We start from the raw sequence: 55,967 nt of genomic DNA, 5'->3' as shown, positions 1-55,967 counted from the left end.
GCGCCGCAGCGCCTGATCGACGAGACCGCCAGGGCGATGGCCGCCGGGCTGAACCAGTATCCGCCGATGACCGGCGTGGCGCCGCTGCGCCAGGCCATCGCACAGAAGGCGCTGGACTGCTACGGCGCGCAGGTCGATGCGGACAGCGAGATCACCGTCACCAGCGGTGGCACCGAGGCCATCTTCAACGCCATCCACGCCGTGGTGCGTGCCGGCGAGGAAGTGATCGTGCTGGACCCGGCGTATGACTGCTACGAACCGGCGATCGACCTGGCCGGAGCCAGGGCCGTACATGTGTCGCTCGATCCGCAGACGTTCGCGGTCGATTGGGACCGCGTGCGCGCAGCGATCACCCCGCGCACCCGCATGCTGATCGTCAACACCCCGCACAATCCGTCCGGTGCGATGCTGTCGGCGCAGGACATGCAGGCGCTGGCCGAACTGCTGCGCGGCACGCAGATCTACCTGATCTCCGATGAGGTGTACGAACACATCATCTACGACGGCCGCCGCCATGAATCGGCGCTGCGCTACCCGGAACTGCGCGAGCGCGCGTTCGTCATCTCCAGCTTCGGCAAGACCTACCACTGCACCGGCTGGAAGATCGGCTATGCGATCGCCCCGCCGGCGCTGACCGCCGAGTTCCGCAAGGTGCACCAGTACAACACCTTCACCAGCTTCGGCCCGGCGCAGCATGGCTTCGCCGCGATGATCCGCGACGAACCCGAACACCACCTGGAACTGGGCGCGTTCTACCAGGCCAAGCGCGACCGCTTCCGTGAGCAGCTGGCCGGCACCCGCCTGAAAGCGCTGCCGGTCCCGGGTGGCTACTTCCAGCTGGTCGACTATTCGGCGATCAGCGACCTGCCGGACCATGAGTTCGTGAAGTGGCTGACCATCGAGAAGGGCGTCACCGCCATTCCGCTGTCGCCGTTCTATGAGACTCCGCCGGCCGGCCAGCGCCTGGTGCGCCTGTGCTTTGCCAAGAATGAAGCGACCATGGACGCGGCGATCGAACGCCTGCGCCTTCTGTGAGCGGAGACACGGACATGCAGGACCTGCGCATTTCCCTCGTCCAGGGCGACACCCGCTGGCATGACCCGGCCGGCAACCGCGCCTACTACGGTGCGTTGCTGGCACCGCTGGCCGGCAGCACCGACCTGGTGATCCTGCCGGAGACCTTCACCAGTGGCTTCTCCAACGACGCCATCGCCCAGGCCGAAGGAATGGACGGGCCGACCGTGGCCTGGGTGCGCGAACAGGCCAGGGCCTTGAACGCGGCAGTGATCGGCAGCGTGCAGCTGCGCGAGGGCAACGGCGTCTACAACCGCCTGCTGTTCACAACGCCAGAGGGCGGCCTGCAGTACTACGACAAGCGCCACCTGTTCCGCTACGGCGGCGAGCACGAGCGCTATGCCGCCGGCCGTGAGCGCCTGAGCGTGGAATGGAAGGGCTGGCGGATCAATCCGCAGGTCTGCTACGACCTGCGTTTCCCGGTGTTCTGCCGCAACCGCTACAACGTCGAACGCCCGCAGCAGCTGGATTTCGACCTGCAGATCTTCGTCGCCAACTGGCCGTCGGCGCGCGCCTATGCATGGAAGACCCTGCTGCGTGCGCGGGCGATCGAGAACCTGTGCTTCGTGGCGGCGGTGAACCGCGTCGGCGTGGACGGCAACCAGCTGCACTACGCCGGCGACAGCGCGGTGATCGACTTCCTCGGCCAGCCGCAGGTGGAGATCCGCGAACGCGAACAGGTGGTGACCACCACCATTTCGGCCGAAGCACTGGCTGCACATCGCGCGCGTTTCCCTGCGATGCTCGATGCTGATGCCTTCCATCTGGACGAGCAGGCCTGAAACAGCACGACGGCGGCTGAATGCCTGCCACGCAGCGCGCGCGCCTGCATCCAGCGTGCACGCGCGCGCTGCTAGATTCGCCGGCAGTCCGACCGAACTGGAAGTCCTGCCATGAACATGCCCTTCGCCCTGCTGCTGGCCCTGTCCGCTGCTACGCTGGCCCCGGCCGCGCACGCCGCCGGCAACCTCGATTGCCAGCTGCGCTACAACCTGTCCGGCTGGTCACTGATCTACAAGACCGCTTCCGGCAACGGCACGGTCAGCTGCAGCAACGGCACCAGCCTGCCGGTGCGTATCGAAGTGAAGGGCGGCGGCCTGACCGTGGGCAAGTCGAAGATCACCAATGGCCGTGGCAGCTTCACCGGCGCCGTCAGCGTCAACGAGCTGCTGGGCACCTACGCCTCGGTTGGCGCGCATGCGGGTGCCGTGAAGTCCAGCAACGCGCAGGTGATGACCAAGGGCGACATCTCGCTGGCCCTGTCCGGCACCGGCAAGGGCTGGGATCTGGGCGTGGACGGCGCCGCCTTCACCATCAGCCGGCGCTGAGCCGTGCCGGCCGCTGCAGCCACAGGGCAAGCACGCCGCACACGATGAGTGTCGGCGCCAGCAGTTGCAGTGCACCGACCACGGCCATCGCCACGCCGATCAACAGGTAGTAGAGCAGGCCGAACAGGGCGCCCGCGCTGCCCAGGCAGTGCGGGTATCCGCGCAGGGCCTGGCCCAGCACATTGGGAATGGCCAGGCCGAACCCGGCCACCACCGGTACCATCGCCGCGACCAGTGCCGGCTGATTGTGCAGCAAGGCAGCCAACAGCCCACCGGCCAGCACCAGGCCTGCGGCGAGCCGGATGCGCGTGGCGGAGGCAACGCCTGCGCGCAGCAGGCGAGCATTGCCCCATGCACCCAGCGCCGAGCCGAGCGCCAGCAGCGCGCCGCTGGCACCGAACCAGGCCAGCGGCCAGTGCAGGCGTTCGAACACGAACGGGCCCAGCGCGTACCAGCTGTACATCGCCACGTTGAACGCCATCACCAGCAGCGCCTGTGACCAGATCCAGCGATCACGCAGCAGTTGCCACAACAGTGGCAGCAGGGGCGTGTGCGCGACTTCCGCAGGGCGGCTCTCGCGCAGGCCCGTTGCGCATCCGAGCATCAGCAGGCTGACCATCAGCAGCAGGCCGGCCTGCACGCCGACATAGCCATGGCTGTCCACCAGCAGCACACCCAGTGCCAGCCCGATCGCCGGGCTCAAGGCCAGCGCCATGCCGATCCACGAGAACGCCTGCGCCAACGCCGGCCCCTTCAGGTAGTCGCGCAGTACGGTCTGGGTTACCACCGAGGCCGCCGCCGCACCCAGTGCGGCCAGTGCTTGGGCCAGCAGGACCTGGCCGAACGTGCTGGCCAGCAGGCCGCCGCAGGCGGCCAGTACGAACACGGCCAGGCCGCAGAGCAGGGCAGGGCGACGACCGACATGGTCGGCCAGCCGCCCCCATAGCAGGACACCGGCGGCAAAACCGAACAGGTACAGGCTCATGGCCTGGCTGGCGGCGCCGGGGGGCAGTGCGAAGCGCCCGGCGAGGTCGGCCAGGGCCGGGCTGTACAGGGTCTGCGCCAACTGGGGGAACATCAGCAGCGCGATGGTGAGCAACAACAGGCGACGCGACATGCGGGTGCTCCGCAGACAGGGCCGCGTATTGTGGTGGCCGGCGTAGTGGCGCACTCTGTCGGTCCGGCCAGGAAATGGATGAAATCGGACATGGCGTGGCTGCAACCGGATGCGCACTTCGATGCGGATGCCTGGAGCGCACCGGTGCTGGGCATCGCGTCGTCGCTGGCCGATCATGATTCGGGTTGGCACCAGCACGCGCGCGCGCAGTTGCTGTACACCCGGCAGGGCTGCACGCGGCTGACCTTCGGCGACCGCATCAGCCTGCTGCCGCCCTCGCGCGCGGCATGGATTCCCGGCAGCCTGCGCCATCGCGCACAGATGCGCCAGGCCGTGGACTACCGCTCGCTGTATTTCGATGCCATGTTGTCGGCACGGCTGCCGCAGCAGCCGGCGATCATCGGCGTCGGCCCCCTGCTGCAGGCATTGCTGGAACCGATCGCGCAGGCGCCGTTCGACCATGACTGGCGGGCGCCACGCGCGCACCATCAATTGGCGTTGTGCGTGCTGGAGATCGCCGCCGCACCGGTGGCGCCGATGGACCTGCCGCTGCCACGCGATCCACGCATCGCGCGCTGCCTGCCGCTGGCCGAGCAGTTGCCGCCTGAACTGGGTGAGCTCGCCGCGCGTGCGGGCCTGAGCGTGCGCACGGTCGGCCGGTTGATGCAACGCGACACCGGCATGGGCTACCAGGCCTGGCGCCAGCAATGGCGCCTGATGCGCGCCATGGAGCTGCTGCTGCTTGGCCATCGCATCGGGCACGTTGCGCAGGACACTGGTTTTTCCGCCGAGAGCCCGTTCATCGCCTTTTTCCGCAGCATGACCGGCACCACGCCCGCCGCGTTCCAGCGCCACGCAAAAGGGGACGGAGGGGATTAAGTCGCTTTCGCCCTTCGACGCACAGCGTGGCGAAAGCGACTTAATCCCCCTCCGTCCCCTTTTCAAAGAAAAACCCCGGCCGGAGCCGGGGTTCTGTATTTCAACGTGGCTGCCGATCAGCCGCCGCGCGGGCCGCTGCGGCGCGGGCCGCCGGGACCGCGGTTGCCACCGGGGCCGCCCGGGCCTCGGTTGCCACCCGGACCACCGGGACCACGGTTACCACCCGGGCCGCGGTTGTTACCGCCGCCCGGACCGCGACCGCCCGGACGGGCGCCGTGTGCCGGCTTCGGGCTGCCATACGGGTTGAAGCCCGGGGTGGCGTGGTCGGACGGGAAGCTCGGGGCGTTGCCCGGATGGCCGTACGGGTGCTTGTTGCCCTGGCCCTGCGAGCGGTTGCCGCCACCGGCCGGACGACCCTGGCCGCCTGCGCCGCCACGGCCTTCACCACCAAAGCCGCCACGGCCCTGGCCGCCACCGGCACCTGCGCCCGGGCCCTTCGGCTTGCCGTACGGACGGCCCTGGCCGCCTGCGCCCGGACCACGGGCACCCGGGCCACGTGCGCCCGGACCGGCATTGCGATGGCCGCTCGGGCCGGTGCTGACACCGTCCGGCACGTACCAGGTACGGAACGCGGCCGGATTGCCTTCCGGCAGCGAACGATCATTCTTCTGGGCGCGCTGCTTGAACGGCTTCTGCGACTGCTTGGCTGCCGCTTCACCGCTGACCGTCAGGCCACCCTTGAAGCCGCCACCCTTGCCGCCGCGACCACGGCCGCGGTCTTCGCGGACGTTGTCGAAACGACGCAGCTCGCGGCCTTCGTCGGCGGTGTTGTGGCCGTTGACGTAGGCGTTGCCACGGCCACCTTCGCGCACGCGCACGGTGGTCTTGGCCGCGCGGCGCTGGCCGATCACCGGCTGCAGCGTCAGTGCCGACGGTGCGCCTTCTTCCAGCTTCAGCTGGGCGCGCAGGGCTTCAACCTGCGTGGTGCCCAGTTCCACCGAATGGCCACGGGCCAGTTCGCGCGGCAGGCTCACCTTGCCATAGCGGGTGCGCTTCAGGCGGCTGACCTGGCAGCCCTGCGACTCCCACAGCCGGCGCACTTCGCGGTTGCGGCCTTCCTTCACCACGACGCGGAACCAGTCGTGCGAATCGGTGCCGCCGATGCGTTCGATCTCATCGAACTTGGCCGGGCCGTCTTCCAGCGCGACGCCACGGGTGAGGCGGTCGACGATGGCGTCAGAGACCTTTTCCTCGCCTTCCGGCGCACGCACGCGCACCACGTACTCGCGCTCGACCTCGAACGACGGGTGCATCATGGCGTTGGCCAGCTCACCGTCGGTGGTGGCCAGCAGCAGGCCGGTGGTGTTGATGTCCAGGCGGCCGATGGCGATCCAGCGCGCGCCCTTCAGCGGCGGCAGCGACTCGAACACGGTCGGGCGGCCTTCCGGATCATCGCGGGTGGTCACTTCGCCTTCCGGCTTGTTGTAGACCAGCACGCGCGACGGCTCGGCCAGGGCGGTGGCGACGAAGCCGCGGCCATCCAGTTCGATCTTGTCGCCGCTCTTGACCGACATGCCGGTCTGCGCGACTTCACCGTTGACCTTGACCAGGCCTTCGGCGATGCGCTGTTCCAGCGCGCGGCGCGAGCCGAGGCCGGCCTGGGCGAGCACCTTGTGCAGGCGTTCTTCCAGCTTGAACTGTTCGGAGGTGGCTTCGCGCTTCAGCGAGAGCTTGTTACGGGGGGTGTCACTCATCAGTTTTGCTCCGGCCGACGGTTTCGAGGTCGGCCTCTGGTTCGGAATCGGCTTGGTCAACAGCCACGGTCGTCATCGCGACGGCGTTGTCTTCGCGTTCGTTCACTGGCACCGCGCGCTCGCCCGGCGCGGAATCGGGGTGCCCATCATCGAGGGGCGAAGGTGCTTGCTCATCGGTGGCCGACGCAGGGGCTGCATCGGCGGAATCGGGGGTGTCACTGCCGGCCAGGCTGGCATCATCGTTCGCGGCAGCGCCATCGGCGCCGGCCGAGATGTCCGGACCCTCGGCACCGGCGACGGCCGGCGCATCGCGGTCCAGGGCAAGCTGCGGTTCCAGCTCGCCCAGGTCCTTCAGCTCCGACAGCGGCGGCAGTTCGTCCAGCCGCTTCAGCCCGAAGTAATCCAGGAAGCCCTTGGTGGTGCCGAACAGCGCCGGTTTGCCGGGCACGTCGCGATGGCCGACCACGCGGATCCACTCGCGTTCTTCCAGCGCCTGGATGATGTTGCTGCTGACCGCCACGCCGCGCACCTGTTCGATCTCGCCGCGGGTGATCGGCTGCCGGTAGGCGATCAGCGCCAGGGTTTCCAGGGTGGCACGGGTGTAGCGGGTCTTGCGTTCGGTCCACAGCCGGCTGATCCAGCCATGCACTTCGCCGGTGACCTGGTAGCGGAAGCCGGAGGCGACCTCGACCAGTTCCACGCCGCGGCCTTCGCAGGCCTCGCGCAGGCGTTCCAGCGCACGTTCGATGCTGCCCGGCGGTGCCGGTTCCTCTTCCGGGAACAGGTCCTTCAGCTGGGCCAGGGTGAGCGGCTGGCTGGAAGCCAGCAGGGCACCCTCGACAATGCGGTTGATCAGCGATTGATCCATCGGCAGTCAGCGCTCACTCGTCTGCATTGGCGTCGTCGTCGTTGTCGTCGAACTCGCTGCTGAACTGCAGCGGGGCATTGGTGTTGCCGGCCGCCAGCGACTTCACGTAGATCGGCGCCAGCGGTTCTTCCTGGACGATGTCCAGCAGCTGTTCCTTGGCCAGCTCCAGCACCGCCAGGAACGTGACCAGCACGCCCAGCTTGCCTTCTTCGGCGGTGAACAGCCCTTCAAAACGATAGAACTTGCCATCTTCCAGGCGTCCCAGCACTTCGCCCATGCGTTGCCGCACGCTCAGTGCCTCACGCTTGATGGCGTGGCCGCTGAACAGCTCGGCGCGCTTGAGCACGTCGTGCAGGGCCAGCAGCATTTCCTTCAGGTCCACCGGCGGCGGCAGCTTCACCGTGGCACGTTCGGGCATGAAGGCATGTGCCACGGTGGTATCGCGGTCCTGGCGGGGCAGGGCGTCGATGTTCTCGGCGGCCTGCTTGAAGCGTTCGTACTCCTGCAGCCGGCGCACCAGTTCGGCGCGCGGGTCGGCTTCATCGCCTTCCTCGCTGACCGGGCGCGGCAGCAGCATCCGCGACTTCACCTCGGCCAGGATCGCGGCCATCACCAGGTATTCGGCCGCCAGCTCGAAGCGCAGCTCGCGCATCACGGTGATGTACTCCACGTACTGCCGGGTGATCTCGGCAACGGGAATGTCCAGTACATCCAGGTTCTGGCGGCGGATCAGGTACAGCAGCAGGTCCAGCGGGCCTTCAAAGGCATCCAGGATGACTTCCAGCGCGTCCGGCGGGATGTACAGGTCCTGCGGAATCTGCAGGACCGGTTGCCCATGCACCACGGCCAGCGGCATTTCCTGCTGCTGGGGGGCGGGCGGCCGGGTTGGCGGGTTCGCGTCGAGCGCGAGTTCGGAAGTCATCTAATGGAGATCAGGATTGCAACGGACCAGTCGCGGCACCGGGTTCGCCGGGCCAACGCCACGGAGCCCCAAGGCGCCAGACACGCCGGGATCGGCGCGATTCCACACATATCAAACAGCGGGACGCGCCGCGGTAAACGGCAGCGACAGAACTACGGGGAGGTCGTCTACGTGGCCCGGCCGGGTGGTCCGGTTTGAAGCAGCGGGACGGTCGTCGGGGGCTGCGTTGGCCGCAAAAACCGACGGGCCGCTGCATCCAGCCACGTGCAATGGAGTCTAGGGTAAGCCTTTGCCGCGCCAGTGTCCAGCCGGACCGGGGCGGGGGCTGCATTGGCTAGAATCTGCGGACCCGACAACGCAAGCGAGGAAATGCCGGTGTGGTATGTGATCGAAGGGTATGACGGCCAGGATGTGCTGGCGCAGCGGCTGCAGGCGCGGCCGGAACACCTGGCGCGGCTGCACGCGCTGCGCGACGAGGGACGCCTGCTGCTGGCCGGCCCGTGCCCGGCGGTGGACAGTGAAGACCCGGGCCCGGCCGGTTTCAGCGGCTCGGTGGTGATCGCGCAGTTCGAGTCGTTGCCGCAGGCCCAGGCCTGGGCCGATGCCGACCCGTACGTGGCTGCCGGCGTCTACACCCGCGTGCAGGTACGCCCGTTCCGCAAGGTCCTGCCGTGAACGCGGAACGGATCGAGCGGATCCGTGATGCGCTGCAGCAGGCGCTGGCACCCAGCGTGCTCGAGATCGAGGATGACAGCCATCGCCATGCCGGCCATGCCGGCGCGCGCGACGGGCGCGGCCATTTCAACGTCCATGTGGTGAGTGAACGCTTCGCCGGACTGGCTCCGTTGGCCCGGCATCGCGCGGTCTATGCCGCGCTGGGGTCGATGATGGACACCGATATCCACGCGCTGTCCATCCGCGCACATACCCCGTCAGAACAGGGCTGAGCCCTTGTCCCGCACTGTCCTGGCGGGTCCGCAAGGGCCTGGCCACGGACAGGTTTTCATGTCCATTTCGGGACATTCGCCTAACGGACTGTTTACAAGCCCAGATGGAAACGCTTACATTCCGCGCCAATGCTGGTAGGTCCAAGCCGTGGAGGGCGGCTTCGTGAACAAGGCAGCTATCACAATCAAAGACGTCGCACGCGAAGCCCGGGTCTCCGTGGCCACGGTTTCCCGCGCGCTCAACGGGCATGAAAATGTCGCCGAACCGGTCCGCCAGCTTGTGCTGGAGGTGGCCGCACGGCTGCGTTACACCCCGCATGCCGCCGCCCGCAGCCTGAGCAGCCGCCGCACCAATACGGTGGGCGTGGTGCTGCCTGACCTGTACGGCGAATTCTTCTCCGAACTGATGCGCGGCATCGACGGCGTGGCCCGCAACCGCCGCCAGCACCTGCTGGTGTCCAGCTACCACGGCGACCAGGAACAGCAGGGCGCCGCCCTGCGTGCCATGCGGGGCCGCGTCGACGGCCTGCTGGTGCTCTCGCCCTATGCCGAGAGCCCGGGCTTCCTGACCGACAACCTGCCGCAGTCGCTGCCGACGGTGTTGATCAACACCTATCTGCCCGGGCAGGACCATCCGGTGCTGAGCATCGACGACCACGCCGGTGCGATGGCGATGACCCGCCACCTGCTGGACGCCGGCCACCGCCGCATTGCCTTCATTTCTGGCCCGGACCTCAACTTCGACGCGCGCGAGCGCCTGCGCGGCTTCCGTGACGCGCTGGTGGCGTTTGGCAGTGGCGCCGAAGGCATCGAGCTGCCCGGTGATTTCGACGAAGCTTCCGGCCATCGCGCCGGTCAGGAGTTGCTGGCAGCCGGAGCGCTGCCCGATGCCGTGTTCGCCGCCAACGACATGATGGCCCTGGGCTGCCTGTACGCGTTCACGCAGGCTGGTGTCCGTGTGCCGGCCGATGTTGCCCTGGCAGGTTTCGATGACATTCCACTGGCGCGTTTCGTCCACCCGTCGCTGACCACCATGCAGGTCAGCATCGCCGAGCTCGGCGACCGGGCCATGACGCGTCTGATGCAGTTGATGGACGGCACCTCCACGGATGGGACAGGGGACAAGCAGACCCTGGTTCCCCGCTTGATAGTTCGCGATTCCACCACTCCGCCATCCGGCCATTGAAGCCAGAGGCGTTCCTTCTTTTTTTTTGACTGATCGCAGGGACCGCGCAAGCGGTTACCGCCACCCGGAGATTGAGTTGATGATGCATACCACCTTCCGCATGCCGGCGCGCCGGCTGCTGAGCACCGCACTGGTCAGCTGCCTGATGCTGGCCGCCGCCCCCAACGTCATGGCGCAGTCGGCCAACGCCAGCCTGCGCGGCCAGGTTGCCGGCGCCCAGGCAGGTACCGAAGTGACCGCCACCAACGTGGCCACCGGTACCGTCCGCCGTGGCACCATCCGCGCCGACGGCAGCTACTCGCTGATGGGCCTGGACCCGGGTACCTATGACGTGGTCGCCAACGGCCAGACCCAGAAGGTCACCGTCACCGTGGCCTCGACCGCGACGCTGAACTTTGCCGGTGCCGCCAGCAGCACCCCCGGTTCGACCGCGGCCACCAACCTGGACACCGTCAACGTCGTCGCGCCGACCCTGCTGCAGGAAGTGCGCACCTCCGAAGTCGGCAAGACCGTCAGCCTGCAGCAGATCCAGACCACCCCGCAGGTGTCGCGCAACTTCCTGGAGTTCGCCGACGCGGTGCCGGGCCTGATCTTCACCCGCGACGCCAAGGGCAACACCTCGCTGCGCGGCGGCGCCACCAATGCCGACGGCACCAACGTGTACATCGACGGCGTAGGCCAGAAGAGCTACGTCAAGGGTGGCGGCGTGGCCGGCCAGTCCGGCAGCGCCGGCAACCCGTTCCCGCAGTTGGCCATCGGCGAATACAAGGTCATCAGCGGCAACTACAAGGCCGAGTATGGCCAGGTGTCGAGCGCCGCGGTGACGGCTGCAACCAAGTCCGGCACCAATGAGTTCAAGGGCGAAGCGTTCTACCGCTACACCGATGAAGACATGCGTGCCAAGACCCCGGCCGAGCGCCAGGGTGGCAAGGAAAAGATGGTCTCGGCCGAGAAGGAATACGGCTTCGCCCTGGGCGGCCCGATCATCCAGGACAAGGCGCACTTCTTCGTGACCTACGAAGCCAAGCGCTTCGACCTGCCGGTCACCATCGCGCCGGATGGCGCGGTCACCGGCGCTGCCGGCCTGCTGCCGCCCGCCGGTGCCGCCGGCCTCGGCCCGGCCAGCCAGCCGTTCCAGCAGGATCTGATCTTCGGCAAGATCGACTTCGAGCCGACCGACAACGACCGCATCGAGCTGACCTTCCAGGACCGCGACGAAACCCAGTCGCAGTTCAGCGGCCAGACCTCGCCGGAAGCCGGCCGTGAAGTGGTCAACACCGACCGTCGTTATGCCCTGCGCTGGAACCACAGCGGTGAGCGCTACTACAACGAGTTGATGGTCACCCACGAAGATTCGTTCAACAATCCGACCCCGCTGACGCTGGCCAACGGCATCACCTACACCGCACCGGACGGCCCGGAAGACCGCACCATCGTGAAGATCGGTGGCGCCTCGGCACTGGATTCGCAGGTGAAGGGCCAGAAGGGCTGGTCGATCGAAGACAACCTGACCCTGGATGGCATCCAGTGGGCGGGCGACCACACCATCAAGATGGGCGTGAAGTACAAGCAGATCGACCTGTACGCGTCCGATGCGGCGCAGATCAACCCGACCTTCACCTACTCGCTGGGTGATCCGGACTTCCCCGATTCCATTCCGTACAAGGCGCAGTTCGTCAAGCCGGTGACCGGCGTGACCGGTGTGTCCGGCGAAGTGCGTTCGAAGTCCAAGCAGTACGGCGTGTTCATCCAGGACGACTGGCAGGTCAATGACCACCTGCAGCTGAACATCGGCCTGCGCTGGGACTACGAAAAGACCCCGTCCTACCTGGACTTCGTGACCCCGCAGCAGGTGGTCGACGCCATCTATTCGCAGGATCCGCGCGCTCCCGCCGGCCAGACCTATGCCGATTCGCTGGCACTGGGCGGCCTGGACATCAGCGACTACATCAGCAACGGTCACAACCGCAAGGCATTCAAGGATGCCTGGCAGCCGCGCCTGGGCTTCTCGTATGACATCAATGCCGACGAGCAGCACGTGATCCACGGTGGTGCCGGCCGTTCCTACGACCGTGACCTGTTCGACAACCTGCAGCTGGAAACCACCAAGCTGGCCCTGCCGCAGCCGACCATCTACTTCCGCAACCCGGCCACCGGCGCCTGCATCAACGGCCAGGCCGCCTGCTATGACTGGAACCCGAACCTGCTCAACGGCATCGGCAACCTGCAGGCACTGGTCGGCGCGACCAGCAATGCCGGCCTGGAGGTGGACCTGCTGAACAACAAGCTGAAGGCGCCGTACTCGGATCAGTTCAGCCTGGGCATGAGCAACCAGATCGGCGACTGGCTGACCGACGCCACCATCGCTCGAACCCTGAGCTACGACGGCTTCGCCTTCACCCTGGGCAACCGCTACCCGACCGGCCAGTTCTTCGATGATCCGCGCCTGTGTGGTGGCACCTCCCCGGGCCTGAGCCAGGCTTGGAGCTGCAACGTGCCGGGCTTCGGCAGCCTGATCATCGGCCAGCAGGGCATCAAGACCCGTGCCACCCAGGTCCTGCTGTCGGCACAGAAGCCGTTCACCAAGGAAAGCGGTTGGGGCACCTCGATCGCCTATACCTGGACCACCGCGCGCCACAACCGTGACATCAACGAGAAGTACGCCTTTGATCGCGGTCTGATCGGTGATTACCCGACCATCCGTTCCAACGGCGCGCCGCGCCACCGCCTGGTGGTGACCGGTTCGTACGCGGGCTTCTGGGGCATCACCTTCGGCGGCAAGATCACCCTGGCCACCCCGACCGCCGTCAACGACTGGTACCCGGTGATGCAGGCCAGCGGCTACACGCTGCCGACTCCGCAGGCGGCCGTGCCCAACGCAACCGGCAAGTTCCTGGTGGGCGGCAAGATCTTCGGCTACCGTTCGGTCGACCTGCAGGCGACGAAGACGTTCAAGATGCCGGGCAACACTGAGCTGTACGCCCGCCTGGACATCATCAACGTGTTCAACTTCGACAACTTCTCCACCTACAACTACGTCAAGACCAACGGCAAGCTGCAGGCCAGCTACAACGAGACCGGCGACATCATCGGTACTCCGCGCCAGGTCAAGGCCGAAGTGGGCTTCCGCTTCTAAGCCCGGATGGATGCATGACCCCGATGCCGCCGCTCCGCCGGCGGCATCGGGCGCCTGAAAATGGCAATGGCCGGCCCCGTGCCGGTCCATTGCCCACGCCGCTGCCGGCCAGGGGGGCAGCGGCGTGGGCAATGATCGCGGTGTCAGGCCACGTTTTTCGTGGTTTTTTAAGCACACACCTTGTAAACGATTTCAGATCATTGGACGGTATGCTTTCCCATCGATCAGACCACCGGAGGAACCGCGCCATGCAGGCACGCCATCTGTTGTCCGCCGCAGCGCTGAGCCTGGCCGTGGCCGCCTGCCAGCCGGCCCAGCAGGAACCTGCCAAACCGCGCCCGCCGGTGATCCTGATCGAGGCCGATGCACCGCCTCGGCCCATGAAGCCTGAGCTGCCGCCGCTGTTCGATGACATCGAGCGCCGCACCTTCCAGTTCTTCTGGGATACCACCAACGAGGTCAACGGGCTGACCCCGGACCGCTACCCGTCGCGGCCGTTCGCCAGCATCGCCTCGGTCGGCTTCGCGCTGACCGCCTATCCGATCGGCATCGAGAACGGCTGGGTCAGCCGCAACCAGGCGATCGACCGCACGCTGACCACGCTGAAGTTCTTCCGCGACGTGCCGATGGGCCCGCAGCGCACCGGCAAGGCCGGTTACAAGGGCTTCTACTACCACTTCCTGGACATGCAGGAAGGCCGTCGCTACGACAGCTGGGTCGAGCTGTCATCGGTGGATACCGCGCTGCTGATGATGGGCGTGCTGTTCGCGCAGTCGTACTACGACGGTGATGATCCGCGCGAGAAGGAAATCCGCCAGATCGCCGATACGTTGTACAAGAAGGTCGACTGGCCGTGGCTGCAGCAGCGTGCACCGCTGATCTCGATGGGCTGGTTCCCGGAGAGCGGTTTCATCGACCACGACTGGATGGGCTACAACGAGGCGATGATGGTGTACATCCTCGCCCTGGGCTCGCCGACGCACCCGGTCAGCCCGGACGCGTGGACGGTGTGGACGCGTACCTACGACAACGACTGGGGCGTCTACCAGGGCCAGGAATACCTGTCCTTCGGCCCGCTGTTCGGCCACCAGTACAGCCACGTCTGGATCGACTTCCGCGACATCCAGGACGCCTACATGCGCGAGCGCGGCAGCACCTATTTCCTCAACAGCCGGTCGGCCGCGCTGGCCCAGCGCGAATATGCCATCGCCAACCCGATGCAGTGGAAGGAGTATGGCGAGAACGTGTGGGGCCTGACCGCCAGCGATGGTCCGCAGAACACCACGCAGGAGTACCGCGGCGAGCAGCGCCAGTTCCGCCACTACTCCTCGCGCGGCGCCGGCCTGCGCGAGAACTTCGATGACGGCACCATCGCCCCGACCGCTGCGATCGCCTCGGTGGTGTTCGCCCCCGAGCAGGTGATCCCGGCCACGCTGGAGATGCACAAGCGCTTTGGCGACTACATCTATTCCAGCTACGGCTTCCTGGATTCGTTCAACCCCAGCTTCAACTACGACATCCCGATCAAGACCGGTCGTCTGGTTCCCGATCGCGGCTGGGTCGCCAGCGACTACATCGCCATCGACCAGGGCCCGATCCTGACCATGATCGCCAACTACCGCGATGACTTCGTCTGGGAAGTGATGAAGAAGAACCCGTACATCCGCAAGGGCCTGGAGCGGGCCGGGTTCAGCGGTGGCTGGCTGGCGCCGGAAGGCTCGTTCCAGCCGCTGGAACTGCAGAAAGACGAAAAGGCCGCGGCAGCACGCGCGGTGGGTATCGCCGAATCACGCGCGGCTGCCGCGCAGGAACAGAAGAACAATGCCAACCGCACCACAGGCCAGGGCAAGTAGCCCGATGCCGAACTGGATCGACCGCCTGCGCCGCTGGGCGCTGCCTACCCTGGCCGCGTTGGCCGTGGCCGGCTGCGCCCGTACCGAACCGGGCACCACCACCGTGCGCTTCTGGGCGATGGGCCGCGAAGCCGAGGTGGTCAGCGAGCTGATCCACGAATTCGAGGCCGAAAACCCCGGCATCAAGGTGGATGTGCAGAACATCCCGTGGACCGCTGCACATGAGAAGCTGCTGACCGCATTCGCCGCCGATGGCCTGCCGGACGTGTGCCAGCTTGGCAACACCTGGGTGCCGGAGTTCGCCGAACTCGACGCGCTGACCCCGCTGCAGCCGTTCGTGCAGCGCTCCACCGTGGTCGACCCGAAGGACTACTTCCAGGGCATCTGGGATACCAACGTGATCCACGGCGGGCTGGTCGGCGTGCCGTGGTACGTCGATACGCGCCTGATCTACTACCGCAAGGACCTGCTGGCCAAGGCCGGCTACGACCACCCGCCGCGTACGTGGCAGGAATGGGAAGAGCAGATGGCGGCGATCAAGCGCATGCAGGGCCCGAGCCGCTACGCGGTGCTGATGCCGATCAACGAGTTCGAGCAGCAGCTGTCGCTGGCCTTGCAGCAGCCCGACCCGCTGCTGCGTGACGACGACACCCGGGGCAATTTCTCCAGCCCGGGGTTCCGCCGCACGCTGGGCTTCTACGCCAACATGTTCGAGCAGGGCTGGGCGCCGAAGATGTCCGAAACCCAGATCTCCAATGTCTGGGACGAATTCTTCCGCGGCTTCAACGTGTTCTACATCTCCGGCCCCTGGAACATCCGCGAGTTCAAGAAGCTGCAGCCGAAGGAACTGGAAGGGCAGTGGGGCACCGCCGCGCTGCCGGGGCCGGACGGTCCGGGCGCGGGCATCGCCGGTGGTACCAGCCTGGTGATCTTCCGCAAGTCGCAGCAGAAGGAGGCGTCCTGGAAGCTGATCGAATTCCTGTCGCGGCCGGAAATCCAGGCACGCTTCCATTCGATCATTGGCGACCTGCCGCCGCGCCGCAGTGCGTGGAACACGCCGTCGCTGGCCAATGACCCGCTGGCGGCCGCGTTCCGCGATCAGCTGGAGCGGGTCAGGCCGACGCCGAAGGTGCTCGAATGGGAGCGCATCGTGCAGGAAATGCGCATCGTCACCGAGAAGGTGGTGCGCGGTGGCCTGCCGCAGGACAAGGCCGTGGAAGAGCTGGACCAGCGCGTGGACAAGGTGCTGGCCAAGCGCCGCTGGATGCATGAACAACAACGCCTGCAGGAGCGCGCGCCGTCGCCGCAATCGAGCAGCGCCGTGGCCGCCGGGAGCGCGCAATGAAACGTACTTCGCTGGCCGGCTGGATCTTCGCCGGCCCCTCGCTGATCGTGCTGGGCGTGTTCTTCGGCCTGCCGGTCGCCTCGGCGCTTGCACTGAGCGTGACCGACTTCGACCTCTATGCACTGGCCGATAGCAGCAACCTGCGCTTCGTCGGCCTGGGCAACTACATCGACCTGCTGCAGACGCCGATGTTCTGGAAGTCGCTGTGGAACACCACCTACTTCGTGCTGATCGGCGTGCCGTTGTCGATCGGCGTGTCGCTGGGCGCGGCGATGCTGCTCAATGCACCGGCCGCGCGCTTCAAGGCCCTGTTCCGCACGGCCCTGTTCGCGCCGGTGGTGACCACGCTGGTGGCGGTGGCGGTGATCTGGCGCTACCTGTTCCATACCAGCTATGGCCTGGTGAACTACGGCCTGGGCCATCTGGGCATCAGCCCGATCGACTGGCTGGGTGATCCCAACTGGGCGATGCCGACCATCATGCTGTTCGCGGTGTGGAAGAACTTCGGCTACAACATGGTGATCTTCCTGGCCGGCCTGCAGGCGATCCCGCATGACCTGTACGAAGCGGCGCGCATCGATGGTGCCTCGCGCTGGAAGCAGTTCCTGCACATCACCCTGCCGATGCTCGGCCCGGTGCTGCTGGTGGTCGGGGTGATTACCGTGTCCGGCTACTTCCAGCTGTTCGCCGAACCCTACGTGATGACCCGCGGCGACCCACTGCAGAGCACCGTCAGCGTGCTGTATTTCATGTTCGAAGAAGGCTTCAAGTGGTGGAACCTGGGACGTGCCTCCGCCGTGGCGTTCCTGCTGTTCCTGATCATCCTGGCGGTGACCACCGTGATGCTGCGTTTCGGCCGCAAGAGGCAGTTGGTATGAGTCGTGAAATCGGCCAGTCGCGCTGGTACCCGTGGATGATCAATGGTGCGTTGCTGGTGCTGGCCCTGGTCAGCCTGGCACCGCTGCTGTGGATGGTCTCGGTCTCGTTCATGCCGCAGGGCGAGGCCAGCCATTTCCCGCCGCCGCTGCTGCCTTCGAGCATCACCACGCACAACTACCATGAACTGTTCGCGCGCACCGGCATGGGCGGCAACTTTGCCAACAGCCTGCTGGTGTCGCTGGGCATCACGATCGGCTCGCTGCTGCTCAACACCATGGCCGGTTACGCTTTCGCCAAGCTCAACTTCGTCGGCCGCGAGCGCCTGTTCCAGGTACTGATGGCGGCGCTGGTGATTCCAGCGCAGGTGGCGATGCTGCCACTGTTCCTGCTGATGAAGCAGCTGGGGCTGGTCAACAGCTTCGGCGGCGTGATCGTGCCGGCGCTGGCCAGCGTGTTCGGCATCTTCCTGGTACGCCAGTACGCACGTTCGATCCCGGACGAACTGCTGGAAGCGGCGCGCATCGACGGGGCAGGGGAGCTGCGCATCTTCTTCCAGATCGTGCTGCCGATGCTCAAGCCGGTGCTGGTGACCCTGGCGATCTTCACCTTCATGGGCGCATGGAACGATTTCATGTGGCCGCTGATCGTGTTGACCGACCAGGAGCACTACACTTTGCCGGTGGCGCTGGCCACCCTCTCGCGCGAACACATCATGGACGTGGAAATGATGATGGCTGGCGCGGTGGTCACCGTGGTTCCGGTGCTGGCGCTGTTCCTGGTGCTGCAGCGGTACTACATCCAAGGTCTGTTGCTGGGGAGCGTCAAGGGATGAAGCGAGCGATCGCCGTTGGACTGGGACTGTTGTGGACCTCCCTGGCGATCGCCGCACCACCGGCACTGCCGGCGCCGAAGGTGCTGGACGACTTCGACGATATCGGCGCCTGGAAACTGGTGCTGTCCGACCAGGTCAGTGGTTCGCTGCGGCCGGTCAGCGGCGCCGGCGGCGGCCGCGCGCTGTGCCTGGACTATGATTTCCACAAGGTCTCCGGCTACGTTGGCATCCGCCGCGCGCTGAACATCGACTACCCGGTCAACTACCGTTTCGGCTTCCAGCTGCGTGGTGATTCGCCGGCCAACGACCTGCAGTTCAAGCTGATCGATGCCAGCGGCGACAACGTCTGGTGGGTCAACCGCCCGGGCTACAGCTTCCCCAAGGCGTGGACACCGGTCGAATACCGGCGTCGCCAGATCGACAAGGCGTGGGGGCCGTCGCCCGAGAAGGAGATGGCGCGCAGCGCCGCGGTCGAGTTCACGATCTACAGCAAGGTCGGTGGCCGCGGCACGGTGTGCTTCGACAAGCTGACCCTGCAGGGCCTGCCACCGCAGGATGATTCGGCACTGGTGCCATCGGTCATCGCCGATACCGCCACCGCGCTGCAGGACCGCATGATCGATGGCAAGGGCGATACGTTCTGGATCAGCGGCGGGGTCAAGCAGCAGACCATCAGCCTGGACCTGCACAAGAGCCGCGAGATCGGCGGTGCGGTGATCGACTGGCTGCCGAACCTGGAAGCCAATCGTTACACCGTGCGGACGTCCGAAGATGGCCGGGACTGGCGCACTGTGCGCGAGGTGACCGGCGGTGCGGGTGGCCGCGACTGGCTGGCGCTGCCGGACACCGACGCACGCTACGTGCGTTTCGATCTGCTCGATGGCCCGAACTGGCGCTATGGCATCCGTGACATCACGCTCAAGCCGCTGGCGTTCGCCGCCACGCCGAACGCCTTCCTGTCCTCGGTGGCGGCCGACCTGCCGCGCGGTTCGCTGCCGCGTGCGTATGTGGGCGAACAGCCGTACTGGACCCTGCTCGGCCTCGATGGCGGCCAGGAACAGGCGCTGATCAGCGAGGACGGTGCGCTGGAGCCGGCCAAGGGCAGCTTCAGCATCGAGCCGTTCATCCGCCTCGACGGCAAGCTGCTGGACTGGTCGAAGGTGGCCACTACCCAGTCGCTGCAGGACCACTATCTTCCGATCGCCAACGTCGACTGGGTGCACGAGAAGGCCGGCCTGGCGGTGACCAGCTTCGTGCAGGGCACGCCGGAGCGCGCGCAGTTGATCGGCCGCTATCGGCTGAGCAATCCGGACAAGGTGGCGCACGAGTACACCCTGGCGCTGGCGATCCGCCCCTGGCAGGTCAACCCGCCGACCCAGTTCCTCAACACCGTCGGCGGCTTCAGCCGCATCGATGCGCTGGACGTGGGCGAACAGCTGGTACGCATCAACGGCGAGCCGCGCATCTATCCACTGCAGGTGCCCGATGCCCGTTTCGCCAGCACGTTCGATGGCAAGCTCGATGCGATGCATCTTGCGTCCGGAAAGTATCCGGCCACTACGGCAGTGAAGGACAGTACCGGCATGGCGTCCGGTGCGCTGCTGTATACGATCAAGCTGGAACCCGGGCAGAGCCGCGAAGTGGCAGTGGTGCTGCCGCAGACCGGGAGCTGGGCGCCGCAGGCGCTGGACGTGGCCAAGGCGCAGGCGCAGGTGGCCGAACAGTGGCGGCACGCGCTGGGCGTGGTCTCGCTGCAGGTGCCGGCGGCAGGCCAGGCCCTGGTCGACACCCTGCGCACCGCCGTGGCGCACATGCTGATCTCGCGGGTCGGCCCGCGCCTGCAGCCGGGCACGCGCTCGTACGCGCGCAGCTGGATCCGCGACGGCGCGATGATTTCCGAAGGCCTGCTGCGCATGGGGCGCAGCGATGCCGTGCGTGACTACATCAACTGGTATGCGCCTTACCAGTTCGAGAACGGCAAGGTGCCGTGCTGTGTCGATGCGCGCGGCAGCGACCCGGTGCCGGAGAATGACAGCCACGGTGAGCTGATCTACAGCATCGCCGAATATGGGCGCTATACCGGCGACAGCACCTTCGCCGAGCTGATGTGGCCGCACGTGCAGGGCGCCTACAGCTACATGGAGCAGCTGCGTGCCAGCGAGCGTACCGAAGAGAACCGTGCGCGCAATCCGGCGTTCTACGGGATGATGCCGGCCTCGATCAGCCACGAAGGCTATTCGGCCAAGCCGATGCATTCGTACTGGGATAATTTCTGGGCGTTGCGCGGCTACAAGGACGCGGCATCGCTGGCGGCCCAGCTGGGCAAGGTCGAAGCGATGCAGATCGCCGAGTCGCGTGACCAGTTCCGTGATGACCTGCAGGCGTCACTGCTGTCGGCGATGCAGCAGCACAACATCGACTACCTGCCGGGCTCGGCCGAGCTGGGCGATTTCGACGCGACCTCGACCACCATCGCGCTGGCGCCGGGCGGCGAGCAGGGCCGGCTGCCGCAGCAGGCGTTGGAGGCGACCTTCGAGCGCTACTGGAAGGAATTCGTGGCCCGCCGCGATGGCAAGCGCGAGTGGAAGGACTACACGCCGTACGAATGGCGCAACGTGGCCGCCTTCGTTCGCCTGGGCTGGCGCGATCGCGCCTGGCAGGCGACCGAGTTCTTCTTCAAGGACCGTGCGCCGCAGGCCTGGAACCAGTGGGCCGAAGTGGTCTCGCGCACGCCGCGCAAGCCGTTCTTCGTCGGTGACCTGCCGCATGCCTGGGTCGCCTCGGACTTCGTGCGCTCGGCCCTGGACATGTTCGCCTACAGTCGTGACATGGACGATGCGCTGGTGTTGGCCGCCGGCATCCCGACGGCCTGGCTGCAGGGCGAGGGCATCGCCGTGCAGGGCCTTCGCACGCCGCAGGGCCAGCTCAATTACCGCCTGCAGCGCAGCGACAAGCAGCTGGTGCTGGAGGTGCAGCCGGGCCTGGTGCCACCGGTCGGTGGCGTGGTGTTGCCGTGGCCGTACGCCGGTGATCCGGGCGAGGCGACCATCAACGGCGAAGCGGCCGAATGGATCAACAAGGAACTGCACGTGCACCAGCTGCCGGCACGGGTCGAGATCGATGTACCGGGCGCGGTGCGCCGCGCCGAGCGCAAGGGGCAGTAACGATGAAGCAACAAGGGGAGGGAGCGCGTGCGACGGTGCGCGCCCTGGGGCTGGCCATTGTGTTGGCATTGCCCGGGCTGACGCTGGCGGCGGTGCCGCAGGTCGCATCGCCAGTGGTGGACATCGCCAGCGCGCCAGGCATGAGCATGGTCACCTTCAACCTCCATCATGACCGCGAAGACTGGCCAAGCCGCCGCCGTACCATCCTGGCCGAACTCAAGCGCCTGCAGCCCGATGCCATCGCGCTGCAGGAGGTGATCCAGCGCCGCAACGTGCGCAACCAGGCGCAGTGGCTGGCCAGCCAGCTCGGCTACAAGTACGTATTCGTGTCCACCGATCCGGTGGGCGCGCCGAAGCGTTACGGCAATGCGTTGCTGACCCGGCGGCCGATCCTCGCCCAGGGGGACCATCTGCTGCTGCCATTGGACGACTACCGCACGGTGGCCCACCTGCGCATCGACGTCGACGGCACGCCGGTGAACGTCTACGCCACGCATCTCAACGAGCGCAACGACGAGAGTGGTCAGCGCATCCGCCGTACCCAGGTCGAGGACCTGCTGCACTTCATCACCGCTACCTCGGCCGGCGCGCCGGTGGTGATCGCGGGCGACTTCAATGCGCTGGTGGACGCAGGTGACCTGAGCGAGCTGCGCAGCCATTACGGCGACAGCTATGGCAGCGTGCACGTCAACACCGACCTGGCCGGGGTCAGCACCTTGAACCGGCACTATTACCAGGCACCTTCGCGTATCGACCACATCTTCTTCCAGCAGGACCGGATGGTCGCGCGCGAAGCGAAGCTCCTGTTCGACCAGCCCGATGACAGCGGTCGCTGGGCCTCGGACCACTACGGCGTGTGGACCCGGTTGCAGTTCGCGCCGACGCGCTGATGTCCTGGTAGGTGCCAACCTTGGTTGGCACGGACGTGTCCGCGTTCGCTCGAACAACGGCGCCAACCAAGGTTGGCCTCTACCAGAGCGCTGCACGCGCCCGGCGCACAAACAGAAACGGCGGGGATCATCGATCCCCGCCGTTCCTTTTCACGCGCCCAGATCGCGATCAGTTCGCCGGCGGCGTGCGCTTGGCGGCGTCTTCGTCTTCTTCGTCGGCCTTGGCTTCGGCCGCCTGGGCGGCGGCATCGGCGTGACCATCGGCGACCGGATCGATCGACGGCGTCACCACCGCATCGGCGACCGGGGCCGCAGCTTCCACCGGTGCGGCTTCAACTGCCACCGGAGCGACTGGCTGTTCGGCGACCGGTGCGGTCTCGACCACCGGCTTGGCTTCAACCGCGGGAGCGGCCTCCACCACCGGGGCGGCCTCAACGGCCAGCGGCTCGGCTTCAGCCACCGGGGACGCTGCAACAACCTCCGGCTTCGATTCCACGACCGGAGCAGCCTCGACCACGACCGGCTTCACTTCGACCACCGGAGTGGCTTCAACGGCCGGGGCAGCCTCAACCACGACCGGCTTGGCTTCGACCGCCGGTGCTGCAGCCACCACCGGCTGGGCCGGGGTCGCCGCGTCGATGGCATCGAGCATGCTGGTCTGCACCGGCGAAGATGCCGGTTCGGCCTTGGCCACGGTATTGATCGGGGCCTGTACCTCGGCCACCACCGGTGCAGCGGCATCGACCACGGCGCTGCTCACCACCGCGACCGGCGCGGCGACAACAGCGGCGGCGGCACGGACCGGCTTTCCGGATTCGGCAGCGGTCGGTTCGACTTCGTCATCGAAATCGAATTCCGGTTGCGAACGGGCCGGCTGCGCAGCGGCGACCGGAGTGGTCCCGGCGACGCTGTCGTTGCTCTGCTCGGCGACATCAGCGGCATCGGTGTCATCACTGTCGTCCGCGTCGTCCTGATCATCGCCCAGGCCATCGCTGCCGGCAGCGTTCTCGGCGCCACCACGACGGCGGCGACGACCACCACGACGGCCACGGCGGCGGCGGGTCGCGCCTTCACCGGCCTGCTCGCCGTTGGCGTCGACAGCAGCCTCTTCACCGGTCACGGCAATCGCCTCGGCCTCGTTGCCGGCGTTGGCAGTGGTGTCGGCCGGTGCAGTGGCTTCCGCCGGAGCGGAGGCGGCCGGCGCAACCGGCGCCACCGGCGCAGTGGCTTCCTGAGCGGTCACCCCATTGGCGGCGACCGCCGTGGCGGCCACGGCGGCAGCCGCGGTCCCGGCCTCGGCCGGTGCCTCGGCGGTGCTGCGCTGCGGCTTCTCGGCCGGCTTGTCACCGTCCTGCGGCTGGCGCGGCTGCTTGGGCTGCTTCAGCTTCGGCTGCTGCTGGTTCTGGACCTGCTGCTCGTTGCGCGGCTTGTTCTGCTGCTGCGGCTGCTGGCCGTCCTTCTGCTGCGGCTCCTTCTGCCTGCCCTGCTGCGGCTGCTGCTGGGCATTGCCGTTGTTGCCGTTGCGGCCGTCCTTGCGCTGCTCACCGCGCTCCTTGCGGTTGCCGCCATCCTTCTGCTGCTGAGCGTTGCCGTTGCCACGGTTGTCGTCGCGGCGATCCTTGCGGTCCTTGTTGCGATCCTTGTTGCGGTCCTTGCGGCCGCCGTCCTGCTGCTGGCGGGCAACAGGAGCCGCCGGTGCCGGTGCCGGCGCCGGTTCGCCACCGAACACGCGCTTGAGCCAACCGATCACGCCGCCGCTCGGGGCCGCTGCAACCGGCGCTGCCACGACCGGGGCCGGTGCCGCTGCGGCCGGCTCCACTTCCTCGCGCACCGGGGCGGGGGAGGTGTGCTTGACCTGGGTCACCGCCGGCGGCGGGATGTTCAGCTGGCCCTTGGTCAGGGCATGCACCGGCAGCTTGCGCGGGGTGCCGCGCTGGTAACTGGGCTTGTTGCTCTCTTCACCCAGCTCGTTCTCGCGCAGGCGGGTGACGGTGTAGTGCGGGGTGTGCAGCTGCTCGTCGGCGACGATCACGATCGGCGCCTCGTGGCGCTGCTCGATCTCGCGCAGGGCACTGCGCTTTTCGTTCAGCAGGTAATTGGCGATCTCCACCGGCGCCTGGACCAGCACCTGCCCGGTGTTTTCCTTCATCGCATGCTCTTCGGCAACGCGGATGATCGACAGCGACAGCGACTCGACGCTGCGCATGCGGCCGTGGCCGTCGCAACGCGGGCAGACGATCTGGCTGGATTCACCCAGGCTCGGGCGCAGGCGCTGGCGGCTCATTTCCAGCAGGCCGAAGCGCGAGATGCGGCCAACCTGGACGCGCGCACGGTCGTACTTCAGCGCGTTGGCCAGGCGGTTCTCGACCTCGCGCTGGTGCTTGTTGGAGGCCATGTCGATGAAGTCGATCACCACCAGGCCGCCCAGGTCGCGCAGGCGCAGCTGGCGGGCCACTTCCTCGGCCGCTTCCAGGTTGGTCTGGAACGCGGTGTCCTCGATGTCGCTGCCCTTGGTGGCGCGCGAGGAATTGACGTCGACCGCGGTCAGCGCTTCGGTCTGGTCGACCACGATCGAGCCGCCCGACGGCAGGCGCACGTTGCGCTCGTAGGCACCCTCGATCTGCGACTCGATCTGGAAGCGGTTGAACAGCGGGATGTCGTCCTTGTAATGCTTGAGCTTGCGCAGGGTCTGCGGCATCACCTGCTGCATGAACTCGCGGGCGTGCTCGTACATCTCCTCGGTGTCCACCAGGATCTCGCCGATGTCGGCGCGCAGGTAGTCACGCAGGGCGCGCACGATCAGGCGCGATTCCTGGTAGATCAGGAACGGAGCCGGCTTGCTCAGTGCGGCTTCGGCGATGGCGCGCCAGACATTGAGCAGGTAGTCCAGGTCCCACTGCAGCTCTTCCGCATCGCGGCCGACGCCGGCGGTACGGATGATCACGCCCATGTCGTCGGGAATGTTCAGCTTGTCCAGGGCGTCCTTCAGCGCGGCCCGGTCTTCGCCCTCGATGCGACGGGAAACGCCGCCGGCGCTGGGCGAGTTCGGCATCAGCACCATGTAGCGGCCGGCCAGCGAGATGAACGTGGTCAGGGCGGCGCCCTTGTTGCCACGCTCTTCCTTGTCGACCTGGACGACGATCTCCTGGCCTTCCTTCAGCAGCTCGCGGATGCCGGCCTTGTTGTGGTCGACACCGGCCTGGAAGTAGTCGCGGGAGATTTCCTTCAGCGGCAGGAAGCCATGGCGGCCACCGCCGTACTCGACGAAGGCGGCTTCCAGCGAGGGCTCGATGCGGAAGATCCGGCCCTTGTAGATGTTGGACTTCTTCTGTTCCTTCGACGGCTGTTCGATGTCGATGTCATACAACGACTGGCCATCCACGATGGCAACACGCAGCTCTTCAGCCTGCGTGGCGTTGATCAGCATTCGCTTCATTGTTGCGTTCCTCGCAAGCGGCTACCGCGCGGAACGCCATGGGGTTTCGCCTCTGGACACGGTTCGCCGCCCATTCGCGCAAGCGCGGGGAGGGCGGCTTGGGTTTCCAGCGCTACGACACCACGGCAGGCCGCGGGAGCGCTTCACTCTTATGGGTTTTGGGGTGTTACAGGCCGCAGGCAGCTGTCAGCCAGGCTGGAGCGCCACGCGGGACATGTTCAGCACGGTTGCGTGTCAGGCATCCGGCGATGGCCGGGAAGGCCGGTGAGCCGCTAACATGGCCGCCCCGCGGGCGGTGGTCGCGCACTGTGCCGGATTCGTCGGAAGCTGGGCTTCTGGCCCTGAGTAACTTCCAACGAAATCAATCCCTTATCTCGCCCCCCGAGTGTAACAGAATAAACAGCCTGATGACCGCCCAAGACCCCACCAAACCCGCTGGCGACAAGCCTTCCGTGCGCATGATCACCGTTCCCGCCGACCGCGCCGGCCAGCGCCTGGACAACTTCCTGCTCGGCCAGCTGAAGGGCGCCCCGCGCAGCCTGGTCTACAAGCTGGTGCGCAGTGGCCAGGTTCGGGTGAACGGTGGCCGCGCCAAGGCCGAGCGCAAGCTCGAGGCCGGTGACGAGGTGCGCGTGCCACCGGTCCGTCTCACTGAGGAGGGAGACAAGGCCGGTCCGCCGGAGGCGTTCATGCGCCGCCTGGAGCAGGCCATCGTCTTCGAGGACGCCCGCCTGCTGGCCCTGAACAAGCCGACCGGCGTGGCCAGCCACGGCGGCAGCGGCATCAGCTTCGGCGCCATCGAGACCCTGCGCGCGCTGCGCCCGGGGCAGACCCTGGAGCTGGTCCACCGGTTGGATCGCGACACCTCGGGCCTGCTGATCGTGGCCAAGAAGCGCTCGGCGCTGAGCGAACTGCAGGCCTTGCTGCGTGAAGACCACGGCGCCGGCATCCGCAAGCGCTACCTGACGCTGCTGGCCGGGCGCATGCCCGACGGCGTGATGACGGTCGACGCACCGCTGCACGTGGGCCTGCGCCAGGGCGGCGAGCGCCATGTGCAGGTCAATGCGATCGGCAAGGAATCGATCAGCCACTTCCGGGTGCTGGAACGCCGCGGTGGCCATTCGTACTGCGAAGTCCGCATCGAGACCGGCCGTACCCACCAGATCCGCGTGCACGCCCAGCATCTGGGGCATCCAGTGGCCGGTGACGACAAATACGGCGATCCAGCGGTCAACAAGCGGCTTCGTGAGCAGATCGGGCTGAAGCGCCTGTTCCTGCATGCGGCCTCGCTGGAGTTCGCGCTGGATGACGGCAAGAGCCCATACGTATTGAACGCGCCGCTGGCGGATGAGCTGGTCGAGGCGCTGGACCGGCTGAAGTAGGGATCTCCTGTAGCGTCGAGCCACGCTCGACTGCGCCTCGGTCGGGCCACGCGGAAAGCCAGTCGAGCATGGCTGGACTCTACAGGGCGAGCCGGGAACCCCTCACCACTTGAACAGCACCAGGCTGATCGCCAGCGTGCCCATGCCGGCCACCAGTCCATAAACCGTCTCGTGGCCCTTGGCATAGCGCTTGGCCGCCGGCAGCAGCTCATCCAGCGCCAGGAACACCATCACGCCGGCGATCAGGCCGAACACCCAGCCGAACGTGGCGTGCGACAGCGATCCTGACAGAAGCCAGTAGCCAAGCGCCGCGCCCACGGGCTCGGCCAGGCCGGACAGCAGGCTGGCACTGAACGCGTAGAACTTGTTCTGGGTGGCGAAGTACACCGGCACCGCGATCGCGATGCCCTCGGGAATGTTGTGGATGGCGATGGCGAAGGCCAGTGGCATGCCCACCGATGGGCTTTCCAGCGTGGCGAAGAAGGTCGCCAGCCCTTCCGGGAAATTGTGTGCGGTGATCGCAACCGAGGTCAGCAGCGCGACCCGCTTCAGGTACTCGCGGCTGTTCTCGCGGAACGCAGGGTCCTGTTTGTCCAGGCTGTCATGCGGATTGGGAATGAAGTGGTCGATCAGTACGATCACGATCACGCCCAGCAGGAAGGCCAGGGTGCCGTAGGTGAAGCCGGTGCGCTCGCCATACGCCAGTGCAAACGACGCAATGGACTTGTTGAGGATCTCCGACAGCGACACATAGACCATCGCGCCACCGGCAAAGGCCAGGCCGAACGCCAGCAGGCGCGGGCTGGGGCGGCGCGAGAACAGCACCAGCAGGCTGCCGATCGCGGTGGCCAGGCCTGCGGCAAGCGTGACCGCCAGTGCGATCCAGATGTTTTCAGGGGGAATCTGCAGCATCAACCCACGCGATCCTGGTCAACAGACAGCCGCCCCGGGCAGGGCCGGGGCGGCGAGGGCGAGGCGGGCGTCGGCAGGCCCCGTCGGGGGGGCGCGCGATCAGCCGCCGCGGCGCAGGCGTTCTTCGATGGCGAAGCACTGGTCCGGCTTCGGCTGTGGCGGGTTGAAGCTGACAGGAACCTGGATGGTGGCCGGCACCGGTTGGCCGTTACGGGTGGCGGCCTTGAACTGCCAGCCCTGCACGGCGGTCTTGGCCAGTTCGTCCAGCTGCGGGTTGCCGGCCCCGGTCAACAGCGCAACCTCGCTCGGCTTGCCGTCGGTGCCGATGGTCACCTTGAAGGTGCTGGTGCCACCCACGCCCATGCAGGCCAGTTCCAGCGGGTACTGCGGCGGCGGCGTCTTCACCGCGGCCACTTCGGTCGGCGGCGGCGGTGGCGGTGACGGCGGTTCGGACGCGCCACAGCCGGCCAGGCCGGTCGCAGCGATCAGGGACAGGCTCAGCAAACGTACGTTCATGGCAGTTGCTCCGTCAGGGCCGAAGTCTTGGCCGCGCAGATGAAGTCGTTCTCGCTCAGCCCGCCCACATCGTGGGTGGAGAAGCGCACGACCGCGCGGTCGTAGTGCACGCCCAGGTCCGGGTGGTGGTCCTCGCGGTGGGCGATCCAGGCCAGTGCGTTCACGAAGGCCATGGTGGCGTAGTAATCCTTGAAGCGGAAGGTACGCGACAGGGCCTGGTCACCCTCGCTCAGCTCCCAGCCGGGAACCTGCGGCAGCAGTTCGGCCAGGCGGGCCTCGCCGAGCTTGTGGTCGCTGCCTTTGCGCGGCACGCAACGGGCCTGGGCCAGTGGAATCAGGTCGGCCATGGGAATCTCCACCTCGTGTTGACTGAACAATGCGCCGGACGGTGTATAAACCGAATGAGCGGCTGACGCTTACTTGGCTAGAATAGCCTGATGATCCAGATCTCCGACACTGCCCAGACCCATTTCCGCAGGTTGATCGAACGCGAGGGCGTGCCCGGCATGGGCGTGCGCCTGAGCGCGGTCGACCCCGGTACGCCGCGCGCCGACGCCCGGCTGGAATTCGCCGAACCGACCGACCTGCTCGGTGACGAGTGGGCGGTGGACTGCGATGGTTTCACCCTCTATGTCGACGCCGGCAGCGTTGGCTGGCTCGATGGCGCCGAGATCGACATCGTCGCCGGCACCGCCGGTGCCCAGCAGCTGACCATCAAGGCGCCGCGCATCAAGGGCGAAGCGCCGGGTGATGCGGCCTCGCTGGTCGAACGCGTGCACTGGGTGGTGGAGAACGAAGTCAATCCGCAGCTGGCCTCGCATGGCGGCAAGGTGGCCGTGCAGGAAGTCTCGTCCGACGGCGTGGTGCTGCTGCGCTTCGGTGGTGGCTGCCAGGGCTGCGGCATGGCCGATGTGACGCTCAAGCAGGGCATCGAAAAGACCCTGATGGGCCGCGTGCCGGGCGTGACCGCCGTGCGTGACGCGACCGATCATGACAGCGGCCACGCGCCTTACATTCCGCGCGGCAACGTCGCCTGATCGCTGACGCGTGCCTCTGACCCGGGCCGAGCAACTCATTGACCTGCTGCTGGCGCGCCAGCAGCCCCGCGCCGTCCTCGAGAAGTCCACGCGCCTGCCCTATGGCTGGGCGCTGTGGCTGCGCTCGCTGGGGCCACTGCCGCGGCCGTTCCATGCCCGCGAGGTGATCGCAGTTTTCCTGCCGCGCCCGCTGCCGGGCCCGCCAGGCCAGTCGCCGCGGCTGTCGCCGTGGCAGGCGCTGCGCCGATTGTTCTGGCAGGACTGGGACGCCGCGCCGCGCGACCAGCGCTGGATGCGCTGGACCTCGGCACTGGTCAGTGCACTGCTGCACCTGCTGTTCTTCGTGCTGTTGCTGTGGGTGGCGGTGATCCGTACCAGCGCGCCGGACGAAGAGGGCACCGAGGGCGAGCGCGTGCAGGTGGAGTTCGTCGGCCGCGCGTCGCAGGAAGGCGGTGGCGATCAGCCGGGCGCCGAAGCGGCTGCGGCTGCGGCGGCAGGTCGGGTTGCGCCGGGCCAGGAGGCGGGCGCTGCCTCGGCCCCTGCGCCACGTCCGGTGGCTGCCGAAACCACCGCCTCATCCCCGGCATCCGCGCCGACCGCCAGCGTTCCACCACCACCGCCGGCCGACGCCGAGCCGGCGCCGGTGGCCGCGCCGCCGCCTTCGCCCGTCCAGGCCACCGAAGTGGCGCAGGCCAGCACGGATTTCGTGGTGCCGCCGGTCAGTGTGCCGCGCACCGAAGTCAGCGTCGTGCCGCGTGACAGCACATCCGCCGTGCGCGAGCGCAGCGTGCAGCCGGTGCAGGCGCCGCCGACACCAAGCCCGGTGCGTACCCCGGAACTGGCCGTGCGCACGCCGCAGGTGCGTGACATCCAGGTGCGCGAACGCGAAGTCAGTACGGTCGACGCGCCGGTCGCTCCCCAACTGCTGCGCAGCCCGGAAGTGCAGGTGCGCGTGCCGCAGCAGGACGTGCAGGTGCGCGAACGTGAAGTGCAGGCCGTGGCCGATCCGCAGGTGCGGATGGCGGCGGTGGCCGGGCGTGAGCCCGCCGTACGCGCGCCCACAGGCCGCGACGTGCAGGTGCGGGAACGTGAAGTGGCCTCGGCACCGGTGGCAGCGCCGGCATCCTCCAGTGGCAGTGCCACGGCGACGCCCGCGACTGCGGCCCAGGGCAGCGCGACGCAGGCGAGCAGCAGCGCGCGTCCGTCAGCATCCAGCAGCACACCCGCAAACGCGGGAGCGCGCCCGGCGCCTGATCCAGGCAACTGGGCGACGCCTGCCAAGGGCGATGACTGGGGGTCTTCCAGCCGCAACCGCGACGGCAGCAGCAACGGTACCCGCCAGGCCAGTACCGCCGGCAAGGGCAGCGGCCTGTTCAATGCCGATGGCAGCGTGCGCGTGCCTGGCCAGGAGGGCGATGGCCATGCCGCGCGCGGTGCGCCCGGCGGTGCCAACGACGGCTGGAGCAAGGAGCGCATTGCGCAGTCCGGCACCTGGCTGAAGCGCCCGCCGTACGACTACACGCCGACCTCGTTCGACAAATACTGGGTGCCGCAGGAATCGCTGCTGGCCGAATGGGTGCGCAAGGGCGTCAAGGCGATGGAGATTCCATTGCCGGGCACCAACACAAGGATCTCCTGCGTCATTTCGATCCTGCAGGCCGGTGGCGGCTGTGGCCTGACCAACCCCAACATGCAGGACCAGCCGGCCGTGGCACGACCGCCGCCGGACATCCCGTTCAAGAAGGAACTGCAGGAAAACAACGGGAGCCGCTAGACAGGGGCCGTGCCCACGTGCTGGCCGGCCGGCGCTTTGGTAGATGCCAACCTTGGTTGGCACAGAAGCGCCGACCAAGGTCGGCCTCTGCCAAGGCGTCAGTGCATGCCGGCCAAGGCAGTGACCTTACGCGCTCTGCGACAGGAACACCCAGAACGGTACGTCGCGGCCGACCCAGTCACGGCTGGTCTCGTCCATCACGTCCAGCAGGGTGTCGAAGTCCTTCTGCGGACCGGCGCGCAGCGCGTCCACGTCGGCCAGGAACAGCGCGTAGCCATTGGCCGGCAGCCATTGCAGGTCGCGCAGGTTGTCCGACAGCGCATCCCAGTTGCCGCCGAAACCGGCCGGGAAATCCAGCTGTGCGGCCAACCGGGCGAGCAGGGTGCGCTTGTCCGCGACGCCCTCCAGATCGATGCGGATCACTTTCAGGCCGGCATCGCGCATCGCCGCGGCCAGTGCGCCGATGTCGTCGCTGTCGATGGCGTAGACGCCGGCGTTGTTGATGTCATGCAGGCCAAGGCCGAAATCATCGTGGCTCATCACTGGACTCCCTGGGCCGGTACGGCGAAGCTGCGGAATGACGCGTAATGGTCGTCGGTGTAGTACCACGCTTCCGGCGGATCGCCGCCGGTGACGATGCGACGCGTGCCACGCGTACGCGCGCCAGGGGTGTCGACGGTGTATTCGCGGTAGTAGCCGCGCGCGCGCTGCGGCAGCTGCTGCTCGCGGTTGCTGAAGGTACTGCCGTCCTGGCGGTGCGGGAATGGACCGCCACGCTGGATCAGGGCGATGGTCGCGCGCGCTTCGGCGGGCAGGAACGCGGGAAGTCCGCTGTCCTTGCCGGGCGAGGCGGTGGCCGGCGCGCGCGCGACCGGCGTGCCCTGCAGGTCGGGCGCGAACTGCGGCGCTGGCGGCCTTTGCAGGAAATGGTTGGCGACCAGGCCGAGCAGCAGCAGGGCGATGGCGGTGATCAGCAGCCGGGGGTTGCGCATGGGCAGGGGCGGGCGAGGGTAGTACACGCACTGTAGCGCCTGTGCGCTGCACGGTGCATGAGGAGCGCGCTGCGTCACTGCTGCGTAACAATTGCCGTCGTGCTCACTGGCAGGACGCAATTTCCTTTACATCCCCCTTGGTAATCTGGCGGTCTGTCCCCATCATTCACCGCGCACCGCCCGACATCGTCGGGTGCCCTCGCAATCAGGAGATGCATCATGGCCTACACCCTGCCCAAGCTGTCCTACGCCTACGACGCGCTGGAACCGCATATCGATGCGGCGACGATGGAAATCCATCACACCAAGCATCACCAGACCTACATCAACAACGTCAACGCGGCGCTGGAAGGCACCGAGTACGCTGACCTGCCGGTCGAAGAGCTGGTGAAGAAGCTCAAGTCGCTGCCGGAGAACCTGCAGGGCCCGGTGCGCAACAACGGTGGTGGCCATGCCAACCACTCGCTGTTCTGGACCGTGATGGCCCCCAATGCCGGCGGCAACCCGGTGGGCGACGTGGCCAAGGCCATCGACAAGGACCTGGGCGGTTTCGACAAGTTCAAGGATGCCTTCACCAAGGCCGCGCTGACCCGTTTCGGCAGTGGCTGGGCGTGGCTGAGCGTGACCCCGGACAAGAAGGTCGTGGTCGAGAGCACCGGCAACCAGGACAGCCCGCTGATGGAAGGCAACACCCCCATCCTCGGCCTGGACGTGTGGGAACACGCGTACTACCTGAAGTACCAGAACCGCCGCCCGGAATACATCGGCGCGTTCTTCAACGTCATCGACTGGAACGAAGTCGAGCGCCGTTACCAGGAAGCGATCGCCTGATCGCGTGACAGGATGACATGAGAAGGCCGGGGGAGACCCCGGCCTTTTCTGTTGCAGCAGTCGTTCGATAGTGCCGGCCGCTGGCCGGCAACCGTGCAGTACCGGGGGAGCCGGCCAGCGGCCCGCACTACTTATTCCGCGGTGGCCGTATCGCCCTGCAGGCGCAGGGTCGCCATCACACCCAGACGCAGGCCGGGCAGGTCGCCGTCGGCCGGCAGCAGGATCGGCTGCTGGCGGATGCCGCCAAAGTGCTTGACCTGGAACAGCACATCCAGGCCGTGGCCGCTGCTGCCGCCCCCACTGGCCGCCGGCGCCTCGGCACGGCCGCCGGGATTGCGCCGGGCCGGCTGGAACCCCGGCGTGCTGCGCACCAGTTCCACCGTGCTGGCCGAGAAATCGCCGGCAATCAGGCTCGGCATGCCTTCGGCGGTGGCGCCGATCCAGGTCATCAGGTCGCTGGTCTGGTGCTGGCGGGCGCTGGCCTCGTCCGGGTCCGGGCGCAGCCGCGCCACATAGATGTTGACCAGCGCCTCGCCCAGCCTCAGCCGCATCATGCCGGCCGCGCTGAAGGTGCCGGGAGGATGCAGCAGGGTCACGCCGTCCTCGCTGACCGGCAGCCGGGTCAGCATGGCGTTGCCATGCCGCAGCGGCTGGCTGGGCGGATCGGCGGTAACGAAGTCGCAGCTGTAGCGCAGCCGGCTGGCCAGCCAGCAGGCCGGGTTGCGGCCCTGCTGCTGCAGCACCTGCTGCACCGAGATCACGTCCGGCTGCAGCTCGGTCAGCAGCTGTGCGACCTGCTCGCGGCGCTGCTTCCATTGCGCGTCATCGCGGCTGGGCAGCTCCAGCGCGGCGACCGTCAGCTGCCTGGGGTCGCTCTCGCTGGCAACGGCGGCCGGCGCCTGTGGTCGTGCCTGCGCCTGCAACGCCAGCAACAGCGCAAGGCAGCTGAGCAGGAGGCGGGCGTGGGCGAGGGGGCGCATAACGATAAGTTTACGCTTTTGTCGTGCAGGTGCCGTGACTTCCGGCAGGGCCTGCACCGCCTGCCATGGATTGGCACCGTTGTCATGCAGCCCTGCAGCGTGCTTCGCAAGCCCCGGTTCCGGTAACCTTGCGCCTTTCGCTTTGCAGGAATGCCTTACAGGATGAGCCACGACGCAGTCGCCCCCATCGCCGGCCAGGGAAAGATGCCGCGCCAGATTCCGTACATCATCGGCAATGAGGCCTGCGAGCGGTTCAGTTTCTACGGGATGCGCAACATCCTGGTGCAGTTCCTGATCACCTCGCTGCTGCTGCAGGAAATCACTGCCGAAGGCCGTGCCGGTGAAGCCAAGGACATCATGCACAGCTTCATGATCGGCGTGTATTTCTTCCCGCTGCTCGGTGGCTGGCTGGCCGACAGGTTCTTCGGCAAGTACCACACCATTCTCTGGTTCAGCCTGGTCTACTGCGCCGGCCACCTGTGCCTGGCGCTGTTCGAGAACAGCCGCGAGGGCTTCTTCCTCGGCCTGGGCCTGATCGCGCTCGGTGCCGGCGGCATCAAGCCGCTGGTGGCCTCGTTCATGGGCGACCAGTTCGACCAGAGCAACAAGCACCTGGCCAAGATCGTCTTCGACGCCTTCTACTGGATCATCAACTTCGGCTCGCTGTTCGCCTCGCTGCTGATCCCGCTGGTGCTGAAGAACTGGGGCCCGCAGTGGGCGTTCGGCATCCCGGGCATCCTGATGTTCATCGCTACCTTCGTGTTCTGGCTGGGCCGCAGGCGCTACGTGCTGGTGCCGCTGCCGCCGAAGGACCCGCATTCGTTCGCCAACGTGGTGCGTACCGCGCTGACCACGCGCGTGGCTGGCCAGGGCCGTCCGGGCCTGGTGATCGCCGTGCTTGGCCTGGCGCTGGCGGTGGCCTCGTTCGGCCTGGTCGGTTCGCTGGGCATCGTGATCTGCCTGTGCCTGGCGCTGGTGGCCATCCTTGCCGGCATCGGTGGCGGCACCTGGCTGCAGCTGGACCGCGCCCGTGGCCAGCATCCGGCCGAAGCCGTGGAAGGCGTGCGCTCGGTACTGCGCGTGCTGGTGATCTTCGCGCTGACCACGCCGTTCTTCTCGCTGTTCGACCAGAAGGCCTCGACCTGGGTCCTGCAGGGCCAGCAGATGCAGATGCCAAGCTGGTTCACCGCTTCGCAGATGCAGGCGCTGAACCCGCTGCTGGTGATGATCCTGATTCCGTTCAACAACCTGGTGCTGTATCCGGCCCTGCGCCGCTTCGGCTTCGAACCGACCGCGCTGCGCCGCATGACCGCCGGCATCGCCTTCAGTGGCCTGGCCTGGATCGTGGTGGGTGGCATCCAGGTGGTGATGGACGGCGGCAACGCCATGTCGATCTTCTGGCAGATGCTGCCGTACGCGCTGCTGACCTTCGGTGAGGTGCTGGTCTCGGCCACCGGCCTGGAGTTCGCCTACAGCCAGGCACCGCAGGCGATGAAGGGCGTGGTGATGAGCTTCTGGAACCTGACCACCACCATCGGCAACCTGTGGGTGCTGCTGTCCAACGCAGCGGTGCGCAACGACACGGTCACCCACCAGATCGCGGGCACGGGCCTGAGCGAGGCGGCGTTCCTGATGTTCTTCTTCGCCGGCTTCGCCTTCGTCGCGGCGTTGGCCTTCGGTTGGTACGCGAAACGCTATCGTATGGTCGACAACTACCGTACCGCCTGAGCCTGACATGACCCCCGTCAATCTGCTGTTGATCGCCATCACCGCCATCCTGTCGTGGATGGCGTTCAACAACCGCAAGCTGGCCGACCGCCTGATCCTGTGGCCGCCGGCCATCGACCGTCACCGCCAGTACGACCGGCTGGTGACCTATGGCTTCATCCACGCCGACTGGTCGCACCTGATCTTCAACATGATCACCCTGTTCTTCTTCGGGGGATTCATCGAGAGCGTGATGGTGCAGCTGACCGGCAGCTACCTGACCTACCCGGCGTTCTACATCGGCGCGCTGCTGGTCTCGATCCTGCCCAGCTACCTGAAGAACCAGAAGAACCCGAACTACCTCAGCCTCGGGGCGTCCGGGGCGGTATCGGCAGTGCTGTTCGCCTTCATCCTGATCAAGCCGTGGTCGATCATCCTGGTGTTCTTCATCCCGGCACCGGCGATCATCTATGCCGCGTTCTACGTCGGCTACAGCATCTGGATGGACAGGCGCGGTGGCGACCGCATCAACCACAGCGCGCACCTGGCAGGTGCGGCGTTTGGCGTGATCTTCATGCTGGCCATGCAGCCGAGCATCTTCACCCACTTCCTGCGCGAACTCTCCAACCCGACCTTCCGCCTCGGCGGCGGTTGATGCGGGTAGCGGGGCGGATCGGGTCCGATCCGCCCCGGCCGGGTCAGGCTGCGGTCTGCTGACCGTAGGTATCCAGCAGGCGGGCGAACACTTCCTCGCCGATGCGCTGGAAATCCTGATCCTCGGTCTGCCCTTCCACCGCCAGTTGCAGCAGGCCCTCCAGCAGGGCGCGGTCGGTATCGGAATGGGAATTGCTGGCGTGCATGGGAGCCTCCACGGTGGTGCGCATGGTCAACGGTCGCAAGGGTCGTGCCAGCCTGGCCATACCCCTCCATAGGCGATAGCGGCCGGCCCACCTCCAGCTTGAGGGCGAAAACTGACGTGAATGGACTGGACTTGCCCCTGTTCAGGCTTCACGCGATCATGGCGCCCGGCTGCGCACCATCCACGCAGTCGCCGCAGGAGACAGTTCCATGGCTTCGGTCACGCCCCCCGGTCTGGCCTATGAGGTCGAGCACGACCTGGCCAACCACCGCTTCACCGCACGTGTGCGCGGACAGCTGGCGGTGCTCGATTACCAGATCAAGCGCAGGCGCATGGTCATCACCCATACCGAGGTGCCCGAGCCGATCGCCGGCCGTGGCATCGCCGGTGAGCTGACCCGCGTGGCACTGCGTTTCGCCCGCGAGCAGAAATACAAGGTGGTGCCGGCATGTTCCTACGCCGAAGCCTTCCTGCAGCGCCACGAGGAGTACCACGACCTGCTCGTTGGCTGAACGCCAGCGGGTCACGCTTCAGCCATGGCAGGCGATGATGTACAAACATGAACAGGGGATCCCGATGAAGATTGGAAACAACCGGCCACTGCGCGGCAGCGTGCTGGCCGGCGTGGTGGGCGTGCTGTTGCTGGCCGGTTGCCAGCGTGAAAGCGAGCCGGCACCGGCGACCGACGCGGCGCCCGCCGCCGAAGCCACTGCCGCAGGCGAAACGCCGGCCACGGAAGCGCCGCTGGACCTGCGCGACGTGATCGAGAACAACGAGCGCGAAGTGGTAGGCATCAGCTACCCGGCCGGTATCGACCGTTATCCGGGCCTGGCCCGCGCGCTGCAGAGCTATGCGACGAGTGCGCGCAGCGACCTGCAGCAGGCGCTGGACGGGCTGGGCAACGACAAGCCGACCATGCCCTACGAGCTGTCGCTGAGCTTCGAGAAGCTGCTTGAAACCCCGCAGCTGGTGGTGGTCAGTGCCGACGGCAGCCGCTACACGGGTGGCGCCCACGGCGAGCCGCTGGTGGCGCGCTTCGTGTGGCTGCCGCAGCAGCAGCAGATGCTCAGTGCCGACAAGCTGGTGGCCGATGCCAAGGGCTGGAAGGCGATCAGTGATTTCGTCGCCGACCAGCTGCGCGAACGCGTGGCCACCCGCCTCAGTGGCGAGGACATGGACCCGGCCCAGCTGCAGGAATCGCTGCGCAACGCATCGCGCATGATCGCCGACGGAACCGGCCCGCAGGCCGACAATTTCAGCCAGTTCCAGCCACTGACCGACGACAAGGGGCAGATCACCGCGCTGCGCTTTGTTTTCCCGCCGTACCAGGTGGGTCCATACTCGGACGGCACCCAGACCGCCGATGTACCGACGGCGGTGCTGTTGCCTCACGTGGCCAAGGACTACGTGGAGCTGTTCGCACGCGGTTGACCGCAGTCGAGGAGGTGGCGTGGATACAGGGTTGCAGGAGCGGGTCGCCGGCCTGCTCCACGAAGCCGGGGTCCGCATCGGCGGCACCCAGCCACAGGACATCCAGGTGCATGACCCGCGTTTTTTCGCGCGGGTCATGGGCCACGGCTCGCTCGGCCTGGGCGAGAGCTACATGGAGGGGTGGTGGGATGCCAATGTCCTGGATGAATTCCTCGTCCACCTGATGCAGGCGCACCTGGATGAACGGGTGCACGGCTGGCGCGAAGTGGCAGACGCGCTGAAGGCGCGCCTGTTCAACCTGCAGGCGGGGCAGGGCAGTTACGAAGTCGGTCGCCGCCATTACGACCTCGGCAATGATCTCTACCAGGCCATGCTCGGCCAGCGCCTGGTCTACAGCTGTGGCTATTGGCGCAACGCCGACGACCTCGACGCCGCACAGGAGGCCAAGCTCGACCTGGTCTGCCGCAAGCTGGGCCTGCGCCCGGGCCAGCGCGTGCTGGACATTGGCTGCGGTTGGGGCGAAGCCCTGAAGTTCGCCGCCGAGCGCTACGGTGTCAGCGGCGTCGGCGTGACCATATCGCAGGAGCAGGCCGAGTTCGCGCGGCAGTTGTGCGCTGGCCTGCCGATCGAGATCCGCCTGCAGGATTACCGTGAACTGGACGAGCCGTTCGATGCGATCTTCTCGATCGGCATGTTCGAGCACGTCGGTGACAAGAACTACGCCAGTTTCTTCGAAGTGGCCAAGCGCTGCCTGTCGCCGCGCGGGTTGCTGCTGTTGCATACCATCGGCACCAACGTCTCACGGCATCGCACCGATCCATGGATTGCACGCTACATCTTCCCCAACTCGATGCTGCCGTCGGCGGTGCAGATCACCAAGGCGTTCGAAGGCCGTTTCGTGCTGGAGGACTGGCACAACTTCGGCACCGACTACGACCTGACCCTGCAGGCATGGCGGCGCAACGTGGAAGCAGCGTGGCCGCGGCTGGATGCGCACTACGACGAGCACTTCCGGCGCATGTGGCGCTTCTACCTGGCCGGGTCGATGGCCACCTTCCGCTGCCGGCACGCGCAGCTGTGGCAGCTGGTGCTGTCGCCGGAAGGCGTGCCGGGTGGGTACGTGGCGCCGCGTTGATGGCGTGGCTGGGGTCGGAGCCCTTTCCGTCGGAAAGGGATCCGACCCCGGGGTCAGATCCCTTTTCGCAGAGAAGGGCTCTGACCCCGACCACAACAAAAAACCGCCCGGTCTCCCGGGCGGTTTTCGTTTCAGGCGACTGCGCTGGCGATCAGTTGCCGGCGCCGGTCAGGCCGCGCTTTTCCAGCAGTGGTTCGATCTGCGGCTCGTGGCCGGCGAAATCGCGGAACAGCTGCATCGCGTCGACGCTGCCGCCCTTGGACAGCAGGGTGGCGCGGAAGTGGTCGCCGTTCTTGCGGCTCAGGCCGCCGTTGTCCTTGAACCACTTCTGGGTGTTGGCGTCGAGCACTTCCGACCAGATGTAGGCGTAGTAGCCGGCCGAGTAGCCGCCCATGATGTGGCTGAAATACGGGGTCTTGTAGCGCGGCGGAACCGGCGCGTAATAGATGCCGTCCTTCTCCAGCGCGGCGCGCTCGAAGGCCATCACGTCCTTGGCCGCCGGCACCTGGTCCGGGCCGATCTGGTGCCAGTTCTGGTCCAGCATCGCCGCCCCCAGGTATTCGGTGGTGGCAAAGCCCTGGTTGAACTTCGATGCGGCAATCACCTTGTCCAGCAGGGCCTGCGGCATCGCCGAACCATTCTGGTAGTGCTTGGCGTAGTTCTTCAGGATGACCGGGTTGTCGGCCCACATCTCGTTGACCTGCGAGGGGAACTCGACGAAGTCGCGCGGCACCGAGGTGCCCGAGAAGTAGGGGTACTTCACGTTGGAGAACATGCCGTGCAGGGCGTGGCCGAACTCGTGGAAGGTGGTGTTCACCTCATCCCAGGTCAGCAGGGTCGGCTGGCCGGCCGGCGGCTTCGGGATGTTCAGGTGATTGGCGACCACCGGCTTGAAGCCGGTCAGCTTGGACTGCGAGACGTAGGAGTTCATCCACGCACCGCCACGCTTGGAGGCGCGTGCATACGGATCGAAGATGAAGATCGCCAGCTGGCTGCCATCGGCGTCGAACACGTCGTAGACGGTGACGTCATCGTGGTAGACCGGCAGGTCGGTGCGCTGCTTGAAGGTCAGGCCGAATTCCTGGCCGGCGGCGTAGAAGACGCCGTTCTCCAGCACGTTCTTCAGTTCGAAGTACGGCTTCAGCTGCGACTCGTCGAAGTTGTACTTGGCCTGGCGCACCTTCTCGCTGTAGAAGGCCCAGTCCCACGGTTCCAGCTGGAAGGTCGGCTTGCGCGCGGCCTTCTGCTCCTTGTCGATCATCGCCTGCAGGTCGGCGGCTTCGCGCTTGGCATTGGCCACCGCGGCCGGAGCCAGCTTGCCGAGCATCGCGTTGACCGCTTCGGGGGTCTTGGCGGTCTGGTTGGTCAGGTTGTAGGCAGCGAAGTTCGGGAAGCCCATCAGCTTGGCCTTGTCGGCACGCAACTGCATGATGCGCGAGACCAGCGCGGTGTTGTCGAACTCACCGCCGCGGCTGCCGCGGGTGGTCGAGGCTTCGTAGATCTTCTGGCGCAGGGCGCGGTTGGCCAGGTTGGTCAGCGGCGGCTGGCCGGTGGTGTTGAGCAGGGTGATCACGTACTTGCCTTCCAGGCCACGCGCCTTGGCGGCTTCGGCGGCGGCGGCGATCTGCTCCTTGGACAGGCCAGCCAGCTCCTTGACGTCGTCGACGGTGATCGCCGAAGCGTTCACTTCCGACTGCACGTTCTGGCTGAACTTGGTGCCCAGATTGGCCAGTTCGGCATTCATGTCCTTCAGCGTGGCCTTGTCGGCCTCGGACAGCTTGGCGCCGGCGCGCACGTAATTGTCGTAGTACTTCTCGACCAGGCGCACGCCTTCGGCGTCCAGGCCCAGCTGGCTGCGGGTGTCGTACAGCGCCTGGATGCGGGCGAACAGCTTGCCGTTCAGCGCGATCGCATCGCTGTGCGCGGCAAACTTCGCCGAGTAGTCGGCCTGCAGCTTCTTGCGGGTGTCGTTGGTATCGGCGCCGACCAGGCTGAAGAACACGGTGGTCGCACGGTCGAGGATGTCACCGCTCTTTTCCAGCGCGATGATGGTGTTGTCGAAGGTCGGCTTGGCCTTGTTGTTGGCGATCGCCTCCACTTCCTTCAGCTGCTGCGCCATGCCGGCGTCGAAGGCCGGGGCGAAGTCGCTGTCCTTGATCTTGTCGAACTGCGGGAAGTGCAGCGGCAGCGGGCTTTCGGCGAAGAACGGGTTGGCCTGCTGGGCATTGGTGCTGGCAGCCGGGGTGGCGGCGCCGGCCGAGAAGGCGGGCAGGGCAAGGCCGAGGGACATGGCCACGGCAAGGGCAAGTCGAGTGGTCAAGGTAGAAGCTCCGGTAAGGCAAACAAGGGCCCGAGGGTAACCCGGCCGGCGGCGACTGCACTTGTGTCAAAAGGCATGTTGCCGGGGCCGGGCGCGGGTACCATGCGTTCACCGCCCACGGCCCGCTGCCATGACCACCGCCTACGATTTCAGCTTCCGTGACCTCGACGGCCAGCCGCAGGCGCTGGCCCGGTACCAGGGCCACCCGTTGCTGCTGGTGAACGTCGCCAGCCGCTGTGGCTTCACGCCTCAGTACACCGGGCTGGAGCAGCTGTGGCAGGACTACCGCGAGCGCGGCCTGGTGGTGATCGGCTTCCCGTGCAACCAGTTTGGCGCGCAGGAGCCCGGTGATGCCGCGCAGATCCGCCAGTTCTGTTCGCTGGACTATCCGGTCAGCTTCCCGCTGTCGGAAAAGATCGAGGTCAACGGCGAGGGGGCCGACCCGCTCTGGAGGTGGCTCGCGCGGGAGAAGCGCGGCGTGCTCGGCAGTGCCCGCATCAAGTGGAATTTCAGCAAGTTCCTGGTCGATCGCCAGGGGCGGGTGGTGTCGCGGCATGCGCCCACCACCCGGCCGGAGCAGCTGCGCGGCGAGATCGAAGCGCTGCTGTGAGGTCGTGCCGGCCGCTGGCCGGCAATCCCGTGGGCCAGGAAGAGCCGGCCAGCGGCCGGCACTACCGTTGCAGCATCATTTCTCGACGAACGCGCGCTCGAACACGTAGTGGCCCGGCTGGCCGATGCGCGGCGAAACCTGGAAACCGCGGGCATCGAGTACAGCACGCAGGTCGGCCAGCATCTGCGGGCTGCCGCAGATCATCGCGCGGTCGTTTTCCGGGCTCAGCTCCGGCAGGCCGAGGGTGCGCTGCATCTGGCCGCTTTCCATCAGCGAGGTCAGGCGGCCCTGGTTGGCGAACGGCTCGCGGGTGACGGCCGGGTAGTACAGCAGCTTGTCGCCGATTATCTCGCCCAGGAACTCGTGCTCACGCAGCTCCCTCTCGAAGTAATCGCGGTAGGCCAGATCCTTTTCGTAGCGCACGCCGTGGCAGAGGATCACCTTCTCGAAGCGCTCGTAGGTCTCCGGGTCCTTGATGACCGACAGCCACGGCGCCATGCCGGTACCCGTGCCCAGCAGGTACAGGTTCTTGCCCGGGTGCAGGTCGCTGATCAGCAGGGTGCCGGTGGGCTTCTTGCCGACCAGCACCTTGTCGCCCGGCTTGATGTGCTGCAGGCGCGAGGTCAGCGGGCCGTCCTGCACCTTGATGCTGAAGAACTCCAGATGCTCTTCCCAGTTGGCGCTGGCGATGGAGTACGCACGCAGCAGCGGCCGTGCCTCGGTTTCCAGGCCGATCATCACGAACTGGCCGTTCTCGAAGCGGAAGCCGCTGTCGCGGGTGGTGGTGAAACTGAAGTAGGCGTCGGTCCAGTGACGGACCTCAAGCACCGTTTCGGCGCCAAAAGCGGAGGACATGGGCGTATCTGTCAAAAGTCGTCGGGGGAATTCTATCTCAAATGAGACGGGTTCTCATTGGGCGGAACGAGAGGCGTTCTCAGCGGTAACCCGCCGCCTGCAGCTCGAACAGCTCGGCATAGCGGCCGCCCTGTGCCATCAGCTGGGCGTGGGTGCCACTGGCCTCGATCCGGCCATCGGCCAGCACCAGGATGCGATCGGCCATGCGGACCGAGGAAAAACGGTGGGAAATCAATACGGCGGTGCGATTATCCGCCAGTTCCCTGAACCGCTGGAACACTTCGAACTCACTGCGCGCATCCAGCGCTGCCGTTGGCTCATCCAGGATCATCACCTGCGCATTGCGCATCCACGCGCGGGCAATGGCGATCTTCTGCCACTGGCCACCGGACAGGTCCACGCCCTGCTTGAAACGGCGGCCGATCAGCTGGTCGTAGCCACCGGGCAGCTCCTCGATCACTTCCTCGGCCATGCCGCGGCGCGCGGCATCGGCGATGCGTGCCTGGTCGTCCATCGCCTCGACCTGGCCGACGCCGATGTTCTCGCCGGCGCTGAGGTTGTAGCGCACGAAGTCCTGGAAGATCACCCCGAGGTTGGCGCGCAGGTCGTCCAGGTCGTAGTCGCGCAGGTCGCGGCCATCGAGCAGGATGCGGCCCTCGTCCGGTTCGTACAGGCGTGCCAGCAGTTTCACCAGGGTGGTCTTGCCGGCGCCGTTCTCGCCGACCAGGGCCAGCACTTCGCCGGCCTGCAGCTGGAAATCGAGGTGGCGCACCGCCCACTGTTCGGCATCGGGATAGCGGAAACCGACGTTCTCGAACACGAAGCCCTGGCGGATCGGCTGCGGCACGCGTACGGCGCCTTCGCGCGAGTGGATTTCCGGTTCGATCTGGAAGAACGAGAACAGGTCATCCAGGTACAGCGCCTGGCTGGCCACCTGCGAGAAGCCGATCAGCAGGCCTTCCAGCAGCTGGCGCAGGCGCAGGAAGCTGCCGGCGAGGAAGGTCAGGTCGCCGATCGAGAAGTCGCCGCGCACCGTGCGCCAGGCAATGTAGGCGTAGGCGGTGTAATACCCCAGCGTGCCCAGCGCAGCCAGCAGCGTGCCCCAGAACGCGCGGCGCCGTGCCAGGGCACGGTTGGCCTGGAACAGCGCCACCGACAGGCGCCGATAGCGCTCGACCAGGAAGCGGTGCAGGTTGTAGATCTTCACTTCCTTGGCCGTTTCCACGCTGGCACCGAGCTGGCGCAGGTAGTCGAGCTGGCGGCGCTCGGGCGTCCACTGGAAGTTGAGGCTGTAGCCGGCCGCGTTGAAGTGCGATTCGCCGATGAAGGCCGGCACCAGTGCCAGCGCCAGCAGCAGGATCAGCCACGGCGCGTAGACCAGCAGGCCGACGGCGAGGCTGGCCACGGTGATCGCGTCCTGCACCTGGCCGAACAGCTGGCTCATCAGGTTCATCCGGCCCATGGTCTGGCGCCGCGCACGGTCCAGCTTGTCCTGCAGGTCCGGGTCCTCGAAGTCCTCCAGATCCAGCGTCGCCGCGTGTTCCATCAGCCGGATGCTGGTGACGTTGGCGAACAGCTCGGAGAGCAGGGCATCGGCGTAGCTGACCAGCCGGCCGAGCAGGTCCGAGGCGATGGCCAGGCCGAATTCCAGCGCCAGCAGGCCCAGCAGCGGATTGAGCATGCCGCTGGACAGCGCCTCGCCCAGCGGCGGGAAACCGGCGTCGTGCTGGCTCAGGTGCAGGGCGCTGTCGATGATCAGCTTGCCGACGTACAGCATCGCCACCGGCAGCAGCGCACGGATCAGGCGCAGCCCCAGGCTGGCCAGGGTCAGCGCGGGGCTGGTCTGCCAGACCATGCGCAGGAACGGCGGCAGGTTGCGCATCGCCTTGAAGCGCTGGCGCAGGCTGGGTTTCTTCGCGGCGGCAGCGCCAACGGGGGGGGTGGCAGGCATGCGCGTATTGTGCGCGCGTGATACGTGCAGGGGGAGTCAGTGCAGCCGTGTTGCCGGCACCGGGGTCAGATCCCTTTGCGCGGCAAAGGGCTCTGACCCCAGCGACCCACAGCGGGTCAGAGCCCTTCGCGAAGCGAAGGGATCCGACCCTCCCGTATCCATGCGTAGCGTGGATCTACCGTGTCGACCAAGGTCGACACCTACCGGCATCACCGGTGAACTGTCAAAGGCGGGGTGGGTCAGGCCGGCAGCGGCGGCAGCAACCCCGCACCGAGGCGGTTCCAGGCATTGATCACCGCGATGCCCATGCTCAGGTCACTGATGCCCTTCTCATCGAAGTGCGGTGCCAGTGCATCGAACGCGGCCTGCGACGGCGCGCCGTCGGTCAGCCGGGTCAGCGCCTCGGCCCAGCCCAGTGCCGCGCGCTCGCGGGCATCGAAGAAGCGGCTTTCGTGCCAGGCGGGCAGGGTGTCCAGCTTGCGCGGCTCGATGCCGCCCTTGCGCAGCGCGGTGCCGTGCATGTCCATGCAGTAGCCGCAGCCGTTGAGCTGCGACACGCGCAGGAACACCAGTTCCATCAGGGTCGGATCGATCGAGCTGTCATGCACCGCCTGGCTGGTGGCCAGCAGGCCCTTGAAGGCCTCGGCGGCCAGGCGGGTGTAGGGGACGCGGGGAGAGGCGTGGTCGGACATTTTCGGCTCCACGGCGGCCACGGTGGCCGCCTTTCACTACCAGGACGCCGTACCGTCATCGCGCGTGACAGCACCCGGCAGCTTTTCCGGATTCAACACGCTGTACACGTTGGCGATGCGGCCATCGACCACTTCGATGGTGGTGACCGAATGCAGGCGCTCACCCTGGAAACGCAGGATCGCCGGCTCGCCGTTGACGTAGCCCAGCTGGGCGGGATGCACCGCGCCGCGGCGGGCGATGGCCCAGAACAGGCGGCCGATGCGTTCGGCGCCCAGCAGCGGCCGCACGGCCGCAGTGACCACGCCACCGCCGTCGGAAACCAGTACCGCGTTGGCGTGCAGCAGGGCCTGGATCGCTTCGCTGTCGCCGCGCTGCGAGGCCTCCATGAAGCGCGCCAGCAGCTGCCGGTGCTGGCTGGCATCGGCATTGAAGCGCGGTCGTCCGGCCTGCAGGCGTTGCCGGGCACGGTGCACCAGCTGCCGGCAGTTGGCCTCGCTGTGGCCGATCAGCTCGGCGATCTCACGGTAGTCGTGGTCGAACGCCTCCTTCAGCAGGAAGGCGGCGCGTTCCTCGGGGCCGAGCTGTTCGAGCAGGGTCAGGAAAGCGACCGAGACGTCGTCGGCCAGCGCATGCAGCTGGGCCGGACCGGGCGCCGGGTCCGGCTCCAGGGTGACCGCCAGCGGTTCGGCCAGCCATGGGCCGACGTAGTGGACGCGCTCGCGCTTGGCCGCACGCAGCCGGTCCAGGCCGAGCCGGGTGGTGGTGGTGACCAGCCAGGCCTCGGCATCGCGGACGGCCGCAGGATCGGCGCCGGACCAGCGCAGCCAGGCGTCCTGGACCACGTCTTCGGCGTCGGTGCGGCTGCCGAGCAGGCGGTAGGCCAGCGCCATCAGGCGCGGGCGGTGGGTCTGGAAAGCGGTTTCGGCGTTCATGTGGGCAAGGACGCCGCAGTGGCGCGTGGCGTGACAGAGGAGGCGGGGTCAGATCCCTTTCCCAGGGAAAGGGATCTGACCCCTGACTCTACCTGCGGCCGGGGGAGGGGGTAAAATGGGTGGATTACCCCCGCCAGCCTCGAGCAAGCGAGCAAGACGTGACATCGATCAAGCAGGAAGACCTCATCCAGTCCATCGCCGACGCGCTGCAGTACATCTCGTACTACCACCCGGTCGACTACATCAAGAACCTTGCCGCCGCCTACGAGCGCGAGGAGTCGCCGGCCGCGAAGGAAGCGATGGCGCAGATCCTGATCAATTCGCGCATGTGCGCCGAGGGCCACCGCCCGATCTGCCAGGACACCGGCATCGTCACCGTTTTCCTGGAAATCGGCATGGACGTGCGTTGGGATGACGCCACCATGGGCGTGGAAGACATGGCCAATGAAGGCGTGCGCCGCGCCTACATGCACCCGGACAACAAGCTGCGCGCCTCGGTGCTGGCCGATCCGGCAGGCAAGCGCATCAACACCAGGGACAACACCCCGGGCGTGGTCAACGTCAAGGTGGTGCCGGGCAACAAGGTCGACGTGATCGTCGCCGCCAAGGGCGGTGGTTCGGAAGCGAAGACCAAGTTCGCCATGCTCAATCCGTCCGACTCGATTGTCGACTGGGTGCTGAAGACCGTGCCGACCATGGGCGCCGGCTGGTGCCCGCCGGGCATGCTGGGCATCGGCATCGGTGGCACCGCCGAGAAGGCGATGCTGCTGGCCAAGGAAGCGCTGATGGAGCCGATCGACATCACCGAGCTGCAGGCCCGTGGTGCGTCCAACCGCATCGAGGAGCTGCGCCTGGAGCTGTACGAGAAGGTCAACGCGCTGGGCATCGGTGCGCAGGGCCTGGGTGGCCTGACCACCGTGCTTGACATCAAGATCAACGACTACCCGACCCACGCGGCCAACCTGCCGGTGGCGATGATCCCGAACTGCGCGGCCACCCGCCATGCGCACTTCACCCTGGATGGCAGCGGCCCGGTGATGCTGGACCCGCCGTCGCTGGAAGACTGGCCGAAGCTGACCTACGACGCATCCAAGGGCACCCGGGTGGACCTGGATACGATCACCCCGGAAGACGTGGCCAGCTGGAAGCCGGGCCAGACCCTGCTGCTCAACGGCAAGCTGCTCACCGGCCGCGACGCCGCGCACAAGCGCATGGTCGACATGCTCAACAAGGGCGAGCAGCTGCCGGTCGATCTGAAGGGCCGCTTCATCTACTACGTCGGCCCGGTCGATCCGGTGCGTGACGAAGTGGTGGGCCCGGCCGGCCCGACCACGGCGACCCGCATGGACAAGTTCACCGAGCAGGTGCTGGCACAGACCGGCCTGCTGGGCATGGTCGGCAAGGCCGAGCGCGGCCCGGCCGCGATCGAGGCGATCAAGAAGCACAAGTCGGCCTACCTGATGGCCGTCGGTGGCTCGGCCTACCTGGTGTCCAAGGCGATCAAGGCGGCCAAGGTGGTCGGTTTCGCTGACCTGGGCATGGAGGCGATCTACGAGTTCACCGTGCAGGACATGCCAGTGACCGTGGCCGTCGACTCCGCCGGCGAATCGGTGCACAAGACCGGCCCGCGCGAGTGGCAGGCCCGCATCGGCAAGATTCCGGTGGTGGTGGAGTAATTCCCGCACGCTTCGGTCCAGACAACGGCGCCCGTGTGGCGCCGTTGCTGTATCTGGAGGCAGGATTAACGCGCCTGTAGCCCTGGCTCTGCTACGGTTGGCACACCCTCGCACAGGACGTGTCCATGGCCCTGCATCGCTTCATCGTGGCCGGCGTGCTGCTGGCCCTGGCCGGCTGCAGCACCCCGGCGTCGTACGAAGGCGCGGATTTCCCTGCATCGGCGCAATGCCGCATGCAGTGCCAGGCCAGCTACCGCAGCTGCATGGCGCAGAATGACTCTCTCGGCAGCCGCCAGAGCAATTGCGAGCAGCGGATGGTGCCGGCGCCGGACAAGCGCTGCAAGGACGTGGACAACCCGGACCTGCGCCGTGCCTGCGAACTGAAGACGCATGACTGCACGCTGCGCGCGCCGATGATGTCCTGTGGCGAGCGCCGCGATACCTGCATGAGCAGCTGCGGCTGAGCGACGGCTCCCGCACGGGCGCATAATCGGCCGGCCCACCTGCACAGGATCCGCCGCATGAGCACCACGCTGTATGGTTCGACAAGCACCGCCGCGCTGGTGGTGCACTGGCTGCTGATCGAGCTCGGCATCGAGCACGAGTTGGTGCTGCTGGATTTCGACGCGCGCGAGCACAAGTCGGCGGAGTACCTGGCACTGAATCCGGCCGGCGTGGTGCCGACGCTGCTGATCGATGGCCTGGTACTGACTGAAGCGGCGGCGATCGCCCTGTACCTGGCCGACCGCCATCCGGACGCCGGTTTGTTGCCGGCACTGGGCACGCCGCAGCGCGCCGATGCCTACCGCTGGATGTTCTGGTGTGCCAATACGTTGCAGCCGGCCTATCGCGCTTGGTTCTATCCGCACGAGGTGGCGGGCGAGGCAAACGTGGAGGCCAGTCGCGAGATGGCGCGACAGCGCCTGGAAGCGGCCTGGCAGCATGTGGCCACGCACCTGCTGGCGCATGGGCCCTACCTGCTGGGCGCCACGCCCTGCGTGGTCGACTACATGCTGGTGATGCTGATGCGCTGGTCGCGCAACATGCCCAGGCCCAGTGACACCTGGCCGTCGCTCAAGGCACATGCCACCTCGATGAAGGCGCGCCCGGCGTTCGCCGAGGCCTACCGCCGCGAAGGCATCACCGACTGGCGGTAACCAGAAAAGGGGACGGAGGGGATTAAGTCGTTTGTGCACAAACGACTTAATCCCCTCCGTCCCCTTTTCCGTTACAGGATCTCCAGCACCGTTTCCGGCGGGCGGCACAGCCGTGTGCCCTTGGGCGTGCGCACCACGGGGCGGTTGATCAGGCGCGGGTGTTCGGCCATCGCAGCCAGCAGGGTGGCATCGTCGGCATCTTCCAGCCCGAGTTCGGCGAACTGAGTCTCCTTGCTGCGCACCAGGTCGCGCGCGCTCAGGGCCGACTCGGCCAGCACCTGGCGCAGCGTGGCCGCGTCGGGTGGGGTGCCCAGGTACTCGATCACCACCGGGTCGAAGCCCGCATCGCGGATCAGCTTCAGTGCGCCGCGCGAGTTGCTGCAGGCCGGGTTGTGCCAGATCGTCACGTCCATCAGAACCACTCCAGCAGCGACACGCCCACGCCCACATAGGTGGCCTTGTGGTTGTAGTCGATCATGCTCTCGCCATAGCCGTCGAAGACCTGCACATGGCCACGCAGCAGATTGCTGATCGGAAAGCCGTAATCCAGCTGCAGTGCACCGTGGGAGCGGCTGCCGGTGCGCAGCGAATGACGCGCCATCAGCGCGACTTCATGCCCGTTGCGGTTCCAGATCAGGGTCGCGTCACCCCGGCCCATGTAATCCTCGATGTCCGGATTATTGTCTTCGCTGCGGCTTTCCGGGATGCGGTACCACGGGCGCAGCACCAGCGCCCAGTTCTCGCGATCCAGGCCGATGTTGAGCATGACCCGGTTCCAGCTGCGCGAGAGCGGATCGGCTCGTCCGTTGGACTGGTGGTTGAGGCTGATACCGGTCATGCGCCCGCGCCAGCCACCGATCGAGTAGCCGTTGCGGAACACCATCATCACTTCGGGTTCGTAGTTGGTTTCGCGGAACGGGCGCGAATCCTCGCTGTTGTAGGCCTGCCAGCGCGAACTCTGGGTGTAGCCAGCCCAGATGTCGCCGTTGTCGCCGAACAGGTTCTCTGCGATCTTGGTCTTGAAGCTGATCTGGAACTTCAGCTCGGTACTGTCGAGTACCTGCGGGGTCGTCACGCTGTTGGCCGGGTTCGGCGAATGCGGCGTGGTGTTGCGGTCGCTGGTCCAGAACGCCGGCAGCAGGTACACCGGCTTGTAGGCACGCAGCTGGAAGGGCCCCAGCTTGGAGTCCTCGGCCAGCTCCCAGCGGCTGTCCAGCAGCGAACCGCGGCCAGCATTGGCCAGCGCGCTGTCCGGTGCCGCCGGACGGAACAGGTCGCTGACCCGCTCGCGCAGCTTTTCCTCGCCCTGGCTCACGCGCGCGGTCTGTCGTTCCTCGCGGCGCGCCTGCGCAGCCGATTCGGCGGCGGCATCGGCGGCGGCGGTGGCCTCCGGGGTATGCCCGAAGAGGCGGTCATAGCAGGCCAGGCGGGCCGCGTCGGTGGTGATCGCCGCGCAGGCGGCCGGCGAGGTGTCGGCGCTGGGCGCGAACTCCTGCGCAGCCAACGGTGCACTGGCCAGGGCAAGCGCCAGCGGCGCCAGACGGGGAAGCAGCGTGGGGAGGGTCATTGCAGCAGGCCCTTCGATGGATACGGGAATCGCACAGTGTGGCGGCTGCACCGGATCGCGGCCAGCCCCACCGTTTATGCACGGCCACGGCGTGCGCGTGGCGTGAAGGCTAGGTGGCTCAGAAGAACCAGGCGAACGCGAACAGGCCCAGCATCGCGATCACCACCGCCAGTTTCAGTGCCAGGCCGAGCAGGATGCCGAGCCAGGTCGCCAGGCCCACCTTGGTCGAGCGGCCGAGTTCGCGGGTGTGCCAGTACTCGCCGAGCAGGGCGCCGACCAGCGGTCCGGCAAACAGGCCGATGGGCATGAAGAACAGGCCGACGATGCTGCCGACGAAGGTGCCCCACAGGGCCTTGCGGCTGGCGCCGACGCGCTGCGCGCCAACTACGGTGGCGAGCACGTCCACCAGCAGTGAAAGCAGGGTCAGCACGCCCAGCGCGACCAGGGTGGGCCAGCCGACGTGGGCGAAGCCGTCGGCCCAGGCCGCCAGCAGCAGCCCGATGAACACCAGCGGGATGCCCGGGAGGGCCGGCAGGATGATGCCGGCGATGCCGATCAGGACAAAAATGACCGCTAGCAGATATAAGATGAATGAGAGTCCCATGCTGTCCCGTATGGTGGCCGTTTTGGGGTTGACAGTGAAAGATTTTGCCAGTTGCTTTTTCGTTTGGGGCGGGTTAAGTTGCAGTCGCTGAGCTTGGCAAGGTCACCGTGGATCGTGGCCTGATGAAGCAAGATCTTTCCGATCCGCTGCATCGATGCACCTCGCTTCCCCCTTGCTTGTCAGCCGCCCACCGGGCGTTTCCAACAACAAGAGAGAGTCAAAGGGAGTTAGTGAGATGGCTGAGCGCGAGACCGGTACCGTAAAGTGGTTCAATGATGCGAAGGGCTTCGGCTTCATCAGCCGGCAGAATGGCGAGGACGTGTTCGTGCACTTCCGCGCCATCGAGACCCAGGGCTTCAAGAGCCTCAAGGAAGGCCAGACTGTGAGCTTCGAAGTCGTGCAGGGCCAGAAGGGCCTGCAGGCTGACAAGGTGCAGCCGGTGTAATACCCGCCGCCCGTCGGCATGAAAAAGGCCCGCGCAAGCGGGCCTTTTTCTTTGCCGTTGGCCCGGTGCAGGTCAGCGCAGGATGACCTTGCCATTGACGACGCGCACGTAGGTGTTCTCGCGGATGCCGCCGAGATCGCGCTGGTTGACCACGATGGTGCGGCCATCATCCATGCGCACGCTGATGTCATAGGTATCGCTGGTGACGTTCTTCTGGATCTGGTTGCCGGCCAGGGCACCACCGACCGCGCCTGCGGCGGCGGCGATGTTCTTGTTGCCACGGCTGCCACCGGTGTGGTCGGAGATTTCATGGCCGGCCACGGCGCCGACGATGCCGCCGAGGATCGCGCCGGTCGCGCTGGGCGCGGTGCGGCCCGAGGGCACGGTGTTGATGCGGGTGACGATGCCACAGTCAGCGCAACGGCCCTGGTTGTAGCCGCCATTGTTGCCGTAGCCGCCGTTGTTGTAGCCGTTGTTGTAACCACCGCCGCTGTAACCGGGCGAGGTGGCACAGCCAGCCAGCGCGAGGGTAGCGATGGCGCTGGCGGCGATGAGCTGGATCTTCATGGGGCGTCTCCTGGCCGTGAAGGCGGGTGGGTTGGGTGGTACTGCGTCGTGCAGCAGGGTGGACGAATCCTCTCCTTTCGAACGTGAACAACGCGCCAACCGTGTGCGTGCTGCCCGGCTGCAGGATGAATGCGGCTCAGCGGAAATCCTGGTGGCAGGCGCGGCAGTCCGCCTGCAGTGTTTCCACCAGCTGGGCGAGGGCCCTGCAGTCGCCGGGGGGTGAGGCCAGCGCCGTGTTGAGGTTGCCGCGCAGCTGGCTGGCGTGCTGCTGGAACTGCGCACTGTCCTTCAGCCCGGGAAACGCCTGGTCCAGGTCATTGGACAGCAGGCGCAGCACCTGCAGCCGCGGCACGCTGTCAGCCAGGCTGCAGCGGTTCTGCAGCTGGGCCTGCTGCAGCAGCTGTGACTGCCGCTGCATCACCTGCATCAGGCTGCCCGGGAACGGATCGCGACGCGCCTGCAGGGCGCGGCCGACCATTACCGTGGCGATCAGGCCGATCAGCAGGCCCAGGCAGAGCACGAACAGGTAGCGATGGGCGCTGGACAGGCGGCGGGGCAGGCTGGCATTCATGCGGGCACTCCGGGCGTGCAACGGTGGGTTCGACGCCGGCGTACTGCGGGCGCCAGCACCTGCACGTTAAAATAGCCCGATGAACGAACAGGTCAAACAGCGCTTCGCCGGCATCGAACGGCTGTACGGCGTGGGTGCACTCGAGCGCCTGCAGGGCAGCCGCGTGGCGGTGGTCGGCATGGGCGGCGTCGGCTCGTGGGTGGTGGAGGCGCTGGCCCGTTCGGCCGTCGGCCACCTGACCCTGATCGATGCCGACGATATCTGCGTGTCCAACACCAACCGGCAGCTGCCGGCGATGGAAGGCAACTACGGCCGCAACAAGGCCGAGGCGATGGCCGAGCGTTGCCGTGCGATCAATCCGGACATCGAGGTCGACGCGGTGCAGGCATTCCTGACCGTGTCCAACATGGCCGAGCTGCTGGACCGGGGGTTCGATCTGGTGATCGATGCCTGCGACAGCTTCCGGGTCAAGGTCGAGACGATCGCATGGTGCCGCCGCCGCAAGCTGCCGTTGCTGACCGTCGGTGCCGCCGGTGGCCGTACCGACCCGACCCTGGTGCGCATCCGCGATGTCTCTCGCACCGAGCACGACGCCATGCTGGCGCTGATCCGCAAGAAGCTGCGCAGCGAATTCAACTTCCCGAAGAACGCCAAGCGCTATTTCGGCGTACCGGCGGTGTATTCGCTGGAGAATGTGAAGTACCCGCAGGCCGATGGCAGCGTCTGCGGCATCCGTCCGAACCTGGGCGCCGATGCGGCGTTGAAGCTGGACTGTGGCGCCGGCCTGGGCGCGGCAACCCACATTACCGGCGCGTTCGCCTTCGCGGCGGTTGGCAAGGCGCTGGAGATGCTGCTGGAGCCGAAGAAGGTGAAGGTGGAAGCGGTCGAGGCCAGCGAGGTGTGATGGATCGTGCCGGCCAGCGGCCGGCACCTGCCCGTTACATTGCCGGCAGCGCGAACAATCGCCGCGCATTCTCCGTCGTGGCCCGGGCCACGGCATCCAGCTCCATCCCGCGCAGTGCGGCCACGTGCCGGGCAATGGTCGCCAGCCGCGCTGGCTCGTTGCGCTGGCCGCGGATGCCGGCGTCGGGCTGGTCGGGCGCGTCGGTTTCCAGCAGCAACTGTTCCAGCGGCATCTCGCGCACCAGCCGCTGCAGCCGTTGCGCGCGATCGTAGGTCAGTGGGCCACCGAGGCCGAGCAGGAAGCCCTGCCTGTGCAGTTGCGCGGCCTGTTCCGGGCTGCCGGAAAAGCTGTGCACCACGCCGCGCAGGCCGCCGACGCGGCGGATGGCGGCGATCACCGCATCCACCGCGCGTCGCGCGTGCACGATCACCGGCAACTCGAATTCGCGGGCCAGTTCCAGCTGGCCGATGAAATACGCCTGCTGGGCGTCGGCGTCCAGCCCTTCGACAAAGAAGTCCAGGCCGCATTCGCCGATCGCGCAGGGGCGTTCGCGCTCGATCCACTCGCGCAGCAGTGGCAGGTGCCCGGGCTGGTGATCGGCCAGGAACATCGGATGCAGGCCGTAGGCCGGGTACAGCCCCGGCGCCTGCTGGCAGACCTCACGCAGCTTCGGCCAGCTGGCCGCGGTCACCGCCGGTACCACCTGCTGGCGCACCCCCGCGGCCTGCGCACGCTCGATCACCGCAGCGCGGTCACGGTCGAACCCGCTGGCATCCAGATGGCAGTGGCTGTCAACCAGGATGCTCAACGCTGTTCCAGCGGCGGAGGTGTTGCGGCGTTGCGGCTCTTCCAGTTGGCCAGCAGCAGTGTGCCGAAGCCCAGCACCAGCTCATCGACGAACGGGATCGGGTCCGGGATGAACAAGGTCAGCACGAACAGGCCGGCGGTGAGCTTGAACAGGGTGGGGTAGCGCAGCCGGCGGGCCCATTGCAGTACCGGCAGCAGCATCGGGTTGGCCATGGCGGGGAGCCTCGTGGGGAATGTGCAAACGCTACCACGGGCCCAGCATTTCCCGATGCTGAATGGGTTATCGGAATGAGCAGGAAATGTGGAGATTCCGTTCAGGCAGCGCATGCTGCAATCTGCCCCGAGAACGTTGCGGATGGTCCGCAAGGAGCAGGTCATGAAAAGCACAACTACAACTGTCCTGGTCGCAGCGGGCGCGCTGCTGGTCGGTGGCATCGCCACCGCCGCCTTCATGAAGAGTGGTGACAAGTCGCCCGATTCCATCAGCGCCGGAACCCCCAATGGTGAATCGCGCCTCGTTGAAGGTAACGCTTCTGACGACGGCGCACGTGGTGACAAGCTGGACCCGTCCGCGCCGCGCGGGCTTGAATATGCCGATGTGCTGAAGGTTGACCCGATCACCGAGAAACAGAAGGCCTACGCCACCGTGATCGGCACCGATGCGGTGCGCGAAACGTCCACGACCCAGACTCCTCATGAAGTCTGCCAGGACGTGACGGTGCAGGAGCGCCTGCCGGAACGTGATGGCAACGTTGGCGGTACCGTGGTTGGCGCTGTGGTCGGTGGCCTGCTCGGCAACCAGGTCGGTGGCGGCAACGGCAAGAAGGCCGCGACTGCCGCCGGTGCCGTGGCCGGCGGCTTCATCGGCAACCAGATCGACAAGCGCCATGTGGGTGGCCGCGTGGTCAACCGCACCGAGCGCCAGTGCCACACCGAGACCGCCACCTCCGAGTCGAGCCGCGTCACCGGCTACAACGTGACCTACCGCAATGAGGACGGCACCACCGGCACCATGCGCATGGCCAGCAAGCCGGGCAACCGCATTGCCATGGGTACCAACGACGTGGTGAAGGGTTACAACGTGACCTACCGCTATGACGGCGCGGAGAAGACCGTGCGCATGGACAACAAGCCGGCCAGCG

At 66.8% G+C, this 55,967-nt stretch carries 54 protein-coding genes (1 of these 54 running past the window's edge); 30 read left to right on the top strand and 24 right to left on the bottom strand.

Going from position 1 to position 55,967, the window contains the following annotated elements:
* From VG566_RS06265 to VG566_RS06255, 3 genes are all read left to right on the top strand, one after another.
* A protein-coding gene (locus tag VG566_RS06265; protein WP_049406006.1) for a pyridoxal phosphate-dependent aminotransferase crosses the window boundary here: on the top strand, nucleotides 1–1,035 show its 3' portion. Its footprint begins 114 nt before the window's first position; the window shows 1,035 of its 1,149 coding nt (coding positions 115–1,149); the start codon falls outside the window, past its left edge; its stop codon occupies nucleotides 1,033–1,035.
* 14 nt (nucleotides 1,036–1,049) lie between these two features.
* The gene (locus VG566_RS06260) at nucleotides 1,050–1,856 is read left to right on the top strand and encodes an amidohydrolase (protein WP_241884730.1); all 807 of its coding nucleotides are present in this window, start codon (nucleotides 1,050–1,052) and stop codon (nucleotides 1,854–1,856) included.
* A gap of 111 nt (nucleotides 1,857–1,967) precedes the next feature.
* A complete protein-coding gene (locus tag VG566_RS06255; protein ID WP_241884731.1) occupies nucleotides 1,968–2,402 on the top strand; it encodes a hypothetical protein in 435 nt (144 codons plus the stop codon).
* On the opposite strand, the gene VG566_RS06250 is transcribed toward VG566_RS06255, so the two are convergent.
* Entirely contained in the window at nucleotides 2,389–3,519 is a 1,131-nt protein-coding gene (locus tag VG566_RS06250) for an MFS transporter (RefSeq protein ID WP_241884732.1), read from the bottom strand. The genes VG566_RS06255 and VG566_RS06250 overlap by 14 nt on opposite strands.
* 90 nt (nucleotides 3,520–3,609) lie before the next feature.
* Between VG566_RS06250 and VG566_RS06245 the strand changes: the two genes are divergently transcribed.
* Complete coding sequence (locus tag VG566_RS06245) at nucleotides 3,610–4,398, top strand: AraC family transcriptional regulator (protein ID WP_164109466.1); 789 nt, start codon at nucleotides 3,610–3,612, stop codon at nucleotides 4,396–4,398.
* A gap of 116 nt (nucleotides 4,399–4,514) precedes the next feature.
* Here VG566_RS06245 and VG566_RS06240 read toward each other — a convergent pair whose 3' ends face one another.
* From VG566_RS06240 to VG566_RS06230, 3 genes are read right to left on the bottom strand one after another with little or no spacing between them, the layout of a single operon-like run.
* Nucleotides 4,515–6,152 (bottom strand): pseudouridine synthase, encoded by a 1,638-nt coding sequence (locus VG566_RS06240; protein ID WP_049406012.1) that lies wholly within the window; start codon nucleotides 6,150–6,152, stop codon nucleotides 4,515–4,517.
* A complete protein-coding gene (gene scpB, locus VG566_RS06235) occupies nucleotides 6,145–7,020 on the bottom strand; it encodes an SMC-Scp complex subunit ScpB (protein ID WP_075076339.1) in 876 nt (291 codons plus the stop codon). The genes VG566_RS06240 and scpB overlap by 8 nt, the downstream gene beginning before the upstream one ends.
* Nucleotides 7,021–7,033: 13 nt before the next feature.
* The gene (locus VG566_RS06230) at nucleotides 7,034–7,942 is read right to left on the bottom strand and encodes a segregation and condensation protein A (RefSeq protein ID WP_014647754.1); all 909 of its coding nucleotides are present in this window, start codon (nucleotides 7,940–7,942) and stop codon (nucleotides 7,034–7,036) included.
* Nucleotides 7,943–8,317: 375 nt separating this feature from the next.
* Between VG566_RS06230 and VG566_RS06225 the strand changes: the two genes are divergently transcribed.
* From VG566_RS06225 to VG566_RS06180, 10 genes are all read left to right on the top strand, one after another.
* Complete coding sequence (locus tag VG566_RS06225) at nucleotides 8,318–8,617, top strand: YciI family protein (protein ID WP_014037825.1); 300 nt, start codon at nucleotides 8,318–8,320, stop codon at nucleotides 8,615–8,617.
* Entirely contained in the window at nucleotides 8,614–8,889 is a 276-nt protein-coding gene (locus tag VG566_RS06220) for a BolA family protein (RefSeq protein WP_014647753.1), read from the top strand. Before VG566_RS06225 ends, VG566_RS06220 begins: the two co-directional genes overlap by 4 nt.
* A 148-nt stretch (nucleotides 8,890–9,037) precedes the next feature.
* A complete protein-coding gene (locus tag VG566_RS06215; RefSeq protein ID WP_014647752.1) occupies nucleotides 9,038–10,075 on the top strand; it encodes a LacI family DNA-binding transcriptional regulator in 1,038 nt (345 codons plus the stop codon).
* Nucleotides 10,076–10,154: 79 nt separating this feature from the next.
* Entirely contained in the window at nucleotides 10,155–13,211 is a 3,057-nt protein-coding gene (locus VG566_RS06210; RefSeq protein ID WP_032960107.1) for a TonB-dependent receptor, read from the top strand.
* A 248-nt stretch (nucleotides 13,212–13,459) separates the two neighbouring features.
* Nucleotides 13,460–15,064: a glucoamylase family protein gene (locus VG566_RS06205; protein WP_014647750.1), complete on the top strand. Its 1,605-nt coding sequence runs from the start codon at nucleotides 13,460–13,462 to the stop codon at nucleotides 15,062–15,064.
* A 4-nt stretch (nucleotides 15,065–15,068) separates the two neighbouring features.
* Nucleotides 15,069–16,409: a sugar ABC transporter substrate-binding protein gene (locus VG566_RS06200; protein WP_032960112.1), complete on the top strand. Its 1,341-nt coding sequence runs from the start codon at nucleotides 15,069–15,071 to the stop codon at nucleotides 16,407–16,409.
* Nucleotides 16,406–17,287, top strand: a complete 882-nt coding sequence (locus VG566_RS06195) for a carbohydrate ABC transporter permease (RefSeq protein WP_005410323.1) — start codon at nucleotides 16,406–16,408, stop codon at nucleotides 17,285–17,287. Before VG566_RS06200 ends, VG566_RS06195 begins: the two co-directional genes overlap by 4 nt.
* Complete coding sequence (locus VG566_RS06190) at nucleotides 17,284–18,120, top strand: carbohydrate ABC transporter permease (RefSeq protein ID WP_006456347.1); 837 nt, start codon at nucleotides 17,284–17,286, stop codon at nucleotides 18,118–18,120. Before VG566_RS06195 ends, VG566_RS06190 begins: the two co-directional genes overlap by 4 nt.
* The gene (locus VG566_RS06185; protein ID WP_053496314.1) at nucleotides 18,117–21,284 is read left to right on the top strand and encodes a discoidin domain-containing protein; all 3,168 of its coding nucleotides are present in this window, start codon (nucleotides 18,117–18,119) and stop codon (nucleotides 21,282–21,284) included. The genes VG566_RS06190 and VG566_RS06185 overlap by 4 nt, the downstream gene beginning before the upstream one ends.
* 2 nt (nucleotides 21,285–21,286) lie before the next feature.
* Nucleotides 21,287–22,174, top strand: a complete 888-nt coding sequence (locus VG566_RS06180; RefSeq protein WP_241884733.1) for an endonuclease/exonuclease/phosphatase family protein — start codon at nucleotides 21,287–21,289, stop codon at nucleotides 22,172–22,174.
* Between the two features lie 169 nt (nucleotides 22,175–22,343).
* Here VG566_RS06180 and rne read toward each other — a convergent pair whose 3' ends face one another.
* Entirely contained in the window at nucleotides 22,344–25,610 is a 3,267-nt protein-coding gene (gene rne / locus VG566_RS06175; RefSeq protein ID WP_197557122.1) for a ribonuclease E, read from the bottom strand.
* A 407-nt stretch (nucleotides 25,611–26,017) separates the two neighbouring features.
* On the opposite strand from rne, the gene VG566_RS06170 reads away from it, so the two are divergent.
* Nucleotides 26,018–26,992 (top strand): RluA family pseudouridine synthase, encoded by a 975-nt coding sequence (locus VG566_RS06170; protein ID WP_049403782.1) that lies wholly within the window; start codon nucleotides 26,018–26,020, stop codon nucleotides 26,990–26,992.
* 102 nt (nucleotides 26,993–27,094) lie between these two features.
* Here the strand turns inward: VG566_RS06170 and zupT are convergent, their stop codons facing one another.
* The 3 genes from zupT to VG566_RS06155 form a co-directional block, all read right to left on the bottom strand.
* Nucleotides 27,095–27,904, bottom strand: coding sequence for a zinc transporter ZupT (gene zupT, locus VG566_RS06165; protein ID WP_014647743.1), 810 nt, complete (start codon nucleotides 27,902–27,904; stop codon nucleotides 27,095–27,097).
* Between the two features lie 99 nt (nucleotides 27,905–28,003).
* The gene (locus VG566_RS06160) at nucleotides 28,004–28,420 is read right to left on the bottom strand and encodes an energy transducer TonB (protein WP_014647742.1); all 417 of its coding nucleotides are present in this window, start codon (nucleotides 28,418–28,420) and stop codon (nucleotides 28,004–28,006) included.
* Complete coding sequence (locus VG566_RS06155) at nucleotides 28,417–28,767, bottom strand: 4a-hydroxytetrahydrobiopterin dehydratase (RefSeq protein ID WP_014647741.1); 351 nt, start codon at nucleotides 28,765–28,767, stop codon at nucleotides 28,417–28,419. The genes VG566_RS06160 and VG566_RS06155 overlap by 4 nt, the downstream gene beginning before the upstream one ends.
* A 90-nt stretch (nucleotides 28,768–28,857) precedes the next feature.
* On the opposite strand from VG566_RS06155, the gene VG566_RS06150 reads away from it, so the two are divergent.
* Together VG566_RS06150 and VG566_RS06145 are read left to right on the top strand one after the other, a co-directional pair.
* Nucleotides 28,858–29,457, top strand: a complete 600-nt coding sequence (locus tag VG566_RS06150) for an NfuA family Fe-S biogenesis protein (protein WP_100450329.1) — start codon at nucleotides 28,858–28,860, stop codon at nucleotides 29,455–29,457.
* A 10-nt stretch (nucleotides 29,458–29,467) separates the two neighbouring features.
* Nucleotides 29,468–31,231, top strand: a complete 1,764-nt coding sequence (locus tag VG566_RS06145; protein ID WP_241884734.1) for a hypothetical protein — start codon at nucleotides 29,468–29,470, stop codon at nucleotides 31,229–31,231.
* Nucleotides 31,232–31,357: 126 nt separating this feature from the next.
* Here the strand turns inward: VG566_RS06145 and VG566_RS06140 are convergent, their stop codons facing one another.
* Entirely contained in the window at nucleotides 31,358–31,771 is a 414-nt protein-coding gene (locus tag VG566_RS06140; protein WP_014647739.1) for a barstar family protein, read from the bottom strand.
* Nucleotides 31,771–32,223, bottom strand: coding sequence for a ribonuclease domain-containing protein (locus VG566_RS06135; RefSeq protein ID WP_241884735.1), 453 nt, complete (start codon nucleotides 32,221–32,223; stop codon nucleotides 31,771–31,773). The genes VG566_RS06140 and VG566_RS06135 overlap by 1 nt, the downstream gene beginning before the upstream one ends.
* Nucleotides 32,224–32,442: 219 nt before the next feature.
* On the opposite strand from VG566_RS06135, the gene VG566_RS06130 reads away from it, so the two are divergent.
* On the top strand, nucleotides 32,443–33,054 hold the full coding sequence (locus tag VG566_RS06130; RefSeq protein ID WP_005410310.1) for a superoxide dismutase: 612 nt from the start codon (nucleotides 32,443–32,445) through the stop codon (nucleotides 33,052–33,054).
* 131 nt (nucleotides 33,055–33,185) lie between these two features.
* Here VG566_RS06130 and VG566_RS06125 read toward each other — a convergent pair whose 3' ends face one another.
* Nucleotides 33,186–34,034, bottom strand: coding sequence for an endonuclease/exonuclease/phosphatase family protein (locus tag VG566_RS06125; protein ID WP_049405898.1), 849 nt, complete (start codon nucleotides 34,032–34,034; stop codon nucleotides 33,186–33,188).
* Nucleotides 34,035–34,196: 162 nt separating this feature from the next.
* Here VG566_RS06125 and VG566_RS06120 point away from each other — a divergent pair, with 162 nt between their 5' ends.
* On the top strand, nucleotides 34,197–35,762 hold the full coding sequence (locus VG566_RS06120; RefSeq protein ID WP_134809087.1) for an oligopeptide:H+ symporter: 1,566 nt from the start codon (nucleotides 34,197–34,199) through the stop codon (nucleotides 35,760–35,762).
* Nucleotides 35,763–35,769: 7 nt separating this feature from the next.
* The gene (locus tag VG566_RS06115) at nucleotides 35,770–36,396 is read left to right on the top strand and encodes a rhomboid family intramembrane serine protease (RefSeq protein WP_014647735.1); all 627 of its coding nucleotides are present in this window, start codon (nucleotides 35,770–35,772) and stop codon (nucleotides 36,394–36,396) included.
* Between the two features lie 43 nt (nucleotides 36,397–36,439).
* On the opposite strand, the gene VG566_RS06110 is transcribed toward VG566_RS06115, so the two are convergent.
* Nucleotides 36,440–36,601, bottom strand: a complete 162-nt coding sequence (locus VG566_RS06110; RefSeq protein ID WP_014037806.1) for a hypothetical protein — start codon at nucleotides 36,599–36,601, stop codon at nucleotides 36,440–36,442.
* A 208-nt stretch (nucleotides 36,602–36,809) separates the two neighbouring features.
* On the opposite strand from VG566_RS06110, the gene VG566_RS06105 reads away from it, so the two are divergent.
* The 3 genes from VG566_RS06105 to cfa are packed head-to-tail and all read left to right on the top strand — an operon-like array spanning nucleotide 36,810 to nucleotide 39,166.
* Complete coding sequence (locus VG566_RS06105) at nucleotides 36,810–37,112, top strand: GNAT family N-acetyltransferase (RefSeq protein ID WP_006455911.1); 303 nt, start codon at nucleotides 36,810–36,812, stop codon at nucleotides 37,110–37,112.
* 37 nt (nucleotides 37,113–37,149) lie between these two features.
* On the top strand, nucleotides 37,150–38,031 hold the full coding sequence (locus VG566_RS06100) for a DUF3298 and DUF4163 domain-containing protein (protein ID WP_241884736.1): 882 nt from the start codon (nucleotides 37,150–37,152) through the stop codon (nucleotides 38,029–38,031).
* Nucleotides 38,032–38,050: 19 nt separating this feature from the next.
* Nucleotides 38,051–39,166, top strand: coding sequence for a cyclopropane fatty acyl phospholipid synthase (cfa, locus tag VG566_RS06095; protein ID WP_049405890.1), 1,116 nt, complete (start codon nucleotides 38,051–38,053; stop codon nucleotides 39,164–39,166).
* 151 nt (nucleotides 39,167–39,317) lie between these two features.
* Here the strand turns inward: cfa and VG566_RS06090 are convergent, their stop codons facing one another.
* A complete protein-coding gene (locus VG566_RS06090; protein WP_014647732.1) occupies nucleotides 39,318–41,486 on the bottom strand; it encodes a M3 family metallopeptidase in 2,169 nt (722 codons plus the stop codon).
* Nucleotides 41,487–41,616: 130 nt separating this feature from the next.
* Here VG566_RS06090 and VG566_RS06085 point away from each other — a divergent pair, with 130 nt between their 5' ends.
* Nucleotides 41,617–42,096, top strand: coding sequence for a glutathione peroxidase (locus tag VG566_RS06085; RefSeq protein WP_014647731.1), 480 nt, complete (start codon nucleotides 41,617–41,619; stop codon nucleotides 42,094–42,096).
* Between the two features lie 75 nt (nucleotides 42,097–42,171).
* On the opposite strand, the gene VG566_RS06080 is transcribed toward VG566_RS06085, so the two are convergent.
* From VG566_RS06080 to VG566_RS06065, 4 genes are all read right to left on the bottom strand, one after another.
* Nucleotides 42,172–42,951, bottom strand: a complete 780-nt coding sequence (locus VG566_RS06080) for a ferredoxin--NADP reductase (protein ID WP_241884737.1) — start codon at nucleotides 42,949–42,951, stop codon at nucleotides 42,172–42,174.
* Nucleotides 42,952–43,030: 79 nt separating this feature from the next.
* Nucleotides 43,031–44,902: an ABC transporter ATP-binding protein gene (locus tag VG566_RS06075; protein WP_164109480.1), complete on the bottom strand. Its 1,872-nt coding sequence runs from the start codon at nucleotides 44,900–44,902 to the stop codon at nucleotides 43,031–43,033.
* Between the two features lie 239 nt (nucleotides 44,903–45,141).
* Nucleotides 45,142–45,594 carry a carboxymuconolactone decarboxylase family protein gene (locus VG566_RS06070; protein WP_046431628.1) on the bottom strand — a complete coding sequence of 151 codons (453 nt, stop codon included), beginning with the start codon at nucleotides 45,592–45,594 and terminating at the stop codon, nucleotides 45,142–45,144.
* A gap of 36 nt (nucleotides 45,595–45,630) precedes the next feature.
* The gene (locus VG566_RS06065; protein ID WP_241884738.1) at nucleotides 45,631–46,527 is read right to left on the bottom strand and encodes an RNA polymerase sigma-70 factor; all 897 of its coding nucleotides are present in this window, start codon (nucleotides 46,525–46,527) and stop codon (nucleotides 45,631–45,633) included.
* Nucleotides 46,528–46,685: 158 nt separating this feature from the next.
* Between VG566_RS06065 and VG566_RS06060 the strand changes: the two genes are divergently transcribed.
* The 3 genes from VG566_RS06060 (at nucleotide 46,686) to VG566_RS06050 (ending at nucleotide 49,360) form a co-directional block, all read left to right on the top strand.
* Nucleotides 46,686–48,203 (top strand): fumarate hydratase, encoded by a 1,518-nt coding sequence (locus VG566_RS06060; protein ID WP_014647726.1) that lies wholly within the window; start codon nucleotides 46,686–46,688, stop codon nucleotides 48,201–48,203.
* Nucleotides 48,204–48,328: 125 nt separating this feature from the next.
* Nucleotides 48,329–48,667, top strand: coding sequence for a hypothetical protein (locus tag VG566_RS06055; protein WP_014647725.1), 339 nt, complete (start codon nucleotides 48,329–48,331; stop codon nucleotides 48,665–48,667).
* Nucleotides 48,668–48,724: 57 nt separating this feature from the next.
* Nucleotides 48,725–49,360, top strand: a complete 636-nt coding sequence (locus VG566_RS06050) for a glutathione S-transferase family protein (RefSeq protein WP_014647724.1) — start codon at nucleotides 48,725–48,727, stop codon at nucleotides 49,358–49,360.
* A gap of 71 nt (nucleotides 49,361–49,431) precedes the next feature.
* Here the strand turns inward: VG566_RS06050 and arsC are convergent, their stop codons facing one another.
* From arsC to VG566_RS06035, 3 genes are all read right to left on the bottom strand, one after another.
* Nucleotides 49,432–49,773 (bottom strand): arsenate reductase (glutaredoxin), encoded by a 342-nt coding sequence (arsC, locus tag VG566_RS06045; RefSeq protein WP_014647723.1) that lies wholly within the window; start codon nucleotides 49,771–49,773, stop codon nucleotides 49,432–49,434.
* Nucleotides 49,773–50,927, bottom strand: a complete 1,155-nt coding sequence (locus VG566_RS06040; protein WP_032958894.1) for a phospholipase A — start codon at nucleotides 50,925–50,927, stop codon at nucleotides 49,773–49,775. The genes arsC and VG566_RS06040 overlap by 1 nt, the downstream gene beginning before the upstream one ends.
* A 118-nt stretch (nucleotides 50,928–51,045) precedes the next feature.
* Nucleotides 51,046–51,531 (bottom strand): DUF456 domain-containing protein, encoded by a 486-nt coding sequence (locus tag VG566_RS06035; protein ID WP_032958895.1) that lies wholly within the window; start codon nucleotides 51,529–51,531, stop codon nucleotides 51,046–51,048.
* Nucleotides 51,532–51,766: 235 nt separating this feature from the next.
* On the opposite strand from VG566_RS06035, the gene VG566_RS06030 reads away from it, so the two are divergent.
* On the top strand, nucleotides 51,767–51,976 hold the full coding sequence (locus VG566_RS06030) for a cold-shock protein (protein ID WP_014647720.1): 210 nt from the start codon (nucleotides 51,767–51,769) through the stop codon (nucleotides 51,974–51,976).
* 72 nt (nucleotides 51,977–52,048) lie between these two features.
* Here the strand turns inward: VG566_RS06030 and VG566_RS06025 are convergent, their stop codons facing one another.
* Nucleotides 52,049–52,543 carry a glycine zipper 2TM domain-containing protein gene (locus VG566_RS06025; protein ID WP_005417545.1) on the bottom strand — a complete coding sequence of 165 codons (495 nt, stop codon included), beginning with the start codon at nucleotides 52,541–52,543 and terminating at the stop codon, nucleotides 52,049–52,051.
* Nucleotides 52,544–52,679: 136 nt separating this feature from the next.
* Nucleotides 52,680–53,114 (bottom strand): cytochrome c, encoded by a 435-nt coding sequence (locus tag VG566_RS06020; protein ID WP_134809084.1) that lies wholly within the window; start codon nucleotides 53,112–53,114, stop codon nucleotides 52,680–52,682.
* Nucleotides 53,115–53,193: 79 nt separating this feature from the next.
* On the opposite strand from VG566_RS06020, the gene VG566_RS06015 reads away from it, so the two are divergent.
* The gene (locus VG566_RS06015) at nucleotides 53,194–54,018 is read left to right on the top strand and encodes a tRNA threonylcarbamoyladenosine dehydratase (RefSeq protein ID WP_241884739.1); all 825 of its coding nucleotides are present in this window, start codon (nucleotides 53,194–53,196) and stop codon (nucleotides 54,016–54,018) included.
* Between the two features lie 34 nt (nucleotides 54,019–54,052).
* On the opposite strand, the gene VG566_RS06010 is transcribed toward VG566_RS06015, so the two are convergent.
* Nucleotides 54,053–54,826 carry a TatD family hydrolase gene (locus tag VG566_RS06010; RefSeq protein ID WP_241884740.1) on the bottom strand — a complete coding sequence of 258 codons (774 nt, stop codon included), beginning with the start codon at nucleotides 54,824–54,826 and terminating at the stop codon, nucleotides 54,053–54,055.
* Nucleotides 54,823–55,038 (bottom strand): DUF6116 family protein, encoded by a 216-nt coding sequence (locus tag VG566_RS06005; protein ID WP_014647716.1) that lies wholly within the window; start codon nucleotides 55,036–55,038, stop codon nucleotides 54,823–54,825. Before VG566_RS06005 ends, VG566_RS06010 begins: the two co-directional genes overlap by 4 nt.
* A gap of 163 nt (nucleotides 55,039–55,201) precedes the next feature.
* Between VG566_RS06005 and VG566_RS06000 the strand changes: the two genes are divergently transcribed.
* Nucleotides 55,202–55,967 (top strand): glycine zipper 2TM domain-containing protein (locus VG566_RS06000; RefSeq protein ID WP_423172720.1); only part of this gene is annotated, 766 nt, incomplete at its 3' end.

It is taken from the genome of Stenotrophomonas sp. CASM114, assembly GCF_049384325.1.
Classification (GTDB): domain Bacteria; phylum Pseudomonadota; class Gammaproteobacteria; order Xanthomonadales; family Xanthomonadaceae; genus Stenotrophomonas; species Stenotrophomonas muris.
Note: the sequence above shows the minus strand (reverse complement) of the source record. Positions and strands in the feature narration are given on the sequence as shown.

Coding starts and splice junctions, on each gene's coding strand:
- VG566_RS06005 (WP_014647716.1), bottom strand. CDS start 55,038: ATGGCCAACCCGATGCTGCTGCCGGTACTGCAATGGGCCCGCCGGCTG.
- VG566_RS06190 (WP_006456347.1), top strand. CDS start 17,284: ATGAGTCGTGAAATCGGCCAGTCGCGCTGGTACCCGTGGATGATCAAT.
- VG566_RS06055 (WP_014647725.1), top strand. CDS start 48,329: ATGGCCCTGCATCGCTTCATCGTGGCCGGCGTGCTGCTGGCCCTGGCC.
- VG566_RS06120 (WP_134809087.1), top strand. CDS start 34,197: ATGAGCCACGACGCAGTCGCCCCCATCGCCGGCCAGGGAAAGATGCCG.
- VG566_RS06080 (WP_241884737.1), bottom strand. CDS start 42,951: ATGTCCTCCGCTTTTGGCGCCGAAACGGTGCTTGAGGTCCGTCACTGG.
- VG566_RS06015 (WP_241884739.1), top strand. CDS start 53,194: ATGAACGAACAGGTCAAACAGCGCTTCGCCGGCATCGAACGGCTGTAC.
- VG566_RS06200 (WP_032960112.1), top strand. CDS start 15,069: ATGCCGAACTGGATCGACCGCCTGCGCCGCTGGGCGCTGCCTACCCTG.
- VG566_RS06245 (WP_164109466.1), top strand. CDS start 3,610: ATGGCGTGGCTGCAACCGGATGCGCACTTCGATGCGGATGCCTGGAGC.
- VG566_RS06170 (WP_049403782.1), top strand. CDS start 26,018: ATGACCGCCCAAGACCCCACCAAACCCGCTGGCGACAAGCCTTCCGTG.
- VG566_RS06065 (WP_241884738.1), bottom strand. CDS start 46,527: ATGAACGCCGAAACCGCTTTCCAGACCCACCGCCCGCGCCTGATGGCG.
- VG566_RS06250 (WP_241884732.1), bottom strand. CDS start 3,519: ATGTCGCGTCGCCTGTTGTTGCTCACCATCGCGCTGCTGATGTTCCCC.
- VG566_RS06255 (WP_241884731.1), top strand. CDS start 1,968: ATGAACATGCCCTTCGCCCTGCTGCTGGCCCTGTCCGCTGCTACGCTG.
- VG566_RS06070 (WP_046431628.1), bottom strand. CDS start 45,594: ATGTCCGACCACGCCTCTCCCCGCGTCCCCTACACCCGCCTGGCCGCC.
- VG566_RS06050 (WP_014647724.1), top strand. CDS start 48,725: ATGAGCACCACGCTGTATGGTTCGACAAGCACCGCCGCGCTGGTGGTG.
- VG566_RS06035 (WP_032958895.1), bottom strand. CDS start 51,531: ATGGGACTCTCATTCATCTTATATCTGCTAGCGGTCATTTTTGTCCTG.
- VG566_RS06195 (WP_005410323.1), top strand. CDS start 16,406: ATGAAACGTACTTCGCTGGCCGGCTGGATCTTCGCCGGCCCCTCGCTG.
- VG566_RS06155 (WP_014647741.1), bottom strand. CDS start 28,767: ATGGCCGACCTGATTCCACTGGCCCAGGCCCGTTGCGTGCCGCGCAAA.
- VG566_RS06030 (WP_014647720.1), top strand. CDS start 51,767: ATGGCTGAGCGCGAGACCGGTACCGTAAAGTGGTTCAATGATGCGAAG.
- VG566_RS06240 (WP_049406012.1), bottom strand. CDS start 6,152: ATGAGTGACACCCCCCGTAACAAGCTCTCGCTGAAGCGCGAAGCCACC.
- VG566_RS06125 (WP_049405898.1), bottom strand. CDS start 34,034: ATGCGCCCCCTCGCCCACGCCCGCCTCCTGCTCAGCTGCCTTGCGCTG.
- VG566_RS06100 (WP_241884736.1), top strand. CDS start 37,150: ATGTACAAACATGAACAGGGGATCCCGATGAAGATTGGAAACAACCGG.
- VG566_RS06140 (WP_014647739.1), bottom strand. CDS start 31,771: ATGAGCCACGATGATTTCGGCCTTGGCCTGCATGACATCAACAACGCC.
- VG566_RS06210 (WP_032960107.1), top strand. CDS start 10,155: ATGATGCATACCACCTTCCGCATGCCGGCGCGCCGGCTGCTGAGCACC.
- VG566_RS06130 (WP_005410310.1), top strand. CDS start 32,443: ATGGCCTACACCCTGCCCAAGCTGTCCTACGCCTACGACGCGCTGGAA.
- VG566_RS06040 (WP_032958894.1), bottom strand. CDS start 50,927: ATGACCCTCCCCACGCTGCTTCCCCGTCTGGCGCCGCTGGCGCTTGCC.
- VG566_RS06135 (WP_241884735.1), bottom strand. CDS start 32,223: ATGCGCAACCCCCGGCTGCTGATCACCGCCATCGCCCTGCTGCTGCTC.
- VG566_RS06150 (WP_100450329.1), top strand. CDS start 28,858: ATGATCCAGATCTCCGACACTGCCCAGACCCATTTCCGCAGGTTGATC.
- VG566_RS06115 (WP_014647735.1), top strand. CDS start 35,770: ATGACCCCCGTCAATCTGCTGTTGATCGCCATCACCGCCATCCTGTCG.
- arsC (WP_014647723.1), bottom strand. CDS start 49,773: ATGGACGTGACGATCTGGCACAACCCGGCCTGCAGCAACTCGCGCGGC.
- rne (WP_197557122.1), bottom strand. CDS start 25,610: ATGAAGCGAATGCTGATCAACGCCACGCAGGCTGAAGAGCTGCGTGTT.
- zupT (WP_014647743.1), bottom strand. CDS start 27,904: ATGCTGCAGATTCCCCCTGAAAACATCTGGATCGCACTGGCGGTCACG.
- VG566_RS06185 (WP_053496314.1), top strand. CDS start 18,117: ATGAAGCGAGCGATCGCCGTTGGACTGGGACTGTTGTGGACCTCCCTG.
- VG566_RS06085 (WP_014647731.1), top strand. CDS start 41,617: ATGACCACCGCCTACGATTTCAGCTTCCGTGACCTCGACGGCCAGCCG.
- VG566_RS06160 (WP_014647742.1), bottom strand. CDS start 28,420: ATGAACGTACGTTTGCTGAGCCTGTCCCTGATCGCTGCGACCGGCCTG.
- VG566_RS06260 (WP_241884730.1), top strand. CDS start 1,050: ATGCAGGACCTGCGCATTTCCCTCGTCCAGGGCGACACCCGCTGGCAT.
- VG566_RS06180 (WP_241884733.1), top strand. CDS start 21,287: ATGAAGCAACAAGGGGAGGGAGCGCGTGCGACGGTGCGCGCCCTGGGG.
- VG566_RS06020 (WP_134809084.1), bottom strand. CDS start 53,114: ATGAATGCCAGCCTGCCCCGCCGCCTGTCCAGCGCCCATCGCTACCTG.
- VG566_RS06025 (WP_005417545.1), bottom strand. CDS start 52,543: ATGAAGATCCAGCTCATCGCCGCCAGCGCCATCGCTACCCTCGCGCTG.
- VG566_RS06105 (WP_006455911.1), top strand. CDS start 36,810: ATGGCTTCGGTCACGCCCCCCGGTCTGGCCTATGAGGTCGAGCACGAC.
- VG566_RS06205 (WP_014647750.1), top strand. CDS start 13,460: ATGCAGGCACGCCATCTGTTGTCCGCCGCAGCGCTGAGCCTGGCCGTG.
- VG566_RS06230 (WP_014647754.1), bottom strand. CDS start 7,942: ATGACTTCCGAACTCGCGCTCGACGCGAACCCGCCAACCCGGCCGCCC.
- VG566_RS06075 (WP_164109480.1), bottom strand. CDS start 44,902: ATGCCTGCCACCCCCCCCGTTGGCGCTGCCGCCGCGAAGAAACCCAGC.
- scpB (WP_075076339.1), bottom strand. CDS start 7,020: ATGGATCAATCGCTGATCAACCGCATTGTCGAGGGTGCCCTGCTGGCT.
- VG566_RS06110 (WP_014037806.1), bottom strand. CDS start 36,601: ATGCACGCCAGCAATTCCCATTCCGATACCGACCGCGCCCTGCTGGAG.